Below are 52,973 nucleotides of genomic sequence, written 5' to 3' on the forward strand. Positions count from 1 at the left end.
GGCGCGCCGGCGTCGAGGACGTCGCGGTGCGCCGTGACGGTGAGGCTGAGGTCGGCTGACGGGTCGCGCAGGGTCAGGAAGACCACGCCCGAGCCGGGCCGCCGGCTGATCTGGGCCACCTGGCCGTCCACCCACACCCAGCCGAGCTTGGCGATCCAGGCGCCGATCTTCTGACTGACCACACGGACCGGCCAGGGCTCCTCGGCGGTGCTCTTATCGGTCTGAGTCACCGCGCCAGCCTACGTAAGTCCCCCGACATTCTCGCCGGTGCGATCCGGGGTGGCGTACCTGCTCAGATCCACCGGGGTACGCCGTTCGGGCAGCCGGCGCTCGACCAGCGCGATCACGGTCCGCAGCAGGACTGCGGCGCAGCACCAGAAGACCAGGTCGGCCACCGGTCGCCGGGGGAACGGATAGCCGCCGCCGGCCAGCATGCCGAGGCCCATGCCGGCCGCCGCGAGCAGCGCGGCGATCAGCCACCCGGCGCGGCTCGGGCTCAGCCGGTGCCGGGTGAGCAGCAGCATCCCGGCGAGCAGCAGGACCACGTGGAACACCACATACGCCGGAGTGAGCCCGCCGTCCAGCTCGACGGCCAGGTTCAGCACCCCGATGCCGGTGAGGAACCAGCCGGTCATCACACGGAAGATCGCCGGAATCGAGGGCCACAGACCGGCACCGCGCCCGTCCTCGCCCCTCATGAACCGAGTATCCCGCTATATCCGTTCGGTTCGGGCTGAAACCGGGTTGTGGCGCTGATCGCACGAGGGCGGAGCGATGAGGAGGGCACGTACCATGGCCGGGTGACTGAAGCTCGCAAACGGGTGTTGCTCGCCAAGCCGCGCGGTTACTGCGCCGGCGTCGACCGCGCCGTGCAGACCGTCGAGGAAGCGCTGAAGCTCTACGGCGCCCCGGTCTACGTGCGCAAGCAGATCGTGCACAACAAGCACGTGGTGAGCACGCTGGAAGCCCGTGGCGCGATCTTCGTGGAGGAGAACTTCGAGGTGCCCGAGGGCGCCACCGTCGTCTTCTCCGCGCACGGCGTGGCCCCCGAGGTGCACGACCAGGCCCGCGAGCGCAACCTCAAGGCGATCGACGCCACCTGCCCGCTGGTGACCAAGGTCCACCACGAGGCCAAGCGGTTCGCCGCCGCCGACTACGACATCCTGCTCATCGGTCACGAGGGGCACGAGGAGGTCATCGGTACTTCGGGCGAGGCGCCCGAGCACATCCAGCTCGTCGACGGCCCCGACGACGTGGAGAACGTGGTGGTCCGCGACCCGTCAAAGGTCGTCTGGCTGTCGCAGACCACGCTCTCGGTCGACGAGACCATGGAGACCGTAGCCCGGCTCAAGCAGCGGCTGCCGCTGCTGGAGTCGCCGCCCAGCGACGACATCTGCTACGCCACCTCCAACCGGCAGCACGTGATCAAGGAGATCGCGCCGGAGTGCGACGTGGTGATCGTGGTCGGCTCGACCAACTCGTCGAACTCGGTGCGCCTCGTCGAGGTGGCCCTGGGCGCCGGCGCGCGGGCCGGTCACCTGGTCGACTACGCGTCGGAGATCAAGGACGAGTGGCTGGAGGGCGCGACGACGGTGGGCGTCTCGTCCGGCGCGAGCGTCCCGGACGACCTGGTCATGGAGGTGCTGGCGCACCTCGCCGAACGCGGGTTCGGCGAGGTCACCGAGTTCACCACAGCCGAGGAGCGCCTCACCTTCTCGCTGCCGCAGGAGCTGCGCCGCGACATGAAAGCCGCGGCAGCGGCACGCGCCGCTAGCTGAGTTCCGGGGCCTGGGGCTGGCGCGGGGTCAGCTCCACCTGGACCGGTGGGAGCAGTTCCTCGTCGGAGACGCCCATCTCGGCCAGTTTGCGGGCGCTGACCAGGACCCGTGACTCCAGTGAGCCGACCGCCCGGTTGTAAGCGGTGACCGCGCCGGCGAGCGATGTGCCCAGCTTGTCCACGTGATCGCCCAGGGTTGACAGCCGGCCGTACAGCTCGCGGGCCAGCCCGTGCACGGCGGCGGCGTTGCGGGTCAGCGCCTCCTGGCGCCACGAGTAAGCCACGGTGCGCAGCATCGCGATCAGCGTCGCCGGGGTGGCGAGCACCAGGTTGCGGCGGAACGCGTACTCCAGCAGGGTCGGATCTCGCTGCAGCGCCGCGTCCAGGAACGGGTCGGCCGGCACGAACAGCACCACGAAGTCCGGCGTCGAGTCGAACGCCGTCCAGTACCGCTTGCCGGACAGCGCGTCCACATGGGCGCGGAGATGGCGGGCGTGCTGGTCCAGCGAGGCGTCCCGGTCCCGCTCATCGCGGGCTTCCATGGCAAGGAGGTACGCCTCCAGCGGCGCCTTCGCGTCCACGACAACCGTGCGGCCGCCGTACAGCCGGACCACCAGGTCGGGACGCACGCCCTGCTCGTCAGTGGTCGCGGTGACCTGCTCGGCGAAGTCGCAGTGCTCCAGCAGCCCGGCCGCCTCCACGATCCGCCGCAGCTGATGCTCACCCCAGCGGCCCCGGACCTGCGGTGCGCGCAACGCGGCCACCAGCTGTTTCGTCTCCACCCGCAGCTCGCCGGAGACCACGCCCATGGCACGGACCTGTTCGCGCAACTCCGCGTACGCGTCCACCCGATCGTGTTCCAGCTGGGCGACGCGTTCCTCGTAGCGTCGCAACGTCTCGTGCAGCGGCGCCACGGCCCGCGCCACGGCCTCCTGCGACTGTGCGGTCGCCTCATAGGACAGTGCCCGCAGCGACTGCTCCAGCCGCTGCTCGCCGTCGCGGGCCGCGGCTATCGTCGCCTCCAGCCGGGCGATGTCGGTGGCCGCGCGCGCCCGCGCCGCCAGCCAGCCCACGGCGGCTCCGGCCGCCAGGCACACGAGAATCACAGCCAGTGTCGAGAAGCTCACCACCGCAGATTGCCAGAGAGCTACGACATGACCTGCGGGGGTACCGTGGAAAACATGAAGGGCATGTTGCTCATCCTGGCCATCGTCGCGATCGTGGCCCTGGTCATCATCGCGACACAGCGCAACGGACAGGCCCGCCGGCAGACCCAGCTCGAGGACGCCCGAGCCGAGGCGCAGCGGTGGTATGAACGGCTCGGCGGCCAGGTGATGAACCTGAACTCCGACGAGCCGGCGGCACGGCAGGCGCTCGCCGACGCCAGCGAGCGGTACAACGCGGCCGGCGGTCAGCTGCAACAGGCGAACACGGTCCGGCAGTTCGAGCTGGCCCGGGAGTCGGCGCTGGAGGGTTTGGCGTACGTGCGGGCCGCCCGCACGGCGATGGGCATCGATCCCGGCCCGGAGCTGCCGCAGCTCGCGTCGTCGCAGGGCACCGGTCACCTGACCCGGGAGCGGGAGGTCACCGTGGAGGGCCATGCCTACAAGGCGGGACCGAGGCCGGGAGCGGACACGCCCTACTACTACCCGGGCGGGCGGGTCCAGGGCCGCCCGGTGCCCGCCGGGTGGTATTCGACACCGGTCTGGAAGACGGCGCTCGGCGCCGGAGCCGGTGTCCTCGGCGGCATGCTGATCTTCGACGCGCTGTTCTCGCCCGGCTTCGGCGACAACGGCTTCGACGGGGACATGGGCGGCGACTTCGCGGCCGGCGACATGGGCGATGCCGGCGGCGGGGACTGGGGTGGCGGCGACTGGGGCGGCGGAGATTTCGGCGGCGGGGACTTCGGCGGCGACTTCTGAGCGGCCCGGCTTTCTGAGCGGCCCGGCTTTCTGAGCGGCCCGGTCTTTTTGGCTGTCCGGCTCGTGGGCGGTCCGGGCTTTGGGCGGTTCGGCTTCTGGTTTCAGGGTTTGTCGGCGAGGCGCATGCGGCGGGAGAGTTCTCGGCGCAGGGCTCGGGGGCTCGGCCAGATCTGCGTCAGGTCGGCGGTGAAGGCGGGCCCGCGCGGGGTGTCGACCAGCGCCGGGCCGCCGGTGCGGGTGTCCTGCACCGGGTGGACGCTGTCCAGGTCGGCGGGGACGATCTCCAGGATCGTGCGCAGCCCGTCGCGGCGTATCACGACGGCGGCGATGTCCGGCCAGTCCAGCAGGACGGGGTCGCTGTCCTGCGCGGCGAGTTCCACGCCGCCCGCGGAGACGCGGACCCAGGTGGTCAGCGCGGCCCGGGCGGACAGGGCGTAGGCGCCGGCCACGGTCGCGCCGACGATCACGGCCTGCAGGGCGGTGACCCACCAGGGGTCGCCGGTGTCCGGTACGACCAGCGAGGCGATCGGCGACACCACCAGATAGGCGACCATCAGCGCCGAGAACACCGTGAGAAACGTCCGTGCCGGCGAGGACCGGAAGAGAACCGCGTCGCGGGCCGGCGCCTCGACCTCCTCCGGTGCGATCGACATGCCTCCTATGGTGGCCCAACCGCCGCCCGGCCACCGGAGTTTCGGCAGGCCGGGCCGCGGTTGGTCAGAATGCGCAGGCGATCACCAGCTCCGGGGTGCGGTCGCGGAGGAGGTCCAGCTTCGTGATGCGGCCGGCGGCTCGGAAGTCGCCGTCGATCAGTTCCAGCTGGTCCAGGAGGGCGGCCGGGCCGAGTGCCTCGGCGATCGGGATCTCCGTCTTCATGGACAGCTTGCGGTCCGACTTGGCCCGGCGGACCTGGCGCAGTGCCTCGCCGGCCAGGTCCAGCAGCGACGGGTCACTCTCCGGTGCGACGCGGCTCAACTCGTACTTCGTGGGCCATGTCGCGCGGTGCACCGAGCCGTAGCGCCACCAGGACCAGATCTCCTCGGTGACGTACGGCAGGAACGGCGCGAACAGCCGCAGCTGCACCGAGAGCCCGGCGGCCAGCGCGGCGCGGGCCGACTCGGCGCCGGGGCCGGACGCGTAGGCCCGGTCCTTGACCAGCTCGATGTAGTCGTCGCAGAACGTCCAGAAGAACGTCTCCGCCGTCTGCAGCGCGTCGGTGTGCTGGAACTGCTCGAACGCCGTGGTCGCCGCGGTCAGTACGTCCGCCAGCCGGCCCAGCATCGCCCGGTCCAGCGGCTCGGTGACCGGTGCCCGCAACGCCTGCGCCGCGCCGAGGCCGAGCGCGAACCTCGACGCGTTGAGCAGCTTCGTCGCGAGCCGCCGGCCGACCTTGAGCTGCGCCGGCTCGAACGCCAGGTCGGCGCCGGGACGGCCACTGGACGCCCAGTAGCGGACAGCGTCCGACCCGTACTGCTCCAGCAGGGCCATCGGGGTGATGACCGCGTTGTTCTGGGTCTTGGACAGCTTCTTGTGGTCGGGGTCGAGGATCCAGCCGGACAGGACCGCCCGCTGCCACGGCAGCACATCGTTGAGCTGGCCGGCGCGCAGCACTGAGGAGAACAGCCACGTACGGATGATCTCCTGGCCCTGCGGTCGCAGATCCATCGGAAACGTGCGCCGGTGCAGGTCCTCGTCGGTGCTCCAGCCGGTGACGATCTGCGGGCTGAGCGATGAGGTGGCCCACGTGTCCATGACGTCCGGGTCCGCGGTGAAACCACCGGGCACGTCCCGCTGCGACTCGGTGAAGCCCGGCGGACATTCCGATGAGGGGTCGACAGGCAGTGCCGAATCGTCCGGTATGAGAAGCTGGGTGTAGTCCGGCTCGCCAGCGTCGTCGAGCCGGTACCAGATCGGGATCGGCACGCCGAAGAAGCGCTGCCGGCTGATCAGCCAGTCCCCGGTCAGGCCGGTGACCCAGTGCTCGTACCGATGGCGCATGCTCTCCGGGACCCACTGCAGCTTCCGCCCCCGGTCCAGCAGGCCGTCCCGCAGTTCCGGATCGCGCCCGCCGTTGCGGATGAACCACTGCCGGCTGGTGACGATCTCCAGCGGCGAGTCGCCCTTCTCGTAGAACTTGACCGGATGCGTGATCTGCCGCGGCTCACCGATCAGGTCGCCCGACTCGCCCAGCAACCGGACGATCTCCCGCCGGGCGGCCGCGACGGTCAGGCCGGCGAACGCCTGGTATGCCGCAACCGGGACACCGGGCGGCCGGTCCGGCAGGAACCGCCCGTCCCGGCCCAGGACGACGCGCGTCTCCAGGTCGAGATCACGCCACCAGGTGACGTCGGCGAGGTCGCCGAACGTGCAGACCATGGCGATGCCCGTACCCTTGTCTGCTGCTGCCAGCGGATGGGCCCGGACCGGAACCTCGACGTCGAAGAGCGGGGTCCGCACGGATCGGAGACCCGCGAAGCGGGGATCACCCGGATGATGGACCAGCGCGACGCAGGCCGGAAGCAGCTCCGGCCGAGTGGTCTCCACCTCGACCGGCCCGTCCGGGCCGTGGAAACGCAGCCGGTGATAGGCGCCCGGCCGTTCCCGGTCCTCCAGCTCGGCCTGCGCGACAGCGGTGCGGAAACCGACGTCCCAGAGAGTCGGTGCCTCCGCTGTGTACGCCTCCCCGTGCGCCAGATTCGCCAGGAACGCCCGCTGTGAGACCGCCCGCGCCTTGTCGCCGATCGTCGTGTACGTCAGTCCCCAGTCGACGGACAGGCCGAGCCGCCGCCACAGCGCCTCGAACGCCTTCTCGTCCTCGACGGTCAGCCGGCCGCACAACTCGACGAAATTGCGCCGCGAGATCGAGACGGGCTTCTCCGGCCTCTTCTCGGCCGGCTTCCAATTCGGGTCGTAGGGCAGCGCGGGATCGCACCGGACACCGAAGAGGTTCTGCACGCGGCGCTCGGTGGGCAGCCCGTTGTCGTCCCAGCCCATCGGATAGAAGACGGTCTTGCCATGCATCCGCTGGAAACGCGCGACGGTGTCGGTGTGCGTGTACGAAAAGACGTGCCCGATATGCAACGACCCCGATACGGTCGGCGGGGGCGTGTCGATCGCGAATACGTCCGCCCGCTCCTTGGAACGGTCGAACGCGTACGTACCCTCCCCCTGCCAGCGCGACGCCCACTTCTCCTCGAGCCCGTCCAGAGACGGGCGCTCGGGGAGACCGGGGCGTCCGGTTCCCGTATCAGTCATGCCGGTCAGCGTAGGCGTCGGGGGTGGGCGTCGCGAGGGCTTTACCCGCTGGTAGGAGCTCGGTGCGACCGGTCAGCCGGAAAGCGAGTCGATCCAGGCCGATCACGAGCGAGGCGAGCACCGCGAACTCGACGGCAAGAATGAGCATCTGCAGTGCCACACCGTCGTAGCCGCCCTGCTCGACGGGGTTCAAGAACGGGTAGGGGTAGCGATTCGCGACTGTCGGGAAAAGGATGGCGCGGAATACTGACGTCACGCCGTACCCCAAAGGAAAGAGCAACCACAACGGAAGATCGCGCCAACGCACCTGCCGTCGCGGCCCGAAGGCCGCCCAATCCACGATGACCATCAACGGTACGACGTAGTGGAGCAGGAACAGCGACCAGTTCGTAAGTCTTGTCGCGGGATCGGGATCGGTCAGGCCGGGGATCGGGCTATCGCCGTGGTTGAGCACGAAGTGGGAGATCAGGCACGTGATGGTGATCCAGAACGTGACCGGGCCGCGGAGCCGGGGTGCGGGGGTGTCGGTGGTGTTGCGCTGGATCATCCAGTAGATCGTGCCGATGAAGTAGCCGATGACGATCAGGTTGGACTGGCAGGTGTAGAAGATGATGCGGTGCTCGCCGGTCAGTAGGCCGGCCATCGCGCAGGCGACGATGGTGGCCCGCCAGTAGATTTGTGGCTTTTTGTAGATCGACATGGTGGGGGCCTCCTGATCGCTGGGCGCGATCATGCTAATGCGGCGGCCGGGGATGGTGGTGAGCCCGGTTTCCGGCACGCCAGCCATGTCTGAATGCCAGCCGGGCCCCGCACCGCGCGGCCCGGCTGGGTTCACGCGGCGGGGCCCGCCTCGTGCTTCAGCAGCCACTCCTTGACGGGCAGCCCCCACCGATATCCGCCGAGAGTCCCGTCTGTGCGCAGCACGCGGTGACACGGCAGGATCAGCGCCACCGCGTTGCGCGCGCACGCCGCGGCGGCGGCCCGGATCGCTGCCGGCCGGCCGGACAGCTCGGCATAACGCGTGTAGGTCACCGGAGCGCCCGGCTTGATCTCCCGCATCACGTCCCACGCGTGCTGCATGAACTCGCCACGCGTGTACTGCTCGACGACGATCGCGTCCAGCGCGGTCAGGTCGCCGTCGAGATAGTCCCGCACCGCGTCGCGCACGGGGCCGACGTCGTCGTCCGCCTCGACCGGTGCGGTCAGCCTCGGATGGATCAGGCGCATCAGCTCGGGAACGTCGGTGGTGAAGCCGGCGGCACGGACCGCACCCGCCTCCGTGGCGACCACGGTGAACGGGCCGACGGGGGTGTCGAATGTCGAATGACGAAGCATGCTCTCTCTCCTTACGGGAGTGCCCAGGATGGCCGGGCGCAGCGAAGATCGTGCGTCGGCCTGTGGACGACGGCGGAATGTGGATAACCTCTGCCGGGCTTGCGGACGGCGTACGTTGTCAGGCAGCACGCCAGAGACGGATCAGCGCGTATGAACGCCAGGGGCGCCAGCGTTCGGCATGCGCGGCCAGGGATTTGGCGGTGTCGGGGAGGTTGAGGGCCGTCGCGCCGCGGCGAGCGGCCAGGTCGGTTTCGAGGAACGCGTCGGGGTCGCCGATTGCGCGCATGGCGACGTAACCGGCGGTCCACGGGCCTATGCCGGGGAGTTCGGTGAGGCGGGCTACGGCCTCGGTGCGGTCGGCGCCGGGTTCGAGGTCGAGTTTGCCGTCGGCGACTGACTGTGCCAGGGCTCGGATGGTGTCGCGGCGGGCTGCCGGCATGGGGAAGGCTGTGTCGGGGAGTTCGGCGAGGGTGCTTGCTGCCGGGAATCCGGTCAGTGGCGCGGCGTCGGTGGTGGTCAGGGGAGAGGGGGAGGGCCCCCCTGCGACAGCGGCAGCGGCCCGCACGATCTTGCCCAGCGTCGTCCGAGCCCCAGCAACACTCACCTGCTGACCGACCACAGCCCGAACGGCCATCTCGAACCCGTCAACCGCCCGCGGCACCCGAACCCCAGGCTCCTTCTCCACCACCTCACGAAGCGCCGGATCCTCCCCGAGCACCCCGTCCACCGCCACCGGATCCGCATCGAGATCGAGCAATCTCCGGCATCGGGCCACGGCCGGCGCCAGATCGCGTACGTCATTGAGCCTCAGCACCGCGTGCACCCACCTCTCCCCGGGCCGCAGCGTCACCTCGGCGTTCCCGTGCGGCAGCAGCATCCCGCGCCGATAGACCGACCCGTTCACCTCGTCGATCCCGGGCAGGACACGAGCGCCCAGGAACGAGATCAGCGACTCGGCGTGCAGCGGCGGCCGGTACGCCAGCCGCAGCGCGATGTCACCGCCACCGCGAACCGCCGGCCGTTTCTCCCGGAGTCCGCTGGGCGGCTGCGCGTACACCTCGAGGATCGTGTCGTTGAACTGCCGGACACTGCCGAACCCGGCCGCGAACGCGATCTCCGCGAGCCCCAGGTCGGTCGTCTCGATGAGGATCCGGGCTGTCTGTGCCCGTTGCGCCCGGGCGAGCGCGAGCGGACCGGCCCCGAGTTCCGCGGTGAGCATCCGGTTGAGGTGCCGTTCGGTGTAGCCGAGCCGGCTCGCGAGCCCCGACACGCCTTCCCGGTCGACGACGCCGTCGCCGATGAGCCGCATGGCCCGGCCGACGACGTCGGCTCGCAGGTCCCATTCGGGTGAGCCGGGTGCGGCGTCGGGCCGGCAGCGGCGGCAGGCGCGGTAGCCGGCCCGTTGTGCGGCGGCGGCACTCGGGTGGAACGTGACGTTCTCGCGTTTCGGCGTGACGGCCGGGCAGGACGGGCGGCAGTAGATCCCGGTGGTACGCACGGCCGTGTAGAACCAGCCGTCGAACCGCTGATCGCGGCTGTCGACTGCCCGGTAGCAGCGTTCGAAGTCCAGTTCCATACCGACGACTATGCGCCCGTGCGGTGGCCGGGTGCTGGCGGGTTTCGGACATGGCCATGAACTGTCAACGCAGGTTGACACTGCGGGAGGCGTCAACTACGGTTGACAGCATGGCGATGACAGCGACGAAGACGACGATCCGCTGGCGCACCTACGGCAGCGGTGGCACCAAGCTCGTTCTCCTGCACGGCGGCATGCAGACGTCCGCGAACTTCACGAAGCTCGCGGAGGATCTCGCGCGGGACTTCACCGTCTACGTCCCGGATCGGCGCGGACGTGGGCGAGCCGTCGAGCGGGCCGGCCTCGGGCCCGAGATCGAGGACCTTAGAGGTGTCCTTGACGAGACCGGCGCGAGGAACGTGTTCGGTCTCAGCTCCGGCGCGGTGATCGCGCTCCGGGCGGCCCTCGAGCTCCCGATCGACCGCTTGGCCCTTTACGAGCCACCCCTGAAGTACGGGACTCACGACCCCGTCGCGTGGCTGCCTCGATACGAGAAGGAACTCGCGAGGAACCGTCGAGCCGCGGCGTTCGTGACCGTCACGAAGGGCGCGGGCGAGCTGCGCCACGTTCCCCGGGCAGCGCTGATTCCGCTGCTCGGTCTCGCGCTGAGGTCGGGCGAGGGAAAGGTCCTCAACGACCTGATCCCGACGATGCGCCTGGATGCGGCGGTGGTCGAGGACGCGGCCGGACCGCTGGAGACGTACGCGAGAGTCGAGGCGGACACGCTCCTGCTCGGCGGCGAGCGCTCGTCCGCGTACCTCAAAGGGGTCTTGAACGGCCTCGAGCCGGTCCTGCCGAGAGTGCGCCGCGTGACCTTGACCGGTGTCGGTCACACCGCCGCGGACAACAGCGGAAACCCCGCGCTGGTGGCGGCCGCACTGCGACCGTTTTTCAGATAACGCAACCCGTAGACTGGCGTTCCGTGAGCCTCACCATCGGAATCGTCGGCCTGCCCAACGTCGGCAAGAGCACCCTGTTCAACGCCCTGACCAAGAATGACGTGCTCGCCGCGAACTATCCGTTCGCGACGATCGAGCCCAACGTCGGTGTGGTCGGGCTGCCCGACGAGCGGCTGGGGAAGCTCGCCGAACTGTTCAGCAGCGAGAAGATCCTTCCGGCGCCGGTGAGCTTCGTCGACATCGCCGGCCTGGTGCGGGGCGCGTCGAAGGGGCAGGGCCGGGGCAACGCGTTCCTGGCGAACATCCGTGACGCGTCGGCGATCTGCCAGGTGGTCCGTGCGTTCTCCGACCCCAACGTGCTGCACGTCGACGGCAAGGTCTCGCCCGCCGACGACATCGAGACGATCAACACCGAGCTGATTCTGGCCGACCTGCAGACGGTCGAGAAGGCCCTGCCGCGCCTGCAGAAAGAGGCCAAGCTCAAGAAGGAGAAGGCACCGGTTGTGGCCGCCGCCGAGGCCGCGTTCAAGCTGCTCAACGACGGCGTCACCCTCTATCAGGGCGCGAGCGCGGCGGGCGTCGACGTGAGCCTGCTCGCCGAGCTGCACCTTTTGACAACAAAGCCTTTTTTGTACGTTTTCAACGTCGACGAAGCTGAACTCGGCAACGCGGCGTTCCTCGACGAGTTGCGCGCTCTCGTGGCCCCCGCCGAGGCCGTCTTCATGGACGCGAAGATCGAATCCGAGCTGATCGAGCTGGACGACGACGAGGCTCTGGAACTGCTGCAGTCAACCGGCCAGACCGAGCCCGGCCTGAACCGCCTCATCCGCGTGGGCTTCGAGACGCTCGGCCTGCAGACCTACCTGACGGCCGGCCCGAAGGAGGCCCGCGCCTGGGTGATCCCGGTAGGCGCGACGGCCCCCGAGGCAGCCGGAGTCATCCACTCGGACTTCCAGCGCGGCTTCATCAAGGCCGAGATCGTCAGCTACGACGACCTGATGTCAGCGGGATCGATGTCGGCGGCGAAGGCCGCGGGCAAGGTACGCATGGAGGGCAAGGACTACATCATGAAGGACGGCGACGTCGTCGAGTTCCGCTTCAACGTCTGATTCCGGTCCAGCGTCTGCCGTCCAGGTTGTGCGTGGCACCTTTCCTACTCGTTTGACACACTAGGGCCATGAGCGAAGAGGTGTACCGCATCGGCGAAGGGCCGGCGACGCGAGTGAGCCTGTCGCTGCCGGAGGGAACTGCTGAGGCTATCCGGGCGCGGGTGGGTAAACGGGAGTTCTCTGCCTTCATTGCCGAGGCGGTCGAGCGGGAATTGCGCGGCCAGGTGCTCGATGAGTACCTGGCGGACTACGAGAGCCGCAACGGGCCGGTCTCCAAGCAGGCTCGTCAGCGGGCGCGGCAGGTCTTCGACGAGGTGTTCGCCGAGGAGGGCGAATGGCCCGCCGCAAGCTGATCCACCAAGGCACGCTGGTCCTCGACAGCGAAGGGCTCTCGAAGCTGCTTTCCGACGACGAGCAGGTGGTGGCAATGACCGCTGAGGCGCGCTCGCGTGGCATGGAGGCCGTGATCAGCGCGCTCACCATCATCGAGGCCGTCCATGCCCGCACACACAAGGCGCGCCTGAACTGGGTGCTTTCCGGGTTGCGAGTGATCCCGGTCGGCGACGAGGAAGCTAGGGCGGCGTCAAAGCTGCTGATGGATACCGGCTTGCATGGTCACAAGTACGCGATTGATGCGGCAGTCGCTGAGGCTGCGTTGCGCCAGCATCGCCCTGTAGTCATGTTGACCTCGGAAATCGACGACATGGTCAAGCTCTGCGGCGATCGTGTCCGGCTTGTGGCGGTGTGAGCTCGCAACTGCGTCGTCAACCGAGCCTGATGTGATATTGCACGGTTACGCAAACCGGTCGAGTTCCGCTTCAACGTCTGATCTCTCCGCGAGCGAACGCGTCCTGCCTTTGGCCCTTGATGAGGAGTCGGGCGAGGCTGTGACGGTTCGGCCCGTCCGTACCTCGAGCCGCATTACTCGAGTACGACACGCTGCGTACTCGAGTATTTGACATGTCTACTCGAGTACGCCAAGATCTGCCGATCTGGATGTCCACATCGAAGGGTCCGACGTTGCTCGTTCCTCAGACCATCACCGGCTTTCAGCGGGACGAGCGCCACTTCACCACGGTGGTGCCCTTCCGTTGGATTCTGGACAACATCGTCCCTGGTCTCGCACTCGAGGAGGCCGAGCGCGAAATTGATGAGGGCAACCCGGTGGATCCGCGCGCCCGTCAGTTGGCGCCGTTCCGAAGGAAGATGCAGCGGCCGTTCCTGAAACCGGTGACCGAGAGGCGGAGCATTGCCGGGCGATCCGTTCCCGTGGTCACCCTCGCTCCCACGCAGAAGATGAAGAACTCGGTCGGACCGCTTCGGAAATACCTCTTGGAGCAGTTTGCGCCAGACTCGGCCGCCGGTTTCGGTGTTCTTCCGGGCTTCGTGGCTGTGTGGCCGGAGCCGATGGCGACCACTTCGGTCGCCGTTAATGTGTCGGGCTTTGAAAGTCCCTGGGTTCAGTACGACTTCAGTTCGATCGGGCGGGGGGCACTTGCTGACGGCGAATGCCGGCATCTGGCGCTGGAGAGAATCGCCGCCGATCCGAAGGTGCCGGCGGCCCTCAAGGACAAGCTGCTGCGAAAGCATGTCACTGTCGAGGTGTATCACGGCGTTTCTGTCGAGCAAGCGGCCGGGATGTTCGTCGATCTCAACTTCGAGGGCACGCCGGTCGACAGGATCACGAAGGCGAACATCGACACGCGGAACAAATGGATAAACGCGACCAAAGAGATCTTCGGCGACCTCGGCATCAGCCTGGCCACCGACGGGCGGCAGCTTACTATTGCTCATCAGCAGATGGGTCAATGGCTTCTTCTCACGCACGCCGAACAAATGGTGAAGGCCATCACGAATGGTCCATACAAGGCCCTGTCCAACTCAAAAGCGGCAGAGTCCTGGGAAGGCGTCGACTTCGAGAGGTTGCGCCAGGCGGGCGTTGCTTGGTTCGGTGAGATCTTCAGCTACTTCGGAGGACCGCAGGTTCTGGCCGACAAGTCCCGCGTGATCCGTACCATCGCGGTCCGTGTGGCTCTGGCCAGCCTCGGATCCGCCTTCTATCACGAGGACGCCGCAGGAATTGATCGGGCGCGCAAGGCGCTGGCGGAGATCGATTGGATCGTTTCCGAAGCATGGAACGGCATCGGCGGCAAGGTTGTCGTTACCGATGGTGTGGCGAAAATGGCGGCCGGATCCGGGAAGGAAACAATCACCAAGGCTGTACAGGCCGTGACCAAACCGGAAACTATCGCCGGAAAGGCAGTCCGTCGAATGACGTGATTGCGGTCGTGGTCCGCGCTGCGGCTTAAGAATCTGATCGTGGTGAGGGGCCCCGGGGGCAACCGGGACCCCTCTCTGCCCATGTCCCCCTTAGCCAAGGAAGTAGAGGCAGGTACCAACTATGCATCATGTCGCCCTGGACGTTCTAGTCCGGCTCAGTGGGTTGTACGGCATTTCACTGCCGCAGGCATCCGGTCTGTCGGCGCCGTCGCTACCTGCGGTTCCAGCGCCTCTCGGCTACGGGCTGCTCGTCGTTGTAGCGATTCTCTGCCTGACTCTCACCTTCGTGATCATCCGCGGCTCGATGCGATCCGACGACCCGGCAAGGTATGCGCTTGACCTGCTGCAACACCTTTCCGACCTGCGCGGACGTCGGAGTGTTCAGCGCAGGCGTGTTCGTAGCAGCCCGACCGCAGGGCCGCCGTCTGCTGTCACTCGGTCACCCGAAGCTGATGACACCAGTGCCTCGTGACAGTCTCGGCTCAACTGCGGCGACCGGGCACCAACCTGGTCAGGTCGAGCTCGATGGCGAACGGCACGGCGGTGACCAGCTTGCCGCGGTGGATTCCGGTCGGGGCGTACGACTTGGTAGGCCCGTCGAGTTCGTAGGTGTGGACCACTGGTGATCCATCCTCTTCCTCGATTCGCCAGTAGTTGGCGATGCCGGCTTCCGCGTACTTACGCAGCTTCACCGTCCGATCACGGTGGGCCGACTCCGGCGAGACCACCTCAACCACCAGAAGAGTTTCCTCGGGCGTGTAAAAGGTGCGAGACGGATCGTACGGTGCCTTTGTGGCCAGGAGGTCGGGCTCGGGACGATTCCATCTGTCGAGCCGGATCGTGATCTCCCGGTCGACTTCGATGTCTGCCGGTGCCTGGTCGGTCAGGGAGTTCACCAGAGCGGTGACCATCCTGGCGTGCCAGACCCGCTGAGGCGACATCATGAAGACCAGCGCTCCATCGATCAGTTCGGTATGACGCGGGGCTTCCGGGAGTTTGTCGAGGTCGTCGGCATACCACCCCTCAGGGCGAGGAGGACGCATCCACTCGGGCACTGCCGTCATGGCGTCACCGTAACATTCGGTATAGGCGGTTTGAGCTTCTCATTCTCGTAGCCGGTGGCGGGGCGCTCGGCCCTCGGATCGGGTGGCAATACCCTGGGATGGTCGCGATATGGCCAAGACTAAGAAGGTCACGATCACGCTGCCGATCGAGCTCCTGGAAAGCATGAAGGCGCACACCGGCAACGTCGCTGGTTACCTTGCCGAGCGGCGCAGGCTCCTGCGAGAGGAGCTGGACCACTATCAGGGTGAGTCCGGCGCGTTCACCGAGCAGGAGATGGCCGAGGCTCAGGCGCCCTTGCACGGAACGGGGGACGGAGCCCGGGCGTGCGGCGATCGCGTGCGGTTTGTGGCGGTGTGAAGTTCTGGGGTGGGGCTCTGCTTAGAGCAAAGAGCGGTGTATCGGCACGCGAGGCTTCGTGAGGACCACCGCGCCCGCGATGTGACCCGGCGCGTGTGTTGCTTCGGCGTTGATGGCGTAGCCCGCGCGTTCGTAGATCTGCACGTTGCGCCGGCTTCGGGCGCCGGTGAACAGGGTGTATCGCGCGACGGCGTCCGGCGCCGCGTCCTCGATGAGAGCGAGCAACGCCGAGCCGATGCCCCGGCCGCTCAGGTCGGGCGCCACCATCAACCGGCCCACCTGCCAGTCGCGGTCCTCCTGCCGCCCACGAACGGCGCCGACGAGCCGGTGGCCGAGCCTGACCACCAGCACCTCCCAGGTCGTGGCCCAGTCGAGCACCTCCGCATGTGTCTCGCGCAGGGCCGGGATGTCGAGGGTCTCGTTGGTGAGCGCCTCGGCCACCCAGCAACAGCGTTGCAGCACCACGAGTTCGGCCAGGTCCTTGGACGGGTCGAACGTTCGCACCACAGAGTCGGGGAGTACGTGATCCAGCGCGTCCGGGCGAGGGCTGATCATGACCTGACCCTACCGGCGGTGAAGGCGAGGCCGCGTGCTGCGCTCTGCTGGGCGAATAGAGTTGAATAGATCAGCATGAAGTGGGTGTTCGAGGGGGAGATCTTCGAGTGGCGGGGGCCGGCGCCCTACTACTTCGTGGCCATGTCGGAGGTGGACAGTGCTGAGCTCAAGGAAGAGGCGCGGTCGCTGATCTACTGGGGGCAGGTTCCGGTGCGGGTGGTCATCGGGGAGACCGAGTTTCGGACGGCGCTGTTTCCCAAGGACGGGCGGTACCTGGTGCCGCTCAAGGATGCTGTCCGGGCGGCGGAGGATCTCAGCGAGGGTGACGTGGTGGCGGTGACGCTGCGCCCGGCCGAGCGGCAGGCATGACGGTCTTCACGGCGCCGGAGAGTGACGGGGGAGCGGCTCGGCCGAGGCTGTTCCTCGCCGGTGGGATCAGCGGGGTCGGCGACTGGCAGCGGGAGGCCATCGGGCTGCTGGCGCCGGTGTGGCCGGCGCTTTACAACCCGCGGCGGCCCGCCTATCCGGTGGGGGAGGGCGCCCGGCAGATCCGGTGGGAGTTCGAGCATCTGGCGCTTGCGGACGCGATCCTCTTCTGGTTCTCCCACGAGACGGTGCAGCCGATCGTGCTGTACGAGCTGGGGCGCTGGGCGGGAACGGACAAGCCGCTCGCGGTCGGTGCGCATCCGGGTTACTCGCGCCGCTTCGACGTCGTGGAGCAGCTCGGGCTGGCGCGGCCGGGGCTGGAGGTTCACGACGATCTGGAGTCCACCTGCGCGGCGGCCAACGCTCTGGCCGGGTCAGACCCGGATCACGTGAACGGCCGGCCCGCATAGAAGTGCCAGGTCGCCGGGGTCCGAGGTGAGCACGGTGGCGGGCTGCGGGACAGCGCGGGCGACGGCGGCGAAGGCCGCGTCGATCGCATACTTCTGGCCGTGCAGCTGGTGGGTGCGCAGAAGGGCGGCGGCCTCGTCGGCCCTTTCCCGGGTGATGGCGTGCACGTCGATCCTGGAGAGGACCCAGCGTGCCCGTGCCGGATGGATCCGGTCGTAGTCGGCCTCGAGGAGCGTCATGGCGGTGGTCGCCGCCCGGACCCCGTCCTCGTATGCGGCCTGCACGAAGGCCATGACCGCACGGTCCTTGCGGTAGAGCTTGGAGAGTCCCTCGCAGTCCAGCAGGAGCGTGCCGGGCATCAGACGGCCGCACCGTCCGTGACGGAGTGATCGTGTCGGAGGGCCGCGCGGGCGGCGTCGACCTCCTCACGCGTCAGTGGGTCGTTGTCGGTCTCGAAGTCGGTGACGATCTCGCTGAGCTTGTCCCTCGCGATGCGCTGCTCGAGCGCCTCGGCCACGTAGGCCGAGAAACCGCCCGGTCCGATGCGGGCACGGATGGTCTCGGCAAGCTCTTCGGAGAGGCTGATCGAGAACTTCTTGCTACCGCTCATGCCGCTCATCCTACCTCGGGTAGGAAGCGTTCGTAGCAGACTGACAGATCGGAGCCGATGTATTGGCCGAACAGCGGGATCTCCGTGTAACCCTCCCGCTCGTAGAAGCGCATCGCCTCGGGCTGGGCCGGGCCGGTCTCCAGGCGGATGCTGGTCCAGCCGCGGTCGGAAGCGGCGGACTCCAGGGCGCGCAGCAGGGCGGTGGAGACGCCGGAGCCCCGGTTGGCGGGAGCGACATACATGCGCTTGATCTCGGCGCTGCGGACGTCGAGGCGACGGAGGGCCCCGCAGCCGACCGGATGGCCGGTGGGGTCGACGGCGACCAGGAACAGGTCGATGTCGGCGGCGGACGGCGGGGTGCCGGGCTCGTGGTCGTCGGTGCCGTAACGGGCGTCGAGCTCGGCCCGCTGGGCGCTGCGCAGGGCGGCTCCGGCGGGGTCGTCCCACGGGCGCTGCTCGATGGTCCAGATCATGGCGAGTCCTTCCGGCGATGGACGTCGTAACATGCGTTACGGTAACATCCGTTACGGTAGAAGAGGGGTGCGACGCGTGTCACGGTTGGCGGATCGATCGGCGCAGGGTGAGGTGCTGTCCCGGGCGGTGTGGGACGTGCTCGCCGAGCAGGGGCTGGAGCGGCTCACCGTGCGGGCGGTGGCGGCCGCGGCGGGATGCACGACCGGGCTGGTCATGCATCGGTTCCCGAATCGGCAGGCGCTGCTGCTGCACGCCCGGCAACTTCTGCACGAGGTCACCCGCGCCCGGGTCGAGGAGCTGGAGGCGAGCGCGATGACCCCGGGAGCAGCCCTGCGGGCGGTGCTGCGCCAGGGGCTGGCTACCGACCCGCAGACCCGGCAGGAAGCCGTGGTCTGGATGGGCTTCCTGGCGGCGGCGGTGTCCGATGAGGACCTCATCACGGAGCACCGCCGCAACAACCGGGTCTGGCGGGAGCGGGTGGAACGCCTCACCGCCGCGGCGGCGCCGGAATGGGAGCCGCGGCACGTGGCGACGGTCGCTCTGGGGCTGATCGCGATGGCCGAGGGGATCGCCGCGCTCGCGGCCGCGGACCCCGACGCGTTCCCGGCCGAGGAGCAGGAGGCCGCGCTGGACGCGGCCTTGAACGCCTACGGCCTGGGCTTCCCGGCGGAGGGCCGGGAAGGACCGGATTAGCCGGCGGAGGGCCGGGAAGGACTGGGCTGGGCCGGCTGGCGGAGAGCCGGAAACGACTGGACTAGCGGAGAGCCGGGAAGATCGTGCCGGCGATCAGGGCTCCGGCCATCGCCCCCGCGACCACCTGCGCCGGAGTGTGCGCCGTCAGCCGCACCCGGGCCCACCCGCCGAGGATGACGAACGGCGCGCCGAGGAGGGCGACCGGGCCGTACACCGCGGTCAGCGCGGCCACCGTGCCCGCGGCCACGCCGGCGTGGATGGACATCTTCCACCAGTGGGTGACCAGTGCGAAGACGGCCAGGCCGACCCCGCCCGCGGCGAGCAGTGCCAGGACCTCGCGCGGCGCGTCCAGCACTATCAGCAGGATCAGGCCGGTGACCAGCGAGCCGGTGCCGAAGATGAGCGGGATGCGGCGGTCGGCGCGTTCGGGGATGTGGTGGTCGGTGAACCGGCCGGCACGGACGCCGTGCAGGACGTAGCCGAGCGGGATGACCGCGGCGAACAGGGCTCCGGGCAGGCCCCACCAGCGGGACACGCCGGGCGTCTCGCCGGCGTGCCAGCCGACGGTCAGCAGCAGGACAGCGACCAGGACGGCCGGGGCGAGCACTTCGGAGACGATGCGGGCGATCCGGTCACCCCTACCAGTGTTGAGCACGGGCACATCATCGCAATTCCGGCGGCTCAGGTGTCGGAGGCCATCGCGGAGAAGGCGGCGGCCAGCCTGGTCAGGTCGAGCTCGCCGAGATGATCGAAGATGTGCCGGCGGACGCTGGCCAGGTGGGTGGGCCAGGCCTCGCGGAGCCGCTCCAGGCCCTTCTCGGTGAGCACGGCGTTGGCGCCGCGGGCGTCCTCCTGGCAGCGGATGCGGCGCAGGTAGCCCAGTGACTCGAGTTTGGCGGCGAGGCGTGTCATGCCGCTCAGTGACATGTCGCACGCGGTGGCGAGCTCACTCATGCGCATCAGCTGGCCGGGTGTCTCGGAGAGGTGGCGCAACACTGAATATTCACTCGCGGACATGCGCTGCTCGCGGATCAGGTCGGCGTCGAGCGCCCGCGGCATGACCAGCAGGAACCGGCCGAGGGCGCGCATGACCGCTTCCTCCTGCGGGCTCAGTGGGGTGAGCTCCGAGGTCTGCGAGGTAGTGGCGGACATGGCACCGATCGTACGGCGGCCGAGCACCCCCAGCCTCTGTCGACTTTTCACCTAGCAGTGGTAACGCGGAAAGCCGGTCACGGGGCGCGCCGGTCGCCATTTCGGGTGACCCCGGAACGCTTGCGCCCGCCTCGTAGGGAGTCACAATGCTTTGGTGCAAAACCAGACAACTAGTGACTCTTGGCAGCATCTGCTCGAAATGCCACGAAAGTCTTGGTGGGCCCGGTTGCCGTTCGGCCTCCGGATGACCGCTGGCGCCGGGGCTCTCCTGGTGCTCGTCGGTGGCGGTGCCGCCGGTGTGGCCACCCTGACCGGCGGCGGCGAGCCGAGCACCTCCGTCGCGGGCACCAGTTCCGTCGCCGAGGTCGACCTCGGCGCACCGAAGCTGGAGGAGGACCCGGAGGTGGTGAGCCGTGCGGCGGCCGCCGCCGAGCCGCTGCCGCAACGGCACACGACGGCACCCACGCGCCCGGCAGCCACCCGCCCGGCACCCGCGCGCCCGGCATCAGCGCGCGCGGCCACCACCGCGCCGGCGACCGATCAGCTCAGCCGGGCCCGTGAGGCCGACGATCGCGCGGACCGGACGGGGCCGCGCTCCCCCCGTACCTCTGTGGTGAAAACCGCCCCGGAGGTCACCACCCGGACCGATGTGGAGACCCGGCCGGTCCCGTTCCCGACCAGGCTCGTCCGCGATCCGGTGCTGCCGCGCGGCACCCGCAAGATCCAATCGCCCGGCGTGGCCGGCGAGGAGACCCTGCGCTACCTGGTGACCCTGACCGACGGCAAGCCGACCCAGCGGCGGCTCGTGGACACCACGGTGACCCGCAAGCCGGAGCCGCGCGTCGTGGCGTTCGGCGCTCGCAAGGGCAGGGACTGCGAGGGCGCGCTGAGGGTGTGCGTGCCCCTCGGCCGTTCCGCGCAGTGCCCGGAGGATCCGGCGCAGAAGACGCCGGCGGTCCGGGAGGAGGAGCAGGAGGTGAGCGCGGTCCAGCTCGGCGGCTCGGTGCTGCTGTCGGAGGAGGATCTCGAGCTGATCAGCCCGGAGACCCTCGACGAGGTACGCCTGGAACCGGCGACACTGTGTTGAAAGCCACCCGGTGATTGCGCCGTCCGGGGTGGGAGATCACCGTAAAGGCATGGCGCTCAGCGATGCCGACCTGACCGAACTTGCCGGACGTCTGGTCACCGTGCCCGGCGTGCTCGGGGTCGTCCTCGGCGGCAGCCGGGCACGCCGGACGCACACCCCGGAGTCGGACACCGATCTCGGGCTCTACTACCGGGCCCCGCTCGACACCGCCCGCCTCGGCGAGTTGGCCGAGGAACTGGGCGGCGCCGGCAGCAGGGTGACGGCGCCCGGCGAGTGGGGTCCGTGGGTGGACGGCGGTGGCTGGCTGCGGATCGCCGGCGACCCGGTGGACTGGCTCTACCGTGACCTGGACCGGGTGCACCATTGCTGGTCGGAGGCCGAGCACGGCCGGTACGAGTTCCACGCCCAGGCCGGCCATCCGCTGGGTGTGCCGGATTTCTCGTACCCTGGTGAACTGGCCCTGGGCCGCATCCTGGCCGACCCGACCGGTGAGCTCGCCGCCCTCCAGCGCCGCGTGCGTGTCTTTCCCCGTCCGCTCGCCGACGCCCTGGTCGCCGGACTCTGGGAGGCCGACTTCCTGGTGGGCATCGCCCGCAAGGCGGTGACGCGCGGCGACAGCTCCTACATCGCGGGGTGCCTGTTCCGCCTGGCCGGAGTGTGCGCGCACGCCCTGCACGGCGCGGCCGGGCAGTGGCTGATCAACGAGAAGGGTGCGGTCGCCTCGGCCGGTGCGCTGCCCGGCGCGCCCAAGTCGTTCCAGGGCCGGGTGGACGCCGCGTTCGCCGCGATCAACAACGATCCGCTGCATCTGACGCTGGCCATCGACATCGCCGCGGATCTCGTGCTGGAGACCACCGACGCGTGCGCGATGATGTTGCGGTGAGTGCCGACGTTCCCACCATCGTTGCGACCAGTGCCTTCTTCCGCCGCGGCCGGTACGGCGCGATGGACATGCGCCCGGGCGCGATCCACTACCTCGCCGCCGACCTCGCCAACGCCCGCAAGGCGCCGAAGATCTGCGTGCTGACCCAGGCGACCGGCGATCCGGAGACGCGGATCGGCGCGTTCTACTCCGCGTTCGCCGGGAGCGAGTTCACGATGTCGCACCTGCAGTTGTTCCCGATGCCCAACGTCGACGACATCCGAGCGCACATCCTGGCGCAGGACATCGTGTGGGTGGACGGCGGCAGCGTGGCGAACCTCTGCGCGGTCTGGCGGGTGCACGGGCTCGACGAGATCCTGCACGAGGCGTGGCAGGCCGGCGTCGTGATGAGCGGGGTGTCGGCCGGGTCGATCTGCTGGCACGCCGGTGGCAGCACCGACAGTTACGGCCTGGAGCTGCGCGGGTTCACCGAGGGGCTGGGCTGGCTGCCGTACAGCAACGGCGTGCACTACGACGCCGAGGAGCAGCGCCGGCCGAAGATGCACGAGCTGATCGGTAACGGCACGCTACCGGACGGATACGCGACCGACGACGGGGCCGGGCTGGTCTATCGCGGCATCACGCTGGAGGAGGCGGTCGCTGACCGCGAGGGACCACAGGGGTACGAGCTCAAGCGCGCCGCCGACGGCTCGGTCGTGGAGACCGCTCTGCCGACCCGGATCCTGCCGGTTCCCGGAAACTGAGGTTCGGCCGTCACTAGGCTGGGATCGACTCCGTTGAGAGCTCGGAGAGTCTCGCTGAGAAGAGGAAAAATGCCTGGTGGTGAAGGCGGAAGCTGACGGTCGGGTCTCGCTAGTACAGGGCCACTGTGGCGAGACCCACCAGCACCGCGGAGAGCAGGAACGCGAAGGCGAAGATCGTGTTCGCCCCGAGCGTTGCGCTCAAACGATGTGGCTGACCCCCCTCGCCTCCGGTGTCGAAGGTTTCGAGGTCGTGGTATCTGCGGGTCAGCGGTCGCTGAAAATGGCCCAGCACCGGTGATCGCCTCCGGGGGGTCGAGGATCGAAGTGCCTGCATCGATTCTCGGTAGGCTGTGGCGGGATGCAATGGTTACTCGCCGGTAACCGTCGGTGGTGGGCCGGTCTGGCATACCTGGTCCGCCGATCGGTCAACGGGCATGGGCTGAACGGGCGTCCCGGGCCGAGCTATTCACTCTATATAGGTATTTGTCGGTTACTGGCAATTCGCCATCATTGTGACGATGGCAGAGGCTCCGTCGAAGTATCACACCCTGTTCAGGGGCACCCTGAACGTCTCGATCGTGCTCATCGGACTCGCCTCCGGCATCGCCCAGCTCGCCGACGTGCCCACCCGCATCGCACAGTGGGCGCTCACCGCCGTCTTCCTCGCCTGCCTGCTCTACTTCGTCGTCCGCCTGTGGCAGCTTGCCTTCGTCGTCAAGATCAGGCAGCTGAAGGCGGACCTGCTCGAGACGACCAAGGCCCTCGCCCTGCAGCGGGCCGGCCACCAGCACTATCTCGACGCCATCCAGCGGATAAGCGATCGGGAGAAGCCGCTGTTCTCGGAGACCCTCGAGGTGCTCGTGACGGTCGGCTCCGACGACGACAGCGACCGGATCGTCGAGAAGCGGATCACCACGCCCGACCCGCTCGTCACCCACCGGACCATGCGGCCGATCGTGCCCACCGACGACGACCGCCTCGTGCGGCTCGACGAGATCTCGTTCAAGGCGATCCGCCCGGTGGCCGGCACGATCACGGCGCTCCCGCTGGAGCAGACCCGCCTGCTCCGGGTGTGGCTGATCTTCGATCCGGCGATGACCATGCCGACCGAGTGGCAGGTCGAATATCGGCCCAAGGGCCTCTGGCGCCCGTTGCGCGAGCGCGGCTGGGATCAGCTGGTCTGGGAGGACCGCCTGCCTACGGCAAGCGGGACGCCTTCGGCGTTCACCAGGTTCGAGGTGACCTTCAGCTTTCCGGCGAGCGATCAGCCACCGAGCGTCAAAGAGCGGCAAGGGTACGGGTGGATGGCCGAACCGCGGCAGGATCCGCTCGGGCGGTGGGAGGTGGTGTGGCGCGACGAGAAGCCCGCCGGCCGGCGCTACGTCTGGGATCTCACGCAGGCGGTCGGCGGGCGGTGAAGTCCGCGTCAGCTCGCCCGGCTCAGGATCAGGTTGTGCACGTGGTGCGCCTTGTCCGAACCGCGGAACTCGACCTCGTACGTGTGCGTGCCCACGGTGATGCCGATCGTGCCGGAGGAGAAGAACTGCCCGGCCCAGCTCTTGTTGCTGACCACGCTCACGCTGCTCACCTTGGAGTACGGGATGCTGGTGATCGCGAAACGCTTACCGACGTAGGACTGGTCCTGGATGATGATCCGCCTGGTGGTCAGGCCGATGAACCCGGTTCCCGCGCCGATCGCGTCGTAGACCGCGAGGATCTCCTCCCCGTCGAGAAGACCGCTCTGGACCTGCTCGAGCTGGCCCTTGTTGTCGTACGCCACTTCACTCATGCGGCGCAGCGTAGTTCACGATCGTTCGAGGACCGTACGGTAGAAGTCCTCGATCCGGGCGGCCAGCGTAACCTCACCGTCGGTAATCGCGGTGCCGTCCGACGGGCCCAGGCAGATCTGAGTGTGACCGTCCATGCGCCGGATACTTGGCCTTATGTGCAGTGTGTCCGCCGCCACTTTGATACGTTCGGTCAGAGCGGCATGCTGGCTGTCGTCGCAGGGGAGATCGCGCCGGATCTGTACGCCGTCCCGGGTCCATCCGTCCAGCAACGCGAGGGCGTCGCTCAGATAGTCAGTACCGGTGCTCCGGCGTCTTCTAGCCCGCAAGTGCCGCACCCCCTAAGCGTCGTTGCCGGCTTGTGGCCGAACTGTCGCCGTGTCGTCATGGTCGGTGCCCCACAGTTTCGTCCGTCCGGCCACCCGTGTCCACGCCCACATATCCGTGTTTGCGTGACGATCAGGGCAGCACCGGGCAACCTGATCGGTGAACTTTTGTGGGATCTTTGAATCCATGCCGTCGGAACAGTACGTCAAGCCCACGCCGTCACCCAGGGTGATCGTGGCGGCAGTGATCATTACGTCGGGACGGGTGCTCGCCTGCCAGCGGAGCGCCCCGCCGGAGGCGGCCGGCAAGTGGGAGTTCCCCGGCGGCAAGGTGGAACCGGGCGAGACCGAGCAGGAGGCGCTCGTCCGCGAGTGCGTCGAGGAACTCGGTGTGAAGGTCAGCGTCGGCGACCGCGTCGGGCCGGACGTCCCGCTGGCCCACGGCCGGGCCGTTCTCCGGGTCTACGCCGTCACCCTTCTCGACGGCGGAGTCCCGGCCGCGCTGGAGCACAGATCCATGCGCTGGCTGACCGTGGACCAGCTGGGCAGCGTCCCGTGGCTGCCGGCCGACAAACCGATCGTGGCCGAACTGCCGAAACTACTTGCCTGAGTACTGCGCCCGGAGCTCCCGCTTGAGCACCTTCATGCTGGGTCCCAGCGGCAGCGACTCGGTGAACCGGACCTGCCTCGGGTACTTGTGCTTGCCGAGCCGCTCCTTCGACCAGTCGATCAGCTCCTCCTCGGAGAGCCCCTTGTCCTCCAGGACGATCACCGCGCAGATCTCCTCGCCCTGCACCTCGTCGGCCACGCCGATCACCGCGACCTGCTGGACCGCGGGGTGCCGGGCGATCACCTCCTCCACCTCGCGCGGGTAGACGTTGAACCCGCCGCGGATGATCAGGTCCTTGGTGCGGTCGACGATCCTGATGAAGCCCTGCTCGTCGCGGACACCCAGGTCGCCGGTGCGGAACCAGCCGTCGACCAGCGCCTCCGCGGTCGCCTCCGGCCGGTTCAGGTAACCGGCGAAGACGTTGTGCCCGCGGATGACGATCTCGCCCAGCTCGCCGTCGGGGAGGAACTCGATCGACTCGGGCACCTCCGGCCGCGCGATCTCCACCTCGACACCCCAGACGGGGTGCCCGACCGTGCCCGGCTTCGCGCCGAACAGCGGGTGGTTGGTGGTGGCGGTCGGTGACGTCTCGGACAGCCCGTACCCCTCCCAGATCGTCGAGCCGAACGCGCCGGCGAACTTCTCCAGCACGGCGACCGGCAGCGACGCCCCGCCGGAGACGCAGAGCTTGAGCTGGGGCAGTTGGTCGGCCTTGGCCGCCGCCTCCAGCAGCCCGATGTACATGGTCGGCACGCCGTGGAAGATCGAGACGTTCTCCTTGAGCATCAGCTCGATGGCCGCCTCGCCGGAGAACCGGGGCAGCAGCACCAGCGTCCCGCCGAGCCGGAACGTCGCGTTCATGCCGACCGTCTGGCCGAACGTGTGGAACAGCGGCAGGCAGCCGAGCACCACGTCGTCGCCGGTGAGCGGGTGCACGTCGAAGACGTTGACGGTCGCGTTCATCACCAGGTTGAGGTGGGTGAGCATGGCGCCCTTGGGCTTGCCGGTGGTGCCGCTCGTGTAGAGGATCACCGCGATGTCCTCGGCCTCGGTCGTCACGTACGTGCGCAGCGGCTCGACCCGCGCCGCCACCTCCTCCAGGCGCGTCGGCGGGTTCGGCAGGTCCGCCGGCAGCGGGCCCACGTTGACCAGCCTCGTGCCGGTGGCGTGCGCGGCGGCCGCACCCGCGGCGAGGAAGGCCGAGTGGGTGACCAGCAGGTCGGCCTGGCTGTCGGTCAGGACGTAACCGACCTCCTCGGCGTTGAGCAGCAGCGAGATCGGCACGATCCGGGCGCCCACCGCCAGCGCCGCGTAGTAGACGCGCGGGAAGTCCGCCACGTTCGGGATCATCACACCGATCGTGTCGCCCCTCTTGACACCGAGCTCCTGCAGCGCCGCCGCGTACGCCCGGGTCTGCTGCCACAGCTCCGGATACGTGATGCGGGCGCCACCGGCATCGACCACCGCCACCTTGTCCGGGTAACGGCGCGCGGCCTCGGCGAGGACGGTGGCCAAAGACAGCGTCGTCATGCGGTGCCTCCCTCTTTGCTCTACTGGAGTGATGTACGTCGCAGCTGTGCTTAAACTAGCGGCGTAAGTTTTTGCGCGTCCAGTGCTGATTTCTGTTTCTCAGGGAGTTCTCACATGGCCCGGCCCCGGCAGGCGCTGCTCACCCGTGAGCGGATCGTCGAGGCGGCCTCGGCACTGATCGATGCCGAGGGCCTGGACGCGCTCTCGATGCGGCGGCTCGCCACTGAGCTGGGCGTACAGGGCCCGTCGCTCTACAACCACTTCGCCACGAAGGCGGAGATCGTCGACGCGGTCGCCGAGGCGGTGGTCGCACAGGTCGACATCACGGTGTTCGCCGACTCCGACTGGCGCGAGGCGCTGCGGCTCTGGGCGAAGTCGTACCACGCGGTGCTCGCCGCCCACCCGAACATCGTCCCGGTGCTGGCCACCGGCCCGGGACGCCGCCCGTTCGGCCTGGCCATGGCGGAGGCCGTGTACGGCGCGCTGATCGAGGCGGGCTGGTCCCGGGCCCGGGCCACCCACATCGGCGCGCTGATGCGCTATCTGATCACCGGGTCCGCGCTCGGCTCGTTCGCGCTCGGCTTCGAGGCCGACCCGGACGTCTACGACGAGCGCTATCCGCACCTGCACCGCGCCCACGAACTCGCCGCGCACCGCCACGCGGTCGACGAGGGCGCCTTCGAACTCGGTCTGGATCTGCTCATCGCCGGCCTGACCGACCGCTACGACCAGGGGGTACGCCGATGACGTCGGTCTTCCGTGACGAGCTCTACATCGGAGGCGCATGGGTGCCGCCGGACTCGAGCGACCGGATCGGAGTGGAGAACCCGTACACCGAGGAGGTGTTCGGCCACGTCCCGGCCGGTACCGCCGACGACGTCAACCTCGCGGTCTCCGCCGCACGCCAGGCGTTCGGCACCTGGTCGGTCACGCCGGCCGCCGAGCGTGGCGCGGCCCTCGGCCGCCTGCACCAGGCACTGGCCGCGCGGGCCGAGGAGATCGCCCGGACCGTCGGGCTCGAGCTGGGCACGCCCCTCAAGATCGCGAAGGCGGTCCAGGTGGGACTGCCGCTCACGGTTCTCGCCGGGTACGCAGAACTGGCCGCCCGCCCCACGGAGGACGAGACGATCGGCAACTCGCTGGTCGTCCACGAGCCGGCCGGTGTGGTCGGTGCGATCACCCCGTGGAACTATCCGCTGCACCAGGTCGTCGCGAAGGTCGGCGCGGCCCTCGCGGCAGGGTGCACCGTGGTGCTCAAACCGTCCGAGCTGACGCCGCTGGTGGCGTACCTTCTCGCCGACGCCGCGCACGAGTCCGGCCTGCCGCCCGGCGTGCTGAACCTGGTCACCGGCACCGGCCCGGTCGTCGGGGCGGCCATCGCCGGGCACCCCGACATCGACCTGGTGTCGTTCACCGGCTCCACCGCGACCGGCCGGGCGATCTCGCGCGCCGCCGCGGACCGGATCGCCCGCGTCTCCCTGGAGCTCGGCGGCAAGTCGGCCAACCTGATCCTCGACGACGCCGACGTGGTCAAGGCCGTCAAGGTGGGCGTCGGCAACGCGTTCCTCAACTCCGGGCAGACCTGCACCGCGTGGACCCGGATGCTGGTGCACCGCGCCCACTACGACGAGGCCGTCGAACTGGCCGCGAAGACCGCCGCCGGCTACACCACCGGCGACCCGTTCGACCCGGCGACCCGTCTCGGCCCGCTGGTCTCGGCCGCCCAGCGCGACCGCGTACGCGGATTCATCGAGCGCGCCTCGGCCCGCCTCGTCGCCGGCGGCCTGGACGCCCCAGTGCCCGCGTCCGGCCACTTCGTGGCGCCGACCGTCTTCGCCGACGTCGACCCGGACAGCGAACTGGCCCAGGAGGAGGTCTTCGGCCCGGTCCTGTCGATCATTCCGTTCGATTCCGACGACGAGGCCGTCACGATCGCCAACAATTCGAAGTACGGCCTCGCGGGCGCTGTCTGGGGCTCCGACGACCGCGCCCTGGCCGTGGCGAAGCGGCTGCGCACCGGCGCCGTCGACGTCAACGGCGGCGCGTTCAACCCGTTCGCGCCGTTCGGCGGTTACAAGCAGTCCGGCGTCGGCCGGGAGCTGGGCGCGTACGGCCTGGCGGAGTTCCAGCAGGTGAAGGCGATCCAGCGATGAGTCACTACATGAACGGCCTGGTCGTCCGCTCCGAGGGCGCACCACCGGAGGTCACCGAGTTGCGCCTGCCGGAGATCGGCCCCGGCCAGGTCCGGATCCGCATCCGCGCCGCCGGCGTCTGCCACTCCGACCTCTCGATGGTCAACGGCACACTGCGCCCGCCGCACCCGCTCGTCCTCGGCCACGAGGCGGCCGGCGAGGTCCTGGAGACGGGCGACCACGTGACCCGGGCGTCAGTGGGCGATCGTGTGGTGCTCAACTGGCAGCCGGCCTGCCGCTCGTGCTGGTTCTGCACCCATGAGCAGCCGTGGCTGTGCAGCACGTCGTCCGGGGTAGCGGCCCTGGAGAACGGGCTGACGATGGACGGCGCGCCGGTCCACGTGACGCTGGGTGTGGGCGCGTTCGCGGAACAGGTGGTGGTGCCGGAGAACGCTGTCATCCGCGTACCCTCATCCCTTGATTTTGATCTCGCAGCGCTCCTCGGCTGTGCTGTTCTGACCGGCACCGGCGCGGTCCGCAACACCGCTGCCGTGCGCCCCGGCGAATCCGTGCTGGTCATCGGCCTGGGCGGCGTCGGATTGTCAGTGGTGGCGGCGGCGCGGGCGGCGGGTGCGTCCCAGGTCATCGCGGTCGATGTCACCGAGGCGAAGAAAGGCCTCGCGGAGGCGGCGGGGGCGACGGATTTCGTGGTCTCGTCGGAGAACCTGTCGAAGGACATCCGGGTACGCACGAACAAGCTCGGCGTGGATCACGCCATCGAGTGCGTGGGGCGCGCTGTGACGATCCGCGCGGCGTGGCGAGCCACCCGCCGAGGCGGCCAGGTCACGGTGGTGGGAATGGGCGCGGCCGACGACATGGTCCAGCTGGGCGCACTGGACATCTTCAGCTCGGCCCGCATTCTCCGGGCTTCGGTGTACGGCCAGGCGGACACGGATGTGGAGGTTCCCGCTCTGGCGCGGGAGGTGGTGGAGGGGCGGCTCTCGCTGGACCACCTGATCACCGACCGGATCGGGTTGGCGGAGGTGCCGGCTGCGTTCGAGAGGATGGGGCGGGGCGAGGGCGCCAGGTCGGTCGTGATCCTCTAACGTCGTCGCCGTCGGTGACGAGACGACCTACACCTACGACAGGCTGGGCCGTGTCACGCGGGCAGCAGCACGCGTCACGGCTACAACCTGGCCGGTGACCTGACCGCCGCGGTCGACCCGTTCGGCGCGAAGCAGACCGCCGAAGATACGACTGCGCCGGTTCGGCTATGACAGCCCGCATCGGCTGACGGCCGATGAGCTCAAACGGCCGGCGGACTCGGCAACGACCTGGCGTCTGACGGTGCCGCGGCCTACACCCGTGATCCGGCGGGTGATCTGTTCGGTGTCCAGAGCGTTTATGCGTGGACTGATCGGCATACCGACGTGGTCGGGCAGTTCAGCGGCGGCGGGTCAACGCTGAGCGGTTCGACGACCTTCGACCCGCTCGGCAGGGTCGTCGCCTCCACCGGAGCCGTCGGCAACCTGGGCTTCCAGCAGGAGTACACCGAGCCGGCCACCGGCCGGGTCAACATGCACGCCCGCTGGTACAACCCGGAGACCGGTCAGTTCGACACCCGTGACTCGGCGAATCTGAGTCCGGTGGGCCAATCCGCCAACGCCAACCGGTACGGCTACGGCAACGGCAATCCGCTGGCCGGCACCGACCCGTCAGGGCACTCGTTCCTGTCGATGAGCAGCTGCAACAGCACGTTCACCTGCATGCTCAAGGGCTTCGTGAACGCGTTCGACATCATCGAGTCGGCCAAGAGCGTGATCAACGCGGTGTCGAACGTCAAGGCCGCGATCGAGCGGATGGCCGCGACGCTGGAGTCCGAGGCGAAGGCGTGGAAGAGCAAGATCGGCGGAGCGATCTTCGACCGGGTCGACTGTGGTGACTGGGTCATCGGTTCCAGCTATTGCCGAAATCTGATCAACGGGGTGGCGGCGGCCGCGGGTGCGGGGTGCGCGTTGAGCGGTGTCTGCGCGATCCTCGACGACTGTCTGGTCAAACCGGCGAAGCTGGCCTGCGCCGAGCAGGTCGGCGGCATCCTGGCCGGTGCGGTGATGGCCCTGTTGACCGGCGGGGCCGGTCTGGTTCTGCAACGTGTCACGTCACGGATCAACAGCCTGTTGAAGAAGTTCAACCTGCCGGACCGCCGCAAGAAGAAGGGTGGTTCCGGCGGGGGCGGGCTGAGCCCGGCGGACGAGAAGCGGATCGTGTTGGCGAATCCCGCGACGCCGAACCTGGGTAAGAAGCACGGGGACAACGGCAGCGGGGCGATCACTTGTAAGTCGAGCAAGTGTCGTAAAGGCAGTAGCGGCGGTGGCGGGAGTTCGCCGGGTAACGGGGGGTCTGGTCCGAAGAAGGGTGGTAACCCGCCTGCGCCGAAGTTCCCGAGCGTGAAGAGGCCCGCCACGGGGCCTGCGGACGACAGGAAGGACAAGTCGGTTCGGGATGGCGATGATGGCCCGGCGAATCCGGGCCGTGACATTCCGACGGCTGATGTGATCGATGCGGGGTCGCTGGGTTACGACGATCGCCGGGATTACGGGACGTCCTCCTGCCCGAAGAAGCACAGCTTCGATCCGGATACCCGGGTGTTGATGGCGGACGGTTCGACCAAGGCGATCGCTGAGGTCGATCTGGGTGACGAGGTGACCGCGACCGATCCGCAGACCGGTGAGACGGCGGCGCGGCCGGTCACGGTGTTGCACGAGAACCTGGACACCGAGCTGACTGACGTCACTGTCAGCGCGACGCCGCCGGCTGCTGACGGCGAGCAGACCGGTGAGGGTAAGGGCGGCCGCTCAACACGCGGCCCCACCGGATCGGTGCTGGAGACCACCCAGAACCATCCGTTCTGGGATGACAGCGTCCGTGACTGGGTCGACGCCGCCGACCTGAAACCCGGCACCTCAACCCTGATCGGCCCGAACGGCGAAACCCAGCACGTCACCGCCGTACGCAACTACACCAGCGCCAAACAGATGCACGACCTCACCGTCGACATCACCCACACCTACTATGTCGTTGCTGCTGGTGGGCCGATCCTTGTTCATAACAATGACTGCGGCGGCGGTGACGTTGAGGGTGACGAGCGAGTTGTCATTAACCCGGCGACGGGTCGGTTTGACTCCAGCTGGTCCAACTATGACAAGGCAATGAAATATGTGACGGATATGGTGGGTGATCTTGGTGTGGACGTACTGCTGATCTATGACTTCGATCCCATCAGTGGGCAAGGAACTGGCACACTGATCGGAATTCAGACGGTCGATAAGCAGCGTGGCTGGCGGGTTGACAACGACAAGGACACCCCCCATATCAACTGGTGGAACTGGACAGGCGGGAAGAAAGGGGCTGGGGGAATCCAAGGCCATGCATGGCTGCCGAAAAATGATCTCTCGGTTCCCGGCTCTAGGGGAATCGGTGACGTGCCTGAGTTGGATAGGTCAGGGAATATCGTCGGAGCATGGCCCGGCCCTGGCTATAAACCAGGAGGAAGGAGATAGCTGTGCCGCCTAGGCTTACTGAGGTTCTGGACTCCCTTGGCTTCCGCGCGGTAGCTCAAGTTCACGTTGACGTTGTGGATTATCTGGGCGGCTCTTTTAGGGTGCTCGACGAATTTTGGGATATCGCGTCGTCTAGGATTTCGGTAACTCATGCAGCGGATGAAGAGGTTCGGTCGTGGCTTCGTGCGTTGCCTGTTGACGCGGAATCGGTAGTTCGGGTCGACTGGGCAAGGGACGGGATCGGAGTTGAAGTTCCGTTCTTTGTTTTTGTCAGATATTTTGATGATTTTTGGTATCCGTCATCAGATGACGTGGTTGTGATGTTCCCTGATGGTGCGATCTTATTCTTGGACCATGAGGAAAGATTTAGCTACGTTGATTATCGGCGTTTCGATAAGAGGCTGCTCGCGCTCTGAGCTCGACGCCGCATGCCGATTCGCGAGGGCGTTCACCCCAGACCGGGCTCGGTCTCCGCATGATCACCGCCCTGGCGGTACTGTTCCGGGCCTACCAGGTCACGAAGGTCGGCAGCCGCGCGGACGGGCTACTGCATTGGTCGGCTCTGATACAAGAGGCCGAGGGCCTGGTGCAGGAGACCTACCTCTATCGGATCGCCACCGACGTCTGCCTGAGCCGGCTCGCCAGCGCGGGCGCCGCGTTCTGCCGTCGGAGGGTGATCCGTTGTGGCTGGAGCCGATCCTGGACGCCCTGGTCGCCGGTGATCCGGCCGCGGCCAGCCGGCGAGCACGGCGTCGACCCGGGTGTCGTCCACGTGGGTCAACAGCCGCCACATGGTGCTGCCGACCGGCACTCCTGTGGTGAAGCCGAACTGGTCCTGAGCTTGTTGGTCGAGGTCGTGCAACCAGTCCGTGATCGCGGTGAACGACGCAACAACCGTGACGGCACAGACGCCACCACCAACAACGCGGTCCGTGGATAACGCTTCGCGATGGCCGATCGCATTGCCTGGCGGGGAGAGCTTTAGGACATCGGGCCCGGTGGGAAGAGGTCGTGGCCGGCCCATGGGTCGGTTGGCTCGGGGTAGTCGGGATCGGCTGCCGGGTGCTCGGCGCGGGTGGGCGCTGACGGGACCGGGTCGGGCTGAGGTGGCCTCGCCGGCGTTGGGGCGGGCTGGGGTGACGTCGGGGCCGAGGTCGGCCGGAATGGAGTTGGGGCCGAGGTGGGTGGAGGTGGCGTCGCGGGGGCAGACTTGGCGAGGGCGGGGTCAACCACAGTCGATTGGAGGCGTGCGGGTTCCACGACTGTCCGCTCAAGGCGAGCCGGCGCTACGGCAGTCGGGTCGAGGTGGGCGGGTCTCGACAATGTCGGGGTGGGATGGCTGGGCTTGGTTGGCGGGTGGGTTGGCTCGGCAGCGGCCGGGTTGAGGAAGTGGGAGGCTCGGGCTCTCTCCTCGATCAAGCCGGCCCGAGCTGACGCGAACACCGGCCCCGTCAGCCCCGCGAGCGGCTCGTTCCGCCACGACTCAAGCGCGTCGCGGACCTCATCGACCTGGGCCCGGGCCACGACCGCCCGGAAATTTCCGACATCGATGTTCTCGCCTGCTCGGAGGACATAGCCACCCTCGGTCAGCGCCAGCAACGACGTCCGACCAGGGTCCAACGCCCGCCGCAACCCCCCGATGTACCGCTGCACCACATCGACGCCGTTCTCCGGCGGATCCCCGTTCCACAGCGTGTCCACGATTTGCTTCAGCGGCACCGGACGGCCGGCATGCAGCAACAAGAGTGCCAGGACCGCCTGCTGCTTGGGCGGGCCCAGATCCACCGGCTCGGAGCCGCGGAAGGCGCGGACCGGGCCGAGGATCTCGAACCGCAAGTCGTCGGTCATGTCGACATCCCCATCAAGCAGCAGTAATCCCGGCCGCAGCATATCGAGCGGGCCGGTGTCGGATGGCTGATGGAGGTGGTGCGGCGCGGACTGTCATGGTGGCGATGTGCTGCTTGAACGCGCCGGGCACCTTCGTCGACTGCACGCCGCCGCAGACAGTGCACGCCGTGGCGGTGTGCTCGTGCTGCTCGGCGGCGAGGCCGGTGTCGGCAAGACGGCGCTGCTGCGACAGTTCCAGGCAGAGCACGGGCCGCTGCGGTGGGGCGCCTGCGACCCGCTGTTCACGCCGCGCCCGCTCGGTCCGTTCGAGGAGATCGGCGCCTCCGGGGACAAACCGCACGACGTCGCGGGCGATCTGACCCGCCAGGCCCAGGCGCGACCGGGTCTGGTCGTCGTGATCGAGGATCTGCACTGGGCCGACGAGGCCACCCTCGACGTGCTCAGCCTGCTCGGCCGCCGAATGGAGACGATTCCCGCGCTGGTCGTCGCGACCTACCGCAGCGTGGACCGTGGCTACCCGCTGCGCCGGATCCTCGGTGAGCTGCACGGCGGCGCGGTCCGGCGGATGGCCGTCGAGCCGCTCTCGCTCGAGGCGGTGTGCGAGCTCGCCGAACCCTACGGCCGTGACGGCGCGGCACTGCACCGGGTCACCGGCGGCAACCCCTTCTATGTGACAGAGGTGCTGGTCAGCGGTGGCGGCGAGGTGCCGCCGACGATCCGCGACGCTGTGCTCGCCCACGCCGCGCAGCTGAGCCCGGACGCGAATGCCGTCCTGAACGCCGTGGCCGTCACCGCCGACCTCGGCATTCTCGCGGAGATCGCCCCCGTGGGCACCGGCCTGGACGAGGCGCTGGCGTCAGGGATGTTGGAGAGCACCCCGAACGGAATCGTCTTCCGGCACGAGCTGGCCCGGATCACGATCGAGGAGTCGCTCCTGCCGCAATACCGGAGAACCGTGCATCAGGGTGTGCTGCGGGCGCTGCCGGACACCGCCGACCCGAGCCGGATTGCCCATCACGCCGAAGCCGCCGGTGCCGCCGACATGGTCCTGACCTGGGCGCCGATCGCCGCCGAACAGGCCGCCAAAAGGGGCGCGCATCGCGAGGCCGCCGCTCAATACGCGCGAGCCCTGAAATTCAAGCCCAAGAACCGGGCCGAACTCCTCGAACGCCGCTCCTACGAGTGCTACCTGACCGAGCAGACCACCGAGTCGATCGCCGCGCTGCGAGAGGCGATCCACATCAGACACGAGGCGGACGATCTGCTGGGTGAGGGCGCCGCCATGACCACCCTGTCCCGGCGGCTCTGGTGCGGCGGTTTCTCCGACGAGGCGATCCGGACCGGCACCGAAGCGCTGCATCTGCTCGAAACACTGCCACCCGGACCGGAACTGGCCGTCGCGTGCAGCAACCAGTCCTCGATCCACCTCAACATCGAGGACCACGAGGGAACCCTGGAGCACGGCCGGCGCGCCCTGAGCCTGACCGACGATCCTCAGGTCGTCGTGCACACGCTCAACAACATCGGCACCATGCGCCTGCTCGTCGGCGACGCCCACGGCATCGACGACCTGGAACGCAGCCTCGCCCTCGCCGAGCAGCACGGTCTCGAGGAGCACATCGGCCGCGCCTACATCCACGCCGGCTGGGCGATGACGCGCACCCGCGCCTACCACCTCGCGCCCTGGTTGGACCGTGGTCTGACCGTCTGCGAGGACCTGGGTCTGGAGGGCTGGGGTCACTACGTGCTCGCCTACCGCGCACGTCACCGGCTGGACACCGGCCGGTGGGACGACGCGGCCGAGGACGTGCGGCGGTTGCTGCGCTCGGCGGGTGAGGTGCCGCTGCTGCGCATCCTGGGCCTGACGGTGGCCGGGCTGATCGCGGCCCGGCGCGGCGACGAGGACCCGTGGCCCGCTCTGGACGAGGCACGAGACCTCACCGACGGTCAGGGCGAGCTGCAATACGTCGCGCCGGTCGCGGCGGCGCGGGCGGAGGCTGCCTGGCTGGGCGGGCGTCCGGTGACGGCTGAGCTCGCCGCGGCCTGGGACCTCGCGGTCACCAGGCAAGCTGCGGGGGTGGTCGGCGAGCTGGCCTGGTTGCGCTTTCTGGGTGGAGATCCGGCTTCATACGGTACGGCCACAGCACCGTTCTCCACCCAGCTCGCCGGTGACGTCGAGGCGGCTGCCGAGCAGTGGCGAGAGCGCTTTTGCCCGTACGATATGGCTCTTGCCCTGATGGCCTCGCCGCACGAAGCCGGCATGCGCGCCGCCCTGGCCGAGTTCCAACGGCTCGGCGCCCGCCCCGCCGCGGCGATCGTCACCCGGACGCTGCGCTCGCGCGGGCTGCGCGACATTCCTCGCGGACCGCAACGCCGCACCCGCGCCAACCCGGCCGATCTGACGCTACGTGAGATCGAGGTGCTGGCGCTGGTGCGGCAGGGGCTGTCGAATGTGGAGATCGGCGAGCGGCTGTTCGTGTCGACGAAGACCGTGCATCACCACGTCTCCGCGATCCTGCGGAAGCTCGGTGTGGCTCGCCGTGGTCAGGCCGCTGCCCAGGCCGCGCGTCTCGGACTTCCCTGATCTGGGCATCTTTGCCGATTCGCGCCGGCGCGTGGCTTCCTAGCGTCGGAGTGCATGAACCTTCCGTGGCTGCTCTCCCAGGAACTGATCCGGGCGCGTGAGGCCGACCTCGTCAGGGCCGCCCGCGCGTCCCGTCGCGCTTCTCGCCGTGCTTCTCGCTTTGTCGAACAGTCGGCCCGTCATCGGGTCGAGGAAGATCGCGAGGTGGCTGATCGCGTCACCGCTCCACGTCGGCAGGTGGACCGCGTGGACATCGTCGTGGTCGTGGAGGCGTGCGAGGATGCCCGGCCGGCCGTTGGCGCTGGTGAGGCTCAGGCGGAACCGGCCCGGCTCGTCCAGCACCCGCTCCCCTAGGAAACGCAGCACCTCGTCGCGGCCGCGGTACCAGGCCGGCAGCGGCGGCATCTCCAGCGCGATGTCTTCCCGCATCAACCGGCCGAGAGCGGTCAGATCGGCAGCCTCGAACGCGGTGACATAGCGGTCGAGCAGCATCCGGATCCGCCGGTCGTCCGGCTCACCCACGTCGTCGGCGCGGGGTGCGGCCTCGGCCATCTGCTTGCGGGCGCGCAGCAGGGCGGTGTTGACGGCGGCCGGCGTCGTGTCCAGCACCTCGGCGGTCTCGGCGGCGGAGAGCATCAGGACGTCGCGCAGGATAAGCGCGGCGCGGCGCACCGGCGGCAGGTGCTGCAACGCGGCCACGAACGCGAGGCGGATCCCGGCGCTCGACTGTGCCGCGACGGCCGGATCGCCGACGAGCAGGGCGTCCGGGATCGGCTCCAGCCAGAGCGGATCACCGTCCGCCGGCAGAGCCGACGGCATGATGCGGCGCTTACGCTGGGCGAGCAGGCTGAGGCAGGCGTTGGTGGCGATGCGATAGAGGTACGTGCGGACCGACGACCGCCCCTCGAACCGCTCGAACGACCGCCACGCCCGCAGATACGTCTCCTGCACCAGGTCCTCGGCCTCCTGCACCGAGCCGACCATGCGGTAGCAGTGGACCAGCAGCTCGGTGCGGTACCCGGAGGTCATCTCGGCGAACGCGCTCATGCACATACAGACCGCGACCGCCCCCGAAACTAAGCTGTCGACTTCGCCGGTTCCCCGCGGTCGATACAGGCATGAGACTCAACGGCAAGAACATCATCGTGTACGGGGCAGCCGGCGCCATCGGTTCCGCCGTCGCCCGGGCATTCGGCCGCGAGGGCGCCCACGTCTTCCTGACCGGCCGCCGGCTCGACGCCCTGGACGCCGTAGCCAAGGAGATCCCGTCCGCCTCGACCGCTGTCGTCGACGCCCTGGATCCCGCCCAGGTGGCCGCGCACGCCGCTCAGGTGGGCCGGATCGACGTGTCGTTCAACGCGATCGGCATCCCGCAGGAGGGTATTCAGGGTGTGCCCATGGTCGACCTGCCGCTGGAGGGCTTCCAGGCGGCGGTCCACGCGTATCTCACCGCGCACTTCGTCACGGCTCGGACCGTGGCCCGGCACATGGGTTCCGGCGGCGCGATCCTGACGGTGACCGCCACACCCGGCCACAAACCGGTCCCGCACGTCGGCGGCATGGCCCCGGCCTGGGCCGGCATGGAGGCCATCAGCCGGACCCTGGCCGCGGAGCTGGGCCCGGCCGGGATCCGGGTGGCGTGCCTGCGCGCCGAGGGCATCCCGGAGACAGCCACCATCGACACGGTCTTCGGGCTGCACGCGGAAGCGATCGGCCGCACCCGGGCCGAGTTCACCAGCCTGATCACCGAGTCGAGCCTGCTCAAGCGACTGCCTACGCTGGCGGATGTGGCCCAGGCAGCGGTCTTCTTGGCGTCTGACGAGGCAGCCGCCCTGACCGGAACAGTCCTCAACATCTCCGCCGGCTCGGCTACCGACTGACGACCTGGAGGTGAGCGCCCGGCGGCTTGTTCGCAGGCTGCCGGGCGCCCGCCCTCAACCGTCAGTAATTCGGGAAGATGTCGCAGGTTCCCGTTCCATCGCCGCGGGCATGTGCCCTGTTACCCAGAGCGCCCCAGTCGTCGGTGAAGAGCTTCCAGGTCGATGCTCTGCCGGTGGCCAGGTAGTAGTCGCCGATGAATGCCTGGTGATATCCCTGATTTTGCCAGGCAATGATCCACACGTAGGGATTGCCGAAGACGCCGCACTGGCCAGACGTATCGTTGTACCAGGACAACAGCGCGATGCTGTTCCCATTGCGAAGCGTGTAGATTTGATTGGTGTAGCGGTCCAGCACCTGAACTCCCCCAGCCGGAGCTGAGGTGATCGTCGTGCAGGCATACTTGTAGCCTTCACCGAACGGTGAACAATTCCACAGACTGCGGCCGGCCGCACCCGCCGGACCCGTTGTCGCCACCATCGACAACGCCGCCATAAATGCAATGACGAAGAATTGAGAAAATCGTCGCCGTAGGGGTTTCATAACCCCTCCTCCCCGTGTTGAATTTCGTGCCGATCGGGCCATTATGCGGCGGGGAGGCGGATGCAGGAATCGCCGTTGCGCAGCTGGGCAAGGACGACAACTGATCCCCGAAAGGCGACCGATTCCCAGCCGAGCAGAGCATCCTGTTCCGCGAACGTGCCCTGCGTCACGTGGACCGGCCGCCGTCCATCGTCAGCCCATCGCGACCCGTGCTCACGCCGCCATCCGCGTCGGCGGCACCAGCGTTCATGAACGGCGATCCTCGGGCCCGCCCATTGACTCGACCGGTCCGAGCCGTGCGCGGTTACGCGGCGGGGGTGTCTTTGCCGCCCAGGAGGAACTGGTCGTCGCCGAAGACGGCGGTGATCTGGAGGCGGCCGCCCAGGGCCTCGACGTAGCGGGCGACGGCGTCGACTGTGGAGACCTCGCCGCGTTCGATCTGGGAGACGCGGCCCTTGGTGACGCCCATGCGCTCGGCCAGCTGGGACTGCGTGAGGCCGAGGGCGGTCCGGCGCTCAGCGAGACGATAGCCGTCGATGTAGGCCTGATTGCGCCTGCGGGCCTCGGCGACGGCGTGCTCGCCACCTGCCTCGGCAACGAGCTCGGCGCGGATGTCGCTCCATCGCGAGATCTCCATCATTCCGGCTCCTCCTCCTCGCGGTCCTTCAAATACTGCAGGTACAGCTCTTCGGCCCGCGGGATGGCCTCCGTGTACCACCTGGCCCAGTGGTTGGACTTGTCTCCGCCGACCAGGAGGATCGCCGACCGCCAGGGGTCGAAGACGAACAGGATCCGGAGCTCGGTGCGGCCTGCTGATCCGGGTCGCAACTCTTTCATGTTGTGGAACTGTGAGTTGTGGACTCGATCCACGAGTGGCCGGCCAAGACTTGGGCCCGCCTCGGCGAGGCGGTCGATGGCATCCACGACCTGAGCTCGCGACGGCTTGTCAAGGGTTGCGAACCAGGCGCGGAACGTATTGGTGACGTTGGCTTCCCACTCGTCCACGGCGTGGCGAGTGTAGTAAATCCTATACTAGATCGCCAATCGGTGCACGGGTGGAGAGGATGTGGGTATGCGTCCTGGGCAGGGGGAGGTTCTGCACTTCTCGGAGGATCCGAGCATCACGCGGTTCGTGCCGCACGTTGCTGTCACCGCGCGGCAGCCAGAGGCGTACGTCTGGGCCGTGGACAGTGACCAGGCACCCAGCTATTGGTTTCCGCGGCAGTGCCCCCGCGCCCTGGCCTGGGTCCGCCCCGAGACCACGGCGGCGGATCGGGACCGGATCATCGGGGCCGGGTGCGGGAAGCGGGTGCATGCGATCGAGTACGCCTGGCTGGACCGCATGCGGACGACGAGGCTGTATGCCTACCGCCTGCCCGCCGGCGAGTTCCGGCCGTTCGGGGAGCATGCCTTCGTGGCGGTTGAGCCGGTGGTGCCGCTGGGGGAGCCGGAGCCCGTCGGCGACCTGGTCGAGTGTCACGCGCGGGCCGGGATTCAGCTGCGGGTGCTGGACAGCCTGTGGTCCTTCTGGGACGAGGTGATCGCCAGCACGGTCGGGTTCAGCGGGATTCGGCTGCGGAACGCGAAGGGGTCAGCAGGGCGCTGACGGTTCGGGCCATGGCCGCCTCGGCGTCCTCGATCGGCAGGTCCATGGCCTCGCGCCAGGTGGACCACGTCGGCCACTGGCTGACCGCGGTCAGGGCGTTGAGGAGTTGCTCGTCGTCGGCGATCTCGGCGGCGAAGGTGGTGGTGAGCTCGTCGCGTACCCGGGAAACGTGCAACTTGCGATAGCGCTGCAATCCGGCCGAGAAAGGTTCCTTGAGCGCGGAGGCCCGCGCAGCGGGCCCGATCTCCTCCAGCAGGCGGGCGCGCTGGCGGCAGAAGGCGTCGATGCGCTCGGGCAGCGGGAGGTCCGCCGGGATCGGCCGGTAGGAGGCGTCCCGCTGCTCGAGGACCCGCTGGCCGCTCGCCGTCATCAGCGCCTCCATGTCGGCGAAGTGGCTCCAGAGGGCGCGCAGCGACACTCCGGCCAGCTTGGCGACCCGGTCCGCGGTGGGACGCAGGTCGCCTTCGCCGATCAGTTGGAGGTGGGCGTCGACGATCGCGTTGCGGGTCCGCTCGGACCGTGCGGTGCGACCGTCGACGCGCGGAGGTGTGGTCACTTAGCTGCTCCGGTAACGCTTGAGTTCACGGTGGGCCAGGGATCGCTTGTGTACCTCGTCGGGGCCGTCGGCGAGACGCAGCGTACGGGCCGACGTCCACAGCCCGGCCAGTGGAGTGTCCTGGCTCACACCTGCGGCACCGTGTGCCTGGATCGCCTTGTCGATGATCCATTCGACGGTCGACGGGACCACGATCTTGATGGACTGGATCTCGGTGTGTGCGCCCTTGTTGCCGACGGTGTCCATCAGCCAGGCGGCCTTGAGCACCAGCAGACGGGCCTGTTCGATGCGGACGCGGGACTCGGCGATCCAGTCCTGCACCACGCCCTGCTCGGCGAGCGGCTTGCCGAACGGAGTACGCGCCAACGCCCGCGTACACATGAGCTCCAATGCCCGCTCAGCCATGCCGATCAGCCGCATGCAGTGGTGGATCCGCCCCGGGCCGAGCCGCGCCTGGGAGATGGCGAAACCGCCGCCCTCCTCGCCGATCAGGTTGCTCGCCGGCACGCGTACGTTCTCGAAGAGAAGTTCGGCATGGCCACCGTGATCGCCGTCGGTGTATCCGAAGACCGTCATCCCCCGTTTGACCGTCAGGCCGGGGGTGTCGCGGGGCACCAGGATCTGACTCTGCTGCACGTGCCGGGCCGCCGACGGATCCGTCTTGCCCATCACGATGAAGATTTTGCAGTTCGGGTTCATCGCGCCGGTGATGAAGAACTTCCGGCCGTTGATGACGTAGTCGTCGCCGTCGCGCTCGATGCGCGTGCCGATGTTCGTGGCGTCGGAGGAGGCGACCTGCGGCTCGGTCATCGCGAAAGCCGACCGAATTGTCCCGTCCAGCAGCGGTTTGAGCCACTGTTCCTGCTGAGCGGGTGTGCCGAACTCGGCGAGAACCTCCATGTTGCCGGTGTCGGGGGCGGCGCAGTTGAGGGCGGCCGGCGCGATCGCCGGGCTGCGACCGGTGATCTCCGCCAAGGGCGCGTACTGGAGGTTGGTCAGGCCGGCGCCATGGTCGCCCGGGAGGAAGAGGTTCCAGAGACCTGCCTCCTTGGCCGCGGCCTGCAAGCCGGGGAGGAAAGCCGGCGGTTCCCAGCCCGCCGACTCAAAACCGGATTCAGAGGCATAGACGTACTCATCCATGAACGCCAGAAGCCGCTTCCGGTAATCCTCGGTCTTCGCGTCGAACTCGAAGTCCATCAGTGTCCCTCCAGTGCGCGGTGGCCCTGCTCGACCAGCGCGGGCACCATGGCGCCCACCGTGTCGAAGCCGGTGCCGACCGTCTGGCCCTTGGTGTAGCGGAAGTGCACGCCCTCCAGGATGACGGCGAGCTTGAACGCGGCGAACGCCACGTACCAGTGCAGGTCGCCGACGTCGCGCTTGCTGCGCTCGGCGTATCGGGCGGCCATCTCGTCGAGCGTGGGATGGCCGGGGAGGTCGATCGGGGCGACCGGCTTGCCGTCGCGGAACAGCAGCGGGCGGCCGGCGTAGACGAGCATCAGGGCGAGGTCACTCAGCGGGTCACCGAGAGTCGACATCTCCCAGTCCAGGACCGCTTTAACCGACAAATCAGAGCTTATGAGTACGTTGTCCAGCCGGAAGTCGCCGTGCACCACCGAGCCGGGCCCACCGGCGGGGATGTCGACAGCGAGCCGTGCATGCAGCTCCTCGATGCCCGCGATGTCACGGCTCCGGGACGCGTCGAGCTGCTTCTTCCACCGTCGCACCTGGCGTTCGTTGAAGCCTTCCGGCCGCCCGAAGTCCCCGAGGCCGATCGCCGAAGGGTCCAGAGCGTGCAGGTCAGCCAGAGTGTCGACCAGGGTCAGGGTCAAACTGTGCAAATCGACCAACTCAAGATCGGCGGCTTCCCGGTAGATCGTCCCGTCGACATGCTCCATCAGATAGAAGGGCGCGCCGATGACCGAGATATCGGTGCAGAGCACGACGGGGTGCGGCACGGGGAAGCCGGTCTCCGAGAGCGCGGACAACACCCGATGCTCACGGGACATGTCATGAGCGGTCGGAAGCACGTGGCCGAGGGGCGGGCGTCGCAGCACCCACCGGTTGACCCCGTCCGTGATCGCATAGGTGAGATTGGACCGCCCGCCGGCGAACATCGTCCCGGTCAGTGGTGGACTGTCCAGATAGGCCTGGAGCGCCGCAAGGTCCAGGCCTTTCACGAAGACTCCTCGAAGCCGCGCTGCAACTTGTTCATGCCGCCCAGCCAACGGTCCGGATCGCTCGCGCGCAAGCGGTAGTAGTCGGCGACCTCGGGGTGCGGCAGGATCAGGAACTCGTTGCCGTCCAGCGAAGCGGCGACCAGGTCCGCCACGGCCGACGGTGCCAGCGCGCCCTCGGCGAGGAGTGCGGCACTGCCGCTGCCGCGAGCGTTTCCGCGGGTCAGCATGTCGGTGCGCACGCCCTGCGGGCAGAGCGCCTGCACGGTCAGGCCGCGGTGGGCGTACGTTGCCCGCAGCCACTCCGCATAGGCGAGCGCGGCGTGTTTCGTGACCGAGTAGGTGGCGCTGCCGAGCAGGGTGAGCAACCCGGCCGCGCTCACCGTGATCAGCAGCCGTTTCGGGGAGCCGCTGTCCAGCCAGCGGGGGAGCAGTGCGCGAGTCACGTACACGTGTGACATCACGTTGACCCCGAAGTCCCGCTGCCACTGCGAGTCCGGCGTGTTCTCGTCGCCGGCCGACAGCACGCCCGCGTTGGAGCAGAAGAGGTCGATCCCGCCCAGCTCGGACCAGGCCGTGTCGACCAGCTGGGCGACGTCCTCCTCGCTGGCCGCGTCGCCCGGCACCGCGATGCCGCCGATCTCGCCGGCGACGGTCCGGGCGGCTTCCGCGTCCAGGTCGTTGACCACGACCCGGGCGCCGTCGGCGGCGAACCGGCGGGCCAGGGCCGCACCGATCCCGCCGCCGGCGCCCGTGACGACGACCCGCTTCACGCGACCACCCCGGTGAGGGTCAGTCCACCGTCGAGCACGATGGTCTGCCCGGTGATCCACGAGGCGGCATCCGAGCAGAGGAACGAGACGGTGCCCGCCACGTCGTCGGTGGTGCCGAGCCGCTTGAGCGGGTAGGTCGCCGACACCGCGTCCTCCCGCCCCTCGTACAGGGCCGAGGCGAAGCGGGTCTTGACCACCGCGGGCGCGACCGCGTTGACCCGCACCGCCGGAGCCAGCTCGACGGCCAGCTCCTCGGTGAGGTGGATCAGCGCCGCCTTGGTCGTGCCGTAGAACGCGATCCCGGGAGCCGGCCGCACGCCCGACACCGACGAGATGTTCACGATCGAGCCGCCGTCGGAGAGCCCGCCGCGCAGCGCCTCCTGCACCCAGCCGAGCGTCCCGATCAGGTTCACCTCGGCCATCTTGCGGGCGGCGTTGAGGTCCAGCGAAGCCAACGGACCATATGCCGGATTAATCCCGATATTGTTCACCAGAGTAGTCACCGGGCCGAACCGGTCCGCCACGGTGGAAACCACCTCAGCCCGGTGAGCGGGATCGTCGCCCTTGCCGGCTACGAAGATCGCCGACTCGCCGAGCTGTTCCACAGCGGCCTTCAAAGCGTCCGCATCACGGCCGGTGATCACCACTCGATAACCGTCGGAGATGAAGCGTTGCGCGATGGCGAACCCGATTCCCCGGCTTGCTCCGGTCACGATCGCTACCTGGTCCGCCATCGCGGCAACCTCCTGGAGTCGTCTTTGTGCATGGAGAGTGCGAATATTACGCGGCCGGCACGCCGTTCTGCGGCGGTGTCACGGCCTGGGCCTGGTGCGGCGCGACCGGCGCGTCCTTGTCGTCGGTCGTGTACGGCGTACCGAAGAACACCGCCTTGCCGCCCTCGATCTTCGTGAGCTGGGTTCCGCCGTACCCCGAGTGGTCCGTGTCCGAGAAGCGCAGCGGGACCAGGCCGGGGCCCTGGAAGCCGTTCTTCTTGACCGCGTTGATGATCCCGTCGCGGGTCAGGTCCTTGCCCGCCGCCTGCAGCGACTGGACGAACAGGTACGCCACCGACATGCCGTAGACGATGTTGTTGTCGAACTCGGCGTTGCCGTTGTACTCCGCGTTGACCTTCTTGTAGAGCTGGATCCACGGGTTGGCCTCGTCGGTGGTCAGCGGCAGGTAGTTGGCCGCCACCACGCCTTCCAGCAGCGGGGCACCGGCTCCGAGGGCCTTGCCGACGGTGGTCGGGTCGGCGCCCACGTTACTCACCACGAACTGCGGTTTGAAGGCGATCTTCGCGGCCGTACCGATCGACAGGGCGGTGAAGCCGGGTACGGTGGCGAGCACGACGACCTCGCAGGCGGCGCTCTTGAGCGCGCCCATCTGCGGCCCGACGTTCGGGTTGCTGGTCACGTAGCTCTGCTTGGCCGCGACCGGGCCGAGGACCTTCTCGATGCCGGCCAGGCTGTCCCGGCCGAAGTCGTCGTCCTGACCGAGGAAGCAGACCTTCTTCCCGGCGTGGTTCTCCTTCACGTACGTGGCGAGGATCTTGCCCTCGACCGTGTAGTCCGGGTTGAAGCCGAACGTCCCCGGGTACTTGTCGGGCTGGTTCCAGCTGCGGCTGCCGCTGGCCACGAAGAGGTCGGGCACCCGGTTGGTCTTGAGGAAGTCGAGCACGCCGGTGTGTGTCGGAGTGCCGAGGCCGTTCAGGATCGCGAAGACCTTGTCCTGCAGGACCAGCTCGCGTACCACGGTCTGGGTGTTGGCCGGGTTGTAACCGTCGTCCTTGACCTTGAGGCTGATCTTGCGGCCGTGGATGCCGCCGTTGGCGTTGACGAAGTCGAAGTACGCCTTGGTGGCCGGCGCGATCTTCGAGTATCCCGCCGCGGCCGGCCCGGTCAGCGGCATGTGGGTGCCGACGACGACCTCGGTGTCGGTCACGCCCGGCACGTCGCCGCTGCTGCTGGTTCCACCGCCCCCGTCGTCGCTGCAACCGGCGGCCAGTAACACGACAGCTGCGAGCAGCGCCGTCGCGGTTCGTTTCATCGTGTCCTCCTGAGGAATCGTGGGGTGCTGAGGAATCGTGGGATGCGAATGGATGCGAGGCCGCCGGGAGCGGCGAGCATGACGACGACGAGCACCACGCCGAACACGACCAGGGCGAGGTTGCCCTCGAGGCGGCTCGATCCGGTCTGCTCGGCGACGGACTGGGAGAGGGTGGGCAGCAGCACCAGGAGCACCGCGCCCAGGAGCGAGCCGAACAGGCTGCCGAGGCCGCCGATCACGATCGCCATCACCAGGAACAGCGACAGCGTCAGCGGGAACGCGCCGGGGGAGACGCTCTGCGCCAGGAAGGCGAAGAGGGCACCGGCCAGGCCGGCGCAGGCCGAGCTCACGACAAACGCCAGGACCTGGGTACGCGCGACGTTGATCCCGGCCAGTTTGGCGGCGGTCTCGTCGTCGCGTACCGCGCGCAGGTCCCGCCCGAAACGCCCTCGCACGAGCGTGGCCAGCAGGAACACCGTGACCAGCGCGCCGGCCCAGCACAGCCAGGCCTGCCAGCGCTCCATCGGGATGGTTCCGGGCGGCGGGTCGAGCACCACCGACAGGCCCTGGTCGCTGTTGAACGTCTCGTCGAACGTGCTGGTGATCGACGGCACGACGATCGCGACGGCGAGCGTGAGACCGGCCAGATAGGGTCCGCGCAGCCGAGCCGCGGCCAGGCCGATCACCGCACCCACCGCGGTGGTCACCACGATCGCCAGCAGGAAGCTGAGCGGCAGGTTCAGCCACCTGTTCTGCGACAGCGCGAGCGTGTAGGCACCGGTCGCCATAAGCGCGCCGTGCCCCAGCGAGAGCTGCCCGTTCAGTCCGGTCAGGACGGTCAGGCCGGCCGTCACGCACAGGTAGGCGCCGACGGTCGCGAGCTGGTAGTTGCGGAACGGCGGCAGCGTGTAGGTCAGCGTCAGCACGATCGCGGCGCCGGCCAGGATGACCAGGATCACCGGGATGCGGCGCCGGCTTCGCGGCACGTTCAAGGCCTTCTCCGGTACGGAGGACGCGCTCGATTTCTGCTTGATGTCGGTCATGCCACCCTCGCCTTCGAGCTGGAGAACAGTCCGCCCGGCCGTCCCAGCAGGACCACCACCAGGAGAAGGAGCACCGCCATCGGGGCTACCGTCGGCTCGACGTATCCACTGACGTAGGAGAGCAGCAGGCCGACGACGAGGCCGCCGACCACCGCACCGATCGGGCTGTCCAGTCCGCCGACCACCGCGGCCGTGAACGCCGAGATGAACACGACGTCCATCGCGGTCGGGTGCAGGCCCAGTTCGGTGGGGACCACGAGCATCCCGGCCAGCGAACCGACCGCCGCCGCGAGCGCCCAGCCGAGCGTCAGCATCCCGCCCACCGACACGCCGAGCAGCCGGGAGACATCCGGAGCGAAGGCCGCCGCCCGCATGCGGAGCCCGACTGCCGTACGCGTGAAAAGAAGGGTGAGGGAACCGACCACCGCGCCCACCGCGGCGAAGACGAACAGGTCGTATTTGGACAGCAGCGCGATGCCGCCGACCTCGAAGGCGTCCCGGCTGAAAGGCGTTTGCACCGGGCGGAACTCGTTGCCGTAGAAGATTCCGAGCACGCCCTGGATCACCAGGACCAGGCCGAGCGCGACGACCACGCCGTTGAGTGGCGACGAGTGGTCGACGAACCGCATCACCACCCGCTCGACGGTCACCCCGAGCACCAGCCCGGCCACGAGCGCCACGACGAAACCGAGCCAGTACGACCCGGTCGCGTTGGTCACCGAGTAGGCGACGTAGACGGCGGCGACCGCCATCGCGCCCTGCGCGAAGTTGACGATCCGGGCGGCCCGCCAGATCAGCACCAGGGCCAGCGCGAACGCGGCGTAGACCGCGCCCCGGCTCAGCCCGTCGAACGTCAGGTATACGAACTGGTCCATCAGAACCCCAGGTAGGCGTGTCGGAGGTCGGCGTCGTCGCGCAGCGTCTCCGCCTTCTTGCGGACCACCACCCGGCCGAGGGCCAGCACCACGCCGACGTCGGCGATGGAGAGCGCGCTGCGTACGTTCTGCTCGACCAGCAGCACCGCGAGGCCGGTGCGTTCCCGCAGGTCCCGCAGCAAGGCCATGATCTGGCCGGTCACCTTGGGCGCCAGGCCCAGCGACGGCTCGTCGAGCAACAGCAGCCGGGGCCGGCCGACCAGCGCCCGCCCGAGCGCCAGCATCTGCCGCTCGCCGCCGGAGAGCTGATGACCGGCGAACGCGCGACGCTGCGCCAGCGGCGGGAACAGGTCGTAGACCTCGTCGAGCGCCTTCTTCGCCTCGGCCCGGTCCTTGCGCCAGAGGCCGCCGAGCCGCAGGTTCTCGTCCACGGTGAGCTCGGTGACCACGCCGCGTCCCTCGGGGACGTGCCCGATGCCGCGGCGCACCATCTGCTCGACCTTGGTGCCGCGCAGGTCCGTGCCGTCGAAGACGACCCGGCCGCCGCTGCTGCGGACGAGGCCGGAGAGGGTACGCAGCAGCGTCGTCTTGCCCGCGCCGTTCGCACCGAGCACCGCGACGATCTCTCCGGGCTGGACGGTCAGGTTCACGTCGTGCAGGACGGGTGCCGCGCCGTACCCGGCGGTGAGGCCCTCGACCTCCAGCAGTGCGCTGCTCATGGCGTCTCACCTGCCGGCACCGGGGTACGCGTGCTCATCGGCGTTCCTCCTCTAAGGACCGTCGTTTCATAATTTTTCGGGTATAGCGAAGAAAGCCGGGTGCCCGGCAGTTTCGTGCGATCTCAGATCAGGCCGGTGCGCCGAGGTAGGCGTCGGTGACCTTGGAGTTGTTGCTGATCTCCTCGGGGGTGCCGAGGGCGATCGGCTTGCCGAAGTCGAGGACGAGGATCTCGTCGCAGACCGACATGACCAGATCCATGTGGTGCTCGACCAGGAGGACCGTGGTGCCGGCCTCCCTGATCAGGCCGGCCAGCCAGTCGATCTCGTCGGAGTCCAGGCCGCCGGCCGGCTCGTCGAGCATCAGGATCTGTGGCTTGGCGACCAGGGCCCGGGCCAGCTCGACGCGCTTGCGGATCGCGTAGGGCAGTGAGCCGGGAGGCGCGGCGGCGTAGCGGTCGACACCGCACCGGGCCAGCGCGGCCATCGCCTCCTGCTCGGGACGCCGGCCACGCGTGCCGACCAGCACGTTCTCCAGGACGGTCATGCCGCCGAACTGGCCGACGCCCTGCAGTGTCCGTGCGATGCCGAGCCGGTTGAGCTGGTGCGGCCGGGGACGCCATGCCTGCCCGTCCAGCGTGAGGCTGCCGGAGGTCGGCGGCACGAAGCCGCAGATGACGTTGAAGAGGGTGGTCTTGCCTGCGCCGTTCGGCCCGATGATCCCGACGATGCGGCCCGGCGCCACGCGCAGGGACACGTCGTCGAGTGCGGTGAGGCCGCCGAAGCGGACGGATATGTTGCGCAGTTCGAGTTCTTTGAGCGGGGGATCTGTTGACATGGGGCCGCCTCGCCGGACCGGGGAGGTCCTGTGTGGAGCGTGAAGGTCAACTATTTACACTTGGAGTGTAACTTTCTCGCCGGACTCGTCAACCACTTGCAATGCGCCTGTTACCTCGAGATGTCGTCGCAGCGTGCGGCATATGCCCGCGGCCGTGCACGGATGGGCGTTCCGGACCCTCAGGCAACCCCGGCCGGCCGGAACTGCACGCTGATCCGCGGGCCGACGGGCTTCGCCGTCTTCGGCACCGCGTGTTCCCATGTGCGCTGGCACGAGCCGCCCATCACGATCAGGTCCCCGTGGCCCTGCGGCAGGCGCAACGTCTCGTGGCCGCCGGCGCGCGGGCGCAGCAGCAGGTTGCGCGGCGAGCCGAAGGAGACGATCGCGACCATGGTGTCGTGCGCGGCCGAGCGGCCGTGGGTGTCGCCGTGCCAGGCGACGCTGTCGCGCCCGTCGCGGTAGAGGCACATGCCGGCGGTGACGAACTCCTCGCCGAGCTCCTCGGCGTAGTGGCTGTTCAGCGCGGCCTTGGCGGCCTCCAGTGCGGGGTGCGGCAGGGTTTCGCGCCCGCTGTACCACCGCAGGAGCCGGGGGACGTCGACGACGTCGTCATACATCTTCCGGCGCTCGGCCCGCCAGTCGATGCCGAGCAGGGTCTCGAAGACCTCGTCCGAGCCGTGCACCCAGCCGGGCAGGAGGTCCACCCAGGCGCCCGCGGTCAGGTGCCGCCGCACGAGGCGGCCGGCCAACGGCTCGAGCGTGCTGGCCGGCCCGGACATCAGATCGAGCATCGACGGCTGGTAGCTCCCGGTCATGCCCCCACTTTAGTACTCACGTTCGATTCCGGCGCCACCGCCGGCTTCGGCCGCAGCACGCTGGCGGCGACGATCGAGGCGAGGATGCCGCCGACCACGCCGACCAGCGCGGTGACCGAGATGGCCTCGACGAACGCGTCCTGGGCGAGGCGGGCCAGCGCGCTGTCACCGGTCGCCGCCGCGACGCCGAGCGCGTCGCCGATCGACTGGTGGGCCTCTCCGGTGACGCCCTCCGGCAGCGCGCCCCGATAGGCGGCGGTGAGGATCGCACCCAGCACCGCGACGCTCAGGGCCGTGCCGACCTGCTGCACCGTGTCGTTGACCGCGGAGCCGACCCCGGCGCGTTCCGGCGGGAGGGCGCCGAGCAGCGTACCGACCGCGGCCGGCACCGCCGTTCCGTTGCCCATGCCCATCACTACCAGCGCGACGGCGAGCTTCAGGTAACCGTCGCCGGGTTCCAGCGAGGCCATCACGGCGAAACCGGCCGCCATCAGGAGCAGGCCCGCGGAGAGTGCGACCCGCGCGCCGAACCTCTTGTCCACCACGACGCCGACGCCGTTGAACGCCATCGCCGTCACGAGCATCGGGATGAAGGCGAGGCCGGCCTCGATCGGGGTGTATCCCAGCACGAACTGCAGGTACTGCGTGAGGGCGAGCACCACGCCGCCGGCCGAGAAGCCGAGCAGCACGAGCGAGAGGCTGGCCCCGGCGAAGTTGCGGTTGCGGAACAGCGTGAGCGGCAGCATCGGCTCGGCGGTCCGGCGCTCCCATAGGCCGAACGCGGTCAGGGCGACGGCGGCGACGGCGAACCCGCCCAGTGTCCGCGCCGACGCCCAGCCGTGCTCGGGGGCGTTGATGATGCCCCAGATCAGGGCCGTCATGCCGAGCATCGAGGTGGCCGCGCCGACCAGGTCGGGACGGCTCGCCGGGCCCTTGGACTCCGGGATGATCAGCAGCGCGGCGACGATGCCGAGGATCGCGATCGGGATGTTGATCAGGAAGACCGAACCCCACCAGAAGTGCTCCAGCAGCAGGCCGCCGAGCGTGGGCGCGCCGAGGGCGCCGAGCATCAGCACCGAGCTCCAGATGGCGATCGCCTTCTTGCGCTCGGCCTCGTCGAAGACCGTGGTCAGGATGGAGAGCGTGCCGGGCATCAGGAAGGCGGCGCCGGCGCCCATCAGGCCGCGTACGGCGATCAGCTGACCGGGTGTCTGGCAGATGGTGGCCAGCCCGGACGCGCCGCCGAAGACGATCAGGCCGAAGACCAGGCCGAGGCGGCGGCCGTGCCGGTCGGAGAGGCTGCCGGCGGTGAGCAGCAGACCGGCGAAGACGAGGATGTACGCGTCGATGATCCACTGGATGTCCGCGCTGCTCGCGCCGAGGTCCACGATCAGCGACGGGATCGCGATGTTGAGCACCATGTTGTCGACGACGACCACGAGCAGGCTCAGGCACAGCACGCCCAGGATCAACCAGCGACGGGGATGACGATCGGGCATCTTCGGACCCTCTCTCGTACAGTGTGCGACCGACTCGAACACCGTACACCTAACTCGCACAGTGTTCGAGTGTCGATAGGATGTCACCATGCCCGACTTCACCGACTCGGTCTGGACGCGACCACCGCGCACCCGTGGCGAGCAGCCAACACTCACCCGGGAGCAGATCGTCCGCACGGCGATCGAGATCCTCGACGCCGAGGGCGCGGCCGGCCTGAGCATGCGCCGGCTGGGCACCCGGCTGGGTTCCGGCGCGACTTCGCTGTACTGGTACGTGGCCCACAAGGACGAGCTGCTGGAACTCGCCGTCGACGAGGTGTTCGCCGAGATCTACGTGCCCGAGCCCGGCGACACGAGCTGGCGGATCGGCGCGTCGGTGCTGGCCAACGGCATACGCGTCGCGCTGCTGCGGCACCCGTGGGTGATCGGCCTGCTCGGCACCCGCCCCACCATCGGGCCGAACGCGATGCGCATGGGCAACCGCATCGTCGAGTTGTTCACCGCCGCCGGGTTCACCGGGATGGAGGTCTCGCACGCGACGGCGCTGCTGCAGTCACACGCCATCGGCGCGGCCACCACCGAGGCGGCGGTGACGGCGTCGATCCAGCGCTCCGGACTCGAACCGGTC

Annotated in this window: 62 protein-coding genes (2 of these 62 running past the window's edge); 27 read left to right on the forward strand and 35 right to left on the reverse strand. The window is 68.7% G+C overall.

All coding sequences use genetic code 11. The annotated features are described in order from the left end of the window. Window positions 1-230 carry the start of an exodeoxyribonuclease VII large subunit gene (gene xseA / locus AB0M02_RS02125; RefSeq protein WP_364220033.1) on the reverse strand. The gene continues 994 nt to the left of window position 1, outside the view, so 230 of the gene's 1,224 nt are visible here — the first part of the coding sequence; its start codon is at window positions 228-230; its stop codon lies off the left edge, out of view. Window positions 231-239: 9 nt separating this feature from the next. Continuing rightward, entirely contained in the window at window positions 240-698 is a 459-nt protein-coding gene (locus tag AB0M02_RS02130) for a hypothetical protein (protein ID WP_364220036.1), read from the reverse strand. A 57-nt stretch (window positions 699-755) separates the two neighbouring features. Between AB0M02_RS02130 and AB0M02_RS02135 the strand changes: the two genes are divergently transcribed. Further along, complete coding sequence (locus tag AB0M02_RS02135) at window positions 756-1,778, forward strand: 4-hydroxy-3-methylbut-2-enyl diphosphate reductase (RefSeq protein ID WP_364222480.1); 1,023 nt, start codon at window positions 756-758, stop codon at window positions 1,776-1,778. Here AB0M02_RS02135 and AB0M02_RS02140 read toward each other — a convergent pair. Then, on the reverse strand, window positions 1,771-2,904 hold the full coding sequence (locus tag AB0M02_RS02140) for a DNA recombination protein RmuC (protein ID WP_364220039.1): 1,134 nt from the start codon (window positions 2,902-2,904) through the stop codon (window positions 1,771-1,773). The two genes, AB0M02_RS02135 and AB0M02_RS02140, sit on opposite strands and share 8 nt — an antisense overlap. Before the next feature lie 63 nt (window positions 2,905-2,967). Here AB0M02_RS02140 and AB0M02_RS02145 point away from each other — a divergent pair, with 63 nt between their 5' ends. Next, window positions 2,968-3,699, forward strand: coding sequence for a hypothetical protein (locus AB0M02_RS02145; RefSeq protein ID WP_364222484.1), 732 nt, complete (start codon window positions 2,968-2,970; stop codon window positions 3,697-3,699). Window positions 3,700-3,800: 101 nt separating this feature from the next. Here AB0M02_RS02145 and AB0M02_RS02150 read toward each other — a convergent pair whose 3' ends face one another. The 5 genes from AB0M02_RS02150 to AB0M02_RS02170 all read right to left on the reverse strand — a co-directional run bounded on the left by AB0M02_RS02150 (window position 3,801) and on the right by AB0M02_RS02170 (window position 9,865). Beyond that, complete coding sequence (locus AB0M02_RS02150; protein WP_364220042.1) at window positions 3,801-4,352, reverse strand: hypothetical protein; 552 nt, start codon at window positions 4,350-4,352, stop codon at window positions 3,801-3,803. A 64-nt stretch (window positions 4,353-4,416) separates the two neighbouring features. Further along, entirely contained in the window at window positions 4,417-6,954 is a 2,538-nt protein-coding gene (gene valS / locus AB0M02_RS02155; protein ID WP_364220045.1) for a valine--tRNA ligase, read from the reverse strand. Then, on the reverse strand, window positions 6,947-7,741 hold the full coding sequence (locus AB0M02_RS02160; protein ID WP_364220048.1) for a Pr6Pr family membrane protein: 795 nt from the start codon (window positions 7,739-7,741) through the stop codon (window positions 6,947-6,949). The genes valS and AB0M02_RS02160 overlap by 8 nt, the downstream gene beginning before the upstream one ends. Window positions 7,742-7,785: 44 nt before the next feature. Beyond that, the gene (locus AB0M02_RS02165) at window positions 7,786-8,289 is read right to left on the reverse strand and encodes a methylated-DNA--[protein]-cysteine S-methyltransferase (RefSeq protein WP_364220050.1); all 504 of its coding nucleotides are present in this window, start codon (window positions 8,287-8,289) and stop codon (window positions 7,786-7,788) included. A gap of 118 nt (window positions 8,290-8,407) precedes the next feature. Next, window positions 8,408-9,865 (reverse strand): AlkA N-terminal domain-containing protein, encoded by a 1,458-nt coding sequence (locus AB0M02_RS02170; RefSeq protein WP_364220053.1) that lies wholly within the window; start codon window positions 9,863-9,865, stop codon window positions 8,408-8,410. A 110-nt stretch (window positions 9,866-9,975) separates the two neighbouring features. Here AB0M02_RS02170 and AB0M02_RS02175 point away from each other — a divergent pair, with 110 nt between their 5' ends. From AB0M02_RS02175 to AB0M02_RS02195, 5 genes are all read left to right on the forward strand, one after another. After that, entirely contained in the window at window positions 9,976-10,764 is a 789-nt protein-coding gene (locus AB0M02_RS02175; RefSeq protein WP_364220056.1) for an alpha/beta hydrolase, read from the forward strand. Between the two features lie 23 nt (window positions 10,765-10,787). Then, entirely contained in the window at window positions 10,788-11,873 is a 1,086-nt protein-coding gene (ychF, locus tag AB0M02_RS02180) for a redox-regulated ATPase YchF (RefSeq protein WP_364220058.1), read from the forward strand. A gap of 68 nt (window positions 11,874-11,941) precedes the next feature. After that, the gene (locus AB0M02_RS02185) at window positions 11,942-12,226 is read left to right on the forward strand and encodes a hypothetical protein (RefSeq protein WP_364220061.1); all 285 of its coding nucleotides are present in this window, start codon (window positions 11,942-11,944) and stop codon (window positions 12,224-12,226) included. Further along, window positions 12,208-12,621 carry a hypothetical protein gene (locus AB0M02_RS02190; RefSeq protein ID WP_364220064.1) on the forward strand — a complete coding sequence of 138 codons (414 nt, stop codon included), beginning with the start codon at window positions 12,208-12,210 and terminating at the stop codon, window positions 12,619-12,621. Before AB0M02_RS02185 ends, AB0M02_RS02190 begins: the two co-directional genes overlap by 19 nt. Window positions 12,622-12,833: 212 nt before the next feature. After that, on the forward strand, window positions 12,834-14,153 hold the full coding sequence (locus tag AB0M02_RS02195; RefSeq protein WP_364220067.1) for a hypothetical protein: 1,320 nt from the start codon (window positions 12,834-12,836) through the stop codon (window positions 14,151-14,153). A 482-nt stretch (window positions 14,154-14,635) separates the two neighbouring features. Here AB0M02_RS02195 and AB0M02_RS02200 read toward each other — a convergent pair whose 3' ends face one another. Then, on the reverse strand, window positions 14,636-15,217 hold the full coding sequence (locus tag AB0M02_RS02200; RefSeq protein WP_364220070.1) for a Uma2 family endonuclease: 582 nt from the start codon (window positions 15,215-15,217) through the stop codon (window positions 14,636-14,638). 109 nt (window positions 15,218-15,326) lie between these two features. Here AB0M02_RS02200 and AB0M02_RS02205 point away from each other — a divergent pair, with 109 nt between their 5' ends. Next, entirely contained in the window at window positions 15,327-15,575 is a 249-nt protein-coding gene (locus AB0M02_RS02205) for a hypothetical protein (protein WP_364220073.1), read from the forward strand. Between the two features lie 21 nt (window positions 15,576-15,596). On the opposite strand, the gene AB0M02_RS02210 is transcribed toward AB0M02_RS02205, so the two are convergent. Continuing rightward, window positions 15,597-16,130 carry a GNAT family N-acetyltransferase gene (locus tag AB0M02_RS02210; RefSeq protein ID WP_364220076.1) on the reverse strand — a complete coding sequence of 178 codons (534 nt, stop codon included), beginning with the start codon at window positions 16,128-16,130 and terminating at the stop codon, window positions 15,597-15,599. A 75-nt stretch (window positions 16,131-16,205) separates the two neighbouring features. Between AB0M02_RS02210 and AB0M02_RS02215 the strand changes: the two genes are divergently transcribed. Continuing rightward, window positions 16,206-16,499 carry a DUF1905 domain-containing protein gene (locus AB0M02_RS02215; RefSeq protein WP_364220079.1) on the forward strand — a complete coding sequence of 98 codons (294 nt, stop codon included), beginning with the start codon at window positions 16,206-16,208 and terminating at the stop codon, window positions 16,497-16,499. Next, window positions 16,496-16,966, forward strand: coding sequence for a nucleoside 2-deoxyribosyltransferase domain-containing protein (locus tag AB0M02_RS02220; protein ID WP_364220082.1), 471 nt, complete (start codon window positions 16,496-16,498; stop codon window positions 16,964-16,966). The genes AB0M02_RS02215 and AB0M02_RS02220 overlap by 4 nt, the downstream gene beginning before the upstream one ends. On the opposite strand, the gene AB0M02_RS02225 is transcribed toward AB0M02_RS02220, so the two are convergent. Genes AB0M02_RS02225 through AB0M02_RS02235 form a run of 3 tightly spaced genes read right to left on the reverse strand, consistent with a single transcriptional unit; the run spans window position 16,931 to window position 18,047 of the window. Beyond that, window positions 16,931-17,323, reverse strand: a complete 393-nt coding sequence (locus AB0M02_RS02225) for a hypothetical protein (RefSeq protein ID WP_364220084.1) — start codon at window positions 17,321-17,323, stop codon at window positions 16,931-16,933. The genes AB0M02_RS02220 and AB0M02_RS02225 overlap by 36 nt on opposite strands. Beyond that, a complete protein-coding gene (locus AB0M02_RS02230) occupies window positions 17,323-17,574 on the reverse strand; it encodes a hypothetical protein (protein ID WP_364220087.1) in 252 nt (83 codons plus the stop codon). The genes AB0M02_RS02225 and AB0M02_RS02230 overlap by 1 nt, the downstream gene beginning before the upstream one ends. Before the next feature lie 5 nt (window positions 17,575-17,579). Then, complete coding sequence (locus AB0M02_RS02235; RefSeq protein ID WP_364220090.1) at window positions 17,580-18,047, reverse strand: GNAT family N-acetyltransferase; 468 nt, start codon at window positions 18,045-18,047, stop codon at window positions 17,580-17,582. Window positions 18,048-18,123: 76 nt separating this feature from the next. On the opposite strand from AB0M02_RS02235, the gene AB0M02_RS02240 reads away from it, so the two are divergent. Beyond that, window positions 18,124-18,741: a TetR/AcrR family transcriptional regulator gene (locus tag AB0M02_RS02240; RefSeq protein ID WP_364220093.1), complete on the forward strand. Its 618-nt coding sequence runs from the start codon at window positions 18,124-18,126 to the stop codon at window positions 18,739-18,741. 61 nt (window positions 18,742-18,802) lie between these two features. Here the strand turns inward: AB0M02_RS02240 and AB0M02_RS02245 are convergent, their stop codons facing one another. After that, complete coding sequence (locus tag AB0M02_RS02245; RefSeq protein ID WP_364220096.1) at window positions 18,803-19,396, reverse strand: phosphoesterase PA-phosphatase; 594 nt, start codon at window positions 19,394-19,396, stop codon at window positions 18,803-18,805. 26 nt (window positions 19,397-19,422) lie between these two features. Then, window positions 19,423-19,893, reverse strand: a complete 471-nt coding sequence (locus tag AB0M02_RS02250; RefSeq protein ID WP_364220099.1) for a MarR family transcriptional regulator — start codon at window positions 19,891-19,893, stop codon at window positions 19,423-19,425. A 244-nt stretch (window positions 19,894-20,137) separates the two neighbouring features. Between AB0M02_RS02250 and AB0M02_RS02255 the strand changes: the two genes are divergently transcribed. From AB0M02_RS02255 to AB0M02_RS02270, 4 genes are all read left to right on the forward strand, one after another. Next, window positions 20,138-20,980: a G5 domain-containing protein gene (locus AB0M02_RS02255; protein ID WP_364220102.1), complete on the forward strand. Its 843-nt coding sequence runs from the start codon at window positions 20,138-20,140 to the stop codon at window positions 20,978-20,980. Between the two features lie 49 nt (window positions 20,981-21,029). After that, on the forward strand, window positions 21,030-21,863 hold the full coding sequence (locus AB0M02_RS02260; protein WP_364220105.1) for a nucleotidyltransferase domain-containing protein: 834 nt from the start codon (window positions 21,030-21,032) through the stop codon (window positions 21,861-21,863). Further along, on the forward strand, window positions 21,860-22,606 hold the full coding sequence (locus AB0M02_RS02265) for a peptidase E (protein WP_364220108.1): 747 nt from the start codon (window positions 21,860-21,862) through the stop codon (window positions 22,604-22,606). Before AB0M02_RS02260 ends, AB0M02_RS02265 begins: the two co-directional genes overlap by 4 nt. 518 nt (window positions 22,607-23,124) lie before the next feature. Then, the gene (locus AB0M02_RS02270; RefSeq protein WP_364220111.1) at window positions 23,125-24,024 is read left to right on the forward strand and encodes a hypothetical protein; all 900 of its coding nucleotides are present in this window, start codon (window positions 23,125-23,127) and stop codon (window positions 24,022-24,024) included. A gap of 8 nt (window positions 24,025-24,032) precedes the next feature. Here AB0M02_RS02270 and AB0M02_RS02275 read toward each other — a convergent pair whose 3' ends face one another. Then, window positions 24,033-24,395 (reverse strand): PH domain-containing protein, encoded by a 363-nt coding sequence (locus AB0M02_RS02275; RefSeq protein ID WP_364220114.1) that lies wholly within the window; start codon window positions 24,393-24,395, stop codon window positions 24,033-24,035. Window positions 24,396-24,410: 15 nt separating this feature from the next. Next, entirely contained in the window at window positions 24,411-24,722 is a 312-nt protein-coding gene (locus AB0M02_RS02280) for a pterin dehydratase (RefSeq protein ID WP_364220117.1), read from the reverse strand. Window positions 24,723-24,906: 184 nt separating this feature from the next. Here AB0M02_RS02280 and AB0M02_RS02285 point away from each other — a divergent pair, with 184 nt between their 5' ends. Further along, on the forward strand, window positions 24,907-25,329 hold the full coding sequence (locus AB0M02_RS02285) for a (deoxy)nucleoside triphosphate pyrophosphohydrolase (protein ID WP_364220120.1): 423 nt from the start codon (window positions 24,907-24,909) through the stop codon (window positions 25,327-25,329). Here the strand turns inward: AB0M02_RS02285 and AB0M02_RS02290 are convergent. Beyond that, window positions 25,318-26,859 (reverse strand): long-chain fatty acid--CoA ligase, encoded by a 1,542-nt coding sequence (locus AB0M02_RS02290; protein ID WP_364220123.1) that lies wholly within the window; start codon window positions 26,857-26,859, stop codon window positions 25,318-25,320. The two genes, AB0M02_RS02285 and AB0M02_RS02290, sit on opposite strands and share 12 nt — an antisense overlap. 114 nt (window positions 26,860-26,973) lie before the next feature. On the opposite strand from AB0M02_RS02290, the gene AB0M02_RS02295 reads away from it, so the two are divergent. The 6 genes from AB0M02_RS02295 to AB0M02_RS02320 all read left to right on the forward strand — a co-directional run bounded on the left by AB0M02_RS02295 (window position 26,974) and on the right by AB0M02_RS02320 (window position 33,491). Next, complete coding sequence (locus tag AB0M02_RS02295; RefSeq protein ID WP_364220126.1) at window positions 26,974-27,606, forward strand: TetR/AcrR family transcriptional regulator; 633 nt, start codon at window positions 26,974-26,976, stop codon at window positions 27,604-27,606. Then, entirely contained in the window at window positions 27,603-29,012 is a 1,410-nt protein-coding gene (locus AB0M02_RS02300) for an aldehyde dehydrogenase family protein (protein WP_364220129.1), read from the forward strand. Before AB0M02_RS02295 ends, AB0M02_RS02300 begins: the two co-directional genes overlap by 4 nt. After that, entirely contained in the window at window positions 29,009-30,097 is a 1,089-nt protein-coding gene (locus AB0M02_RS02305) for an alcohol dehydrogenase catalytic domain-containing protein (protein WP_364220132.1), read from the forward strand. The genes AB0M02_RS02300 and AB0M02_RS02305 overlap by 4 nt, the downstream gene beginning before the upstream one ends. 324 nt (window positions 30,098-30,421) lie before the next feature. After that, the gene (locus AB0M02_RS02310; protein WP_364220135.1) at window positions 30,422-32,551 is read left to right on the forward strand and encodes a polymorphic toxin-type HINT domain-containing protein; all 2,130 of its coding nucleotides are present in this window, start codon (window positions 30,422-30,424) and stop codon (window positions 32,549-32,551) included. A gap of 74 nt (window positions 32,552-32,625) precedes the next feature. Next, window positions 32,626-32,967, forward strand: coding sequence for a hypothetical protein (locus AB0M02_RS02315; RefSeq protein WP_364220138.1), 342 nt, complete (start codon window positions 32,626-32,628; stop codon window positions 32,965-32,967). Window positions 32,968-33,026: 59 nt separating this feature from the next. After that, window positions 33,027-33,491, forward strand: coding sequence for a hypothetical protein (locus AB0M02_RS02320; RefSeq protein WP_364220140.1), 465 nt, complete (start codon window positions 33,027-33,029; stop codon window positions 33,489-33,491). Between the two features lie 41 nt (window positions 33,492-33,532). Here AB0M02_RS02320 and AB0M02_RS02325 read toward each other — a convergent pair whose 3' ends face one another. Then, window positions 33,533-34,336, reverse strand: a complete 804-nt coding sequence (locus tag AB0M02_RS02325; protein ID WP_364222487.1) for a winged helix-turn-helix domain-containing protein — start codon at window positions 34,334-34,336, stop codon at window positions 33,533-33,535. Between AB0M02_RS02325 and AB0M02_RS02330 the strand changes: the two genes are divergently transcribed. Both AB0M02_RS02330 and AB0M02_RS02335 read left to right on the forward strand, forming a co-directional pair. Further along, on the forward strand, window positions 34,283-34,426 hold the full coding sequence (locus AB0M02_RS02330) for a hypothetical protein (protein WP_364222630.1): 144 nt from the start codon (window positions 34,283-34,285) through the stop codon (window positions 34,424-34,426). The genes AB0M02_RS02325 and AB0M02_RS02330 overlap by 54 nt on opposite strands. 79 nt (window positions 34,427-34,505) lie before the next feature. Beyond that, the gene (locus AB0M02_RS02335; protein ID WP_364220143.1) at window positions 34,506-36,983 is read left to right on the forward strand and encodes a LuxR C-terminal-related transcriptional regulator; all 2,478 of its coding nucleotides are present in this window, start codon (window positions 34,506-34,508) and stop codon (window positions 36,981-36,983) included. A gap of 39 nt (window positions 36,984-37,022) precedes the next feature. Here the strand turns inward: AB0M02_RS02335 and AB0M02_RS02340 are convergent, their stop codons facing one another. Further along, the gene (locus AB0M02_RS02340) at window positions 37,023-38,030 is read right to left on the reverse strand and encodes an RNA polymerase subunit sigma-70 (protein ID WP_364220146.1); all 1,008 of its coding nucleotides are present in this window, start codon (window positions 38,028-38,030) and stop codon (window positions 37,023-37,025) included. Between the two features lie 71 nt (window positions 38,031-38,101). On the opposite strand from AB0M02_RS02340, the gene AB0M02_RS02345 reads away from it, so the two are divergent. Beyond that, window positions 38,102-38,863, forward strand: coding sequence for an SDR family oxidoreductase (locus tag AB0M02_RS02345; protein WP_364220149.1), 762 nt, complete (start codon window positions 38,102-38,104; stop codon window positions 38,861-38,863). A 61-nt stretch (window positions 38,864-38,924) separates the two neighbouring features. On the opposite strand, the gene AB0M02_RS02350 is transcribed toward AB0M02_RS02345, so the two are convergent. From AB0M02_RS02350 to AB0M02_RS02360, 3 genes are all read right to left on the reverse strand, one after another. After that, entirely contained in the window at window positions 38,925-39,404 is a 480-nt protein-coding gene (locus AB0M02_RS02350; protein ID WP_364220152.1) for a hypothetical protein, read from the reverse strand. A 304-nt stretch (window positions 39,405-39,708) separates the two neighbouring features. After that, complete coding sequence (locus tag AB0M02_RS02355) at window positions 39,709-40,044, reverse strand: helix-turn-helix transcriptional regulator (protein ID WP_364220155.1); 336 nt, start codon at window positions 40,042-40,044, stop codon at window positions 39,709-39,711. Beyond that, a complete protein-coding gene (locus AB0M02_RS02360) occupies window positions 40,041-40,409 on the reverse strand; it encodes a type II toxin-antitoxin system RelE/ParE family toxin (RefSeq protein WP_364220158.1) in 369 nt (122 codons plus the stop codon). Before AB0M02_RS02360 ends, AB0M02_RS02355 begins: the two co-directional genes overlap by 4 nt. Window positions 40,410-40,476: 67 nt before the next feature. Between AB0M02_RS02360 and AB0M02_RS02365 the strand changes: the two genes are divergently transcribed. Then, window positions 40,477-41,010, forward strand: coding sequence for a DUF6886 family protein (locus tag AB0M02_RS02365; protein WP_364220161.1), 534 nt, complete (start codon window positions 40,477-40,479; stop codon window positions 41,008-41,010). Here the strand turns inward: AB0M02_RS02365 and AB0M02_RS02370 are convergent. From AB0M02_RS02370 to AB0M02_RS02425, 12 genes are all read right to left on the reverse strand, one after another. Then, window positions 40,964-41,566, reverse strand: a complete 603-nt coding sequence (locus AB0M02_RS02370) for a TetR/AcrR family transcriptional regulator (RefSeq protein ID WP_364220164.1) — start codon at window positions 41,564-41,566, stop codon at window positions 40,964-40,966. The two genes, AB0M02_RS02365 and AB0M02_RS02370, sit on opposite strands and share 47 nt — an antisense overlap. Then, entirely contained in the window at window positions 41,567-42,763 is a 1,197-nt protein-coding gene (locus AB0M02_RS02375) for an acyl-CoA dehydrogenase family protein (RefSeq protein ID WP_364220167.1), read from the reverse strand. Next, entirely contained in the window at window positions 42,763-43,743 is a 981-nt protein-coding gene (locus tag AB0M02_RS02380) for a phosphotransferase family protein (protein ID WP_364220170.1), read from the reverse strand. The genes AB0M02_RS02375 and AB0M02_RS02380 overlap by 1 nt, the downstream gene beginning before the upstream one ends. Continuing rightward, a complete protein-coding gene (locus tag AB0M02_RS02385) occupies window positions 43,740-44,513 on the reverse strand; it encodes an SDR family oxidoreductase (RefSeq protein WP_364220173.1) in 774 nt (257 codons plus the stop codon). The genes AB0M02_RS02380 and AB0M02_RS02385 overlap by 4 nt, the downstream gene beginning before the upstream one ends. Next, the gene (locus AB0M02_RS02390) at window positions 44,510-45,247 is read right to left on the reverse strand and encodes an SDR family oxidoreductase (protein ID WP_364220176.1); all 738 of its coding nucleotides are present in this window, start codon (window positions 45,245-45,247) and stop codon (window positions 44,510-44,512) included. Before AB0M02_RS02390 ends, AB0M02_RS02385 begins: the two co-directional genes overlap by 4 nt. Window positions 45,248-45,293: 46 nt before the next feature. Further along, entirely contained in the window at window positions 45,294-46,559 is a 1,266-nt protein-coding gene (locus AB0M02_RS02395) for an ABC transporter substrate-binding protein (protein ID WP_364220179.1), read from the reverse strand. Continuing rightward, window positions 46,556-47,602, reverse strand: a complete 1,047-nt coding sequence (locus AB0M02_RS02400) for a branched-chain amino acid ABC transporter permease (protein WP_364220182.1) — start codon at window positions 47,600-47,602, stop codon at window positions 46,556-46,558. The genes AB0M02_RS02395 and AB0M02_RS02400 overlap by 4 nt, the downstream gene beginning before the upstream one ends. Continuing rightward, the gene (locus AB0M02_RS02405) at window positions 47,599-48,477 is read right to left on the reverse strand and encodes a branched-chain amino acid ABC transporter permease (RefSeq protein ID WP_364220185.1); all 879 of its coding nucleotides are present in this window, start codon (window positions 48,475-48,477) and stop codon (window positions 47,599-47,601) included. Before AB0M02_RS02405 ends, AB0M02_RS02400 begins: the two co-directional genes overlap by 4 nt. Next, a complete protein-coding gene (locus AB0M02_RS02410) occupies window positions 48,477-49,196 on the reverse strand; it encodes an ABC transporter ATP-binding protein (RefSeq protein WP_364220188.1) in 720 nt (239 codons plus the stop codon). The genes AB0M02_RS02405 and AB0M02_RS02410 overlap by 1 nt, the downstream gene beginning before the upstream one ends. Before the next feature lie 127 nt (window positions 49,197-49,323). Next, on the reverse strand, window positions 49,324-50,031 hold the full coding sequence (locus AB0M02_RS02415; protein WP_364220191.1) for an ABC transporter ATP-binding protein: 708 nt from the start codon (window positions 50,029-50,031) through the stop codon (window positions 49,324-49,326). Window positions 50,032-50,210: 179 nt separating this feature from the next. Next, window positions 50,211-50,846, reverse strand: coding sequence for an alpha-ketoglutarate-dependent dioxygenase AlkB (locus tag AB0M02_RS02420; protein WP_364220194.1), 636 nt, complete (start codon window positions 50,844-50,846; stop codon window positions 50,211-50,213). Then, on the reverse strand, window positions 50,843-52,345 hold the full coding sequence (locus AB0M02_RS02425; RefSeq protein ID WP_364220197.1) for an MFS transporter: 1,503 nt from the start codon (window positions 52,343-52,345) through the stop codon (window positions 50,843-50,845). Before AB0M02_RS02425 ends, AB0M02_RS02420 begins: the two co-directional genes overlap by 4 nt. Before the next feature lie 88 nt (window positions 52,346-52,433). Here AB0M02_RS02425 and AB0M02_RS02430 point away from each other — a divergent pair, with 88 nt between their 5' ends. After that, on the forward strand, window positions 52,434-52,973 hold the 5' portion of the coding sequence (locus tag AB0M02_RS02430) for a TetR/AcrR family transcriptional regulator (RefSeq protein ID WP_364220200.1). 186 nt of this gene lie beyond the right edge of the window; 540 of the gene's 726 nt are visible here — the first part of the coding sequence; its start codon is at window positions 52,434-52,436; the stop codon falls past the right edge of the window.

It is taken from the genome of Actinoplanes sp. NPDC051861 (assembly GCF_040681145.1).
Taxonomy (GTDB): Bacteria; Actinomycetota; Actinomycetes; order Mycobacteriales; family Micromonosporaceae; genus Actinoplanes.

Excerpts from the sequence above, each read along its gene's own strand:
- AB0M02_RS02130 (WP_364220036.1), bottom strand. The coding sequence starts at position 698 with ATGAGGGGCGAGGACGGGCGCGGTGCCGGTCTGTGGCCCTCGATTCCG.
- AB0M02_RS02145 (WP_364222484.1), top strand. The coding sequence starts at position 2,968 with ATGTTGCTCATCCTGGCCATCGTCGCGATCGTGGCCCTGGTCATCATC.
- AB0M02_RS02150 (WP_364220042.1), bottom strand. The coding sequence starts at position 4,352 with ATGTCGATCGCACCGGAGGAGGTCGAGGCGCCGGCCCGCGACGCGGTT.
- valS (WP_364220045.1), bottom strand. The coding sequence starts at position 6,954 with ATGACTGATACGGGAACCGGACGCCCCGGTCTCCCCGAGCGCCCGTCT.
- AB0M02_RS02160 (WP_364220048.1), bottom strand. The coding sequence starts at position 7,741 with ATGGCTGGCGTGCCGGAAACCGGGCTCACCACCATCCCCGGCCGCCGC.
- AB0M02_RS02165 (WP_364220050.1), bottom strand. The coding sequence starts at position 8,289 with ATGCTTCGTCATTCGACATTCGACACCCCCGTCGGCCCGTTCACCGTG.
- AB0M02_RS02170 (WP_364220053.1), bottom strand. The coding sequence starts at position 9,865 with ATGGAACTGGACTTCGAACGCTGCTACCGGGCAGTCGACAGCCGCGAT.
- AB0M02_RS02175 (WP_364220056.1), top strand. The coding sequence starts at position 9,976 with ATGGCGATGACAGCGACGAAGACGACGATCCGCTGGCGCACCTACGGC.
- AB0M02_RS02185 (WP_364220061.1), top strand. The coding sequence starts at position 11,942 with ATGAGCGAAGAGGTGTACCGCATCGGCGAAGGGCCGGCGACGCGAGTG.
- AB0M02_RS02190 (WP_364220064.1), top strand. The coding sequence starts at position 12,208 with ATGGCCCGCCGCAAGCTGATCCACCAAGGCACGCTGGTCCTCGACAGC.
- AB0M02_RS02195 (WP_364220067.1), top strand. The coding sequence starts at position 12,834 with ATGTCTACTCGAGTACGCCAAGATCTGCCGATCTGGATGTCCACATCG.
- AB0M02_RS02200 (WP_364220070.1), bottom strand. The coding sequence starts at position 15,217 with ATGACGGCAGTGCCCGAGTGGATGCGTCCTCCTCGCCCTGAGGGGTGG.
- AB0M02_RS02205 (WP_364220073.1), top strand. The coding sequence starts at position 15,327 with ATGGCCAAGACTAAGAAGGTCACGATCACGCTGCCGATCGAGCTCCTG.
- AB0M02_RS02210 (WP_364220076.1), bottom strand. The coding sequence starts at position 16,130 with ATGATCAGCCCTCGCCCGGACGCGCTGGATCACGTACTCCCCGACTCT.
- AB0M02_RS02215 (WP_364220079.1), top strand. The coding sequence starts at position 16,206 with ATGAAGTGGGTGTTCGAGGGGGAGATCTTCGAGTGGCGGGGGCCGGCG.
- AB0M02_RS02220 (WP_364220082.1), top strand. The coding sequence starts at position 16,496 with ATGACGGTCTTCACGGCGCCGGAGAGTGACGGGGGAGCGGCTCGGCCG.
- AB0M02_RS02225 (WP_364220084.1), bottom strand. The coding sequence starts at position 17,323 with ATGCCCGGCACGCTCCTGCTGGACTGCGAGGGACTCTCCAAGCTCTAC.
- AB0M02_RS02230 (WP_364220087.1), bottom strand. The coding sequence starts at position 17,574 with ATGAGCGGTAGCAAGAAGTTCTCGATCAGCCTCTCCGAAGAGCTTGCC.
- AB0M02_RS02235 (WP_364220090.1), bottom strand. The coding sequence starts at position 18,047 with ATGATCTGGACCATCGAGCAGCGCCCGTGGGACGACCCCGCCGGAGCC.
- AB0M02_RS02250 (WP_364220099.1), bottom strand. The coding sequence starts at position 19,893 with ATGTCCGCCACTACCTCGCAGACCTCGGAGCTCACCCCACTGAGCCCG.
- AB0M02_RS02255 (WP_364220102.1), top strand. The coding sequence starts at position 20,138 with ATGACCGCTGGCGCCGGGGCTCTCCTGGTGCTCGTCGGTGGCGGTGCC.
- AB0M02_RS02260 (WP_364220105.1), top strand. The coding sequence starts at position 21,030 with ATGGCGCTCAGCGATGCCGACCTGACCGAACTTGCCGGACGTCTGGTC.
- AB0M02_RS02270 (WP_364220111.1), top strand. The coding sequence starts at position 23,125 with ATGGCAGAGGCTCCGTCGAAGTATCACACCCTGTTCAGGGGCACCCTG.
- AB0M02_RS02275 (WP_364220114.1), bottom strand. The coding sequence starts at position 24,395 with ATGAGTGAAGTGGCGTACGACAACAAGGGCCAGCTCGAGCAGGTCCAG.
- AB0M02_RS02285 (WP_364220120.1), top strand. The coding sequence starts at position 24,907 with ATGCCGTCGGAACAGTACGTCAAGCCCACGCCGTCACCCAGGGTGATC.
- AB0M02_RS02290 (WP_364220123.1), bottom strand. The coding sequence starts at position 26,859 with ATGACGACGCTGTCTTTGGCCACCGTCCTCGCCGAGGCCGCGCGCCGT.
- AB0M02_RS02295 (WP_364220126.1), top strand. The coding sequence starts at position 26,974 with ATGGCCCGGCCCCGGCAGGCGCTGCTCACCCGTGAGCGGATCGTCGAG.
- AB0M02_RS02300 (WP_364220129.1), top strand. The coding sequence starts at position 27,603 with ATGACGTCGGTCTTCCGTGACGAGCTCTACATCGGAGGCGCATGGGTG.
- AB0M02_RS02305 (WP_364220132.1), top strand. The coding sequence starts at position 29,009 with ATGAGTCACTACATGAACGGCCTGGTCGTCCGCTCCGAGGGCGCACCA.
- AB0M02_RS02320 (WP_364220140.1), top strand. The coding sequence starts at position 33,027 with ATGATCACCGCCCTGGCGGTACTGTTCCGGGCCTACCAGGTCACGAAG.
- AB0M02_RS02330 (WP_364222630.1), top strand. The coding sequence starts at position 34,283 with ATGCAGCAACAAGAGTGCCAGGACCGCCTGCTGCTTGGGCGGGCCCAG.
- AB0M02_RS02340 (WP_364220146.1), bottom strand. The coding sequence starts at position 38,030 with ATGAGCGCGTTCGCCGAGATGACCTCCGGGTACCGCACCGAGCTGCTG.
- AB0M02_RS02345 (WP_364220149.1), top strand. The coding sequence starts at position 38,102 with ATGAGACTCAACGGCAAGAACATCATCGTGTACGGGGCAGCCGGCGCC.
- AB0M02_RS02350 (WP_364220152.1), bottom strand. The coding sequence starts at position 39,404 with ATGAAACCCCTACGGCGACGATTTTCTCAATTCTTCGTCATTGCATTT.
- AB0M02_RS02355 (WP_364220155.1), bottom strand. The coding sequence starts at position 40,044 with ATGATGGAGATCTCGCGATGGAGCGACATCCGCGCCGAGCTCGTTGCC.
- AB0M02_RS02365 (WP_364220161.1), top strand. The coding sequence starts at position 40,477 with ATGCGTCCTGGGCAGGGGGAGGTTCTGCACTTCTCGGAGGATCCGAGC.
- AB0M02_RS02375 (WP_364220167.1), bottom strand. The coding sequence starts at position 42,763 with ATGGACTTCGAGTTCGACGCGAAGACCGAGGATTACCGGAAGCGGCTT.
- AB0M02_RS02390 (WP_364220176.1), bottom strand. The coding sequence starts at position 45,247 with ATGGCGGACCAGGTAGCGATCGTGACCGGAGCAAGCCGGGGAATCGGG.
- AB0M02_RS02395 (WP_364220179.1), bottom strand. The coding sequence starts at position 46,559 with ATGAAACGAACCGCGACGGCGCTGCTCGCAGCTGTCGTGTTACTGGCC.
- AB0M02_RS02400 (WP_364220182.1), bottom strand. The coding sequence starts at position 47,602 with ATGACCGACATCAAGCAGAAATCGAGCGCGTCCTCCGTACCGGAGAAG.
- AB0M02_RS02405 (WP_364220185.1), bottom strand. The coding sequence starts at position 48,477 with ATGGACCAGTTCGTATACCTGACGTTCGACGGGCTGAGCCGGGGCGCG.
- AB0M02_RS02410 (WP_364220188.1), bottom strand. The coding sequence starts at position 49,196 with ATGAGCAGCGCACTGCTGGAGGTCGAGGGCCTCACCGCCGGGTACGGC.
- AB0M02_RS02415 (WP_364220191.1), bottom strand. The coding sequence starts at position 50,031 with ATGTCAACAGATCCCCCGCTCAAAGAACTCGAACTGCGCAACATATCC.
- AB0M02_RS02420 (WP_364220194.1), bottom strand. The coding sequence starts at position 50,846 with ATGACCGGGAGCTACCAGCCGTCGATGCTCGATCTGATGTCCGGGCCG.
- AB0M02_RS02425 (WP_364220197.1), bottom strand. The coding sequence starts at position 52,345 with ATGCCCGATCGTCATCCCCGTCGCTGGTTGATCCTGGGCGTGCTGTGC.